The following is a 55,954-nucleotide window of genomic DNA, read 5'->3' on the forward strand; positions in this document are numbered from 1 at the left end:
TCTGCAGGAACAGGTACATCACCAGGAACACCAGCACGATGGCTTCGATCAGGGTCTTGATGACGCCCTTGATCGAGACCTGCACGAACGGCGTGGTGTCATACGGCACCACCGCCTTCAGGCCGGCCGGGAAGTTCGGGGCCATTTCATCCAGGGTGGCACGCACGCCGTTGGCGGTGGCCAGCGCGTTGGCGCCGGTGGCCAGGGTGATCGCGATACCCGAGGACGGCTTGCCGTTGTAGCGGGTCACGAAGTCGTACGATTCGGCCCCCAGCTCCACGCGGGCCACGTCGGCCAGGCGCAGTTCGGCACCGTCCTGCGCGCTGCGCACGATGATGTTGCGGAACTGCTCCGGCGTCTGCAGGCGGTCCTGCGCGTTGATGGTGGCGTTGAGCTGCTGGCCCTTGATCGACGGCGCGCCGCCGAGCTGGCCGATGGCGACCTGCGCGTTCTGCGCGGTGATCGCCGCGATCACTTCGGCGGTGGACAGCTTGTAGGTATGCAGCTTGTTGGGGTCCAGCCAGATGCGCATGGCGTACTTGCCACCGAACACCTGGATGTTGCCCACGCCCGGCACGCGGCTCAGCGGATCGACGATGTTGGAGCCGACGTAATCGGAGATGTCGTTGGCATCCATGCTGCCGTCTTCAGACACGAAGCCCAGCACCTGCAAGAAGCCGCTGCTCGACTTGGCCACGTTGATGCCCTGGCGCTGCACTTCCTGCGGCAGCAGCGGCATGGCCAGCTGCAGCTTGTTCTGCACCTGCACCTGGGCGATGTCCGGGTCGGTGCCGCTCTGGAAGGTCAGCGTGATCGTGGCCTGGCCATTGGAGGAGCTGTTGGAGGAGAAGTAGATCAGGCCGTCCAGGCCCTTCATGTTCTGCTCGATGATCTGCGTCACCGAGTCCTCGACCACCTTGGCCGATGCACCCGGATAGTTGGCGCTGATCTCGACAGCCGGCGGTGCCACTTCCGGGTACATCGACACCGGCAGCTTGAGCACCGCCAGGCCACCGGCGAGCATGATGATGATCGCAATCACCCACGCGAAGATGGGGCGATCAATGAAAAAACGTGCCATGGAATTCTCCGGTTACTGCTGGGCGGCGGGAGCCGCCGGCGCGGCGGCCGGCTTGGCCGGGGCCGCGCCCATTTCGGTGGCCTGCACGGGCATGCCCGGCTGGATCTTCTGCAGGCCTTCGACGATGACCTTGTCACCGGCCTTGAGCCCGTCTTCCACCAGCCACTTGTCGCCGAGCGAACGGCTGACCTTGACCTGTCGCACTTCGACCTTGTCGTCCTTGCCGACCACCATGGCGCTGGTATCGCCCTTGGGATCGCGGGCGATGCCCTGCATCGGCACCAGGATCGCGTTCTCGCGCACGCCGCTGCCCACCTGCGCACGCACGTACATGCCCGGCATCAGCACCTGGTCCGGGTTTTCGACCTTGACCCGCAGCGCGTAGCTGCCGGTGGTCGGGTCCACGCTGACTTCGGAGAATTCCAGGGTGCCCTTGTGGTCGAACTCGGTGCCGTCGTCGAGCAGGATCGTCACCGGCAGGGTCTGGTTGTCCTGCAGGCGGCCGCTGGCCAGCTCGCGGCGCAGCTGCAGCAGCTCGCTGGCGGACTGGGTCAGATCGACATAGATCGGGTTCAACTGCTGCACGGTGGCCAGCGCTTCGGCCTGGCCGGCGCTGACCAGCGCGCCCTGGGTGACCGACGACTTGCCGATGCGGCCGCTGATCGGCGCGGTGATGCGGGCGTAACCCAGCGTCACGTTGGCCGCATCCAGCGCGGCACGTGCGGCGCCCACATCGGCCTCGGCCTGCTTGAGCGCGGCGATCGCGTTTTCGTTGTCCTGGGTGCTGACCGCTTCGACCTTGGCCAGCTCACCGATGCGCCTGGCGCTCAGGCGCGCGGCATTGGCGGTGGCTTCGGCGCGGGCCAGCTGGGCGCGGGCGCTGTTGGCCTGGGCGCGGTAGCTGGCGTCATCAAGCTGGTACAGCGGCTGCCCCGCGGTGACCAGGCCCCCTTCGGTGAACAGGCGCTTGGCGACGATGCCGTTGACCTGCGGGCGCACTTCGGCGACCAGGAAGGCATTGGTGCGGCCGGGCAGTTCGCGGGTCAGGCCCACCTGCTCGGCCTTCAGGGTGGCCACGGTGACCTGGCCAGGCCCGCCCTGCGGACCCTCCTGCTCACCACCGCCACAGGCGGACACGGTCAGGGCGATCGCGAGGGACAGCGCGAGAAGACGGTATGGGGTTCTGGACATGGCGGTAGGAGCTCGCAGACGGAAAAGGGCGCGCCTGCAGCCCAACTTCCGATAAAAGCGAAGAATGACGACAAACAGGCAGCAAATGACGGCAAATATCCGAAACGAGACCCGCCCGCTTTCACAGGCAGTCCTCGCTGAGGATCAGTGGGGCGCAAATATACATACATGCATGTTTGTTTGTAAAGCGGTACAATTCAGGCCGGTTTCATCCAGCAACTGCACAGCGCAATGGCCAGAAAAACCAAAGAAGAGGCCCAGGCCACCCGCGAGGGCATCCTCGACGCGGCCCAGGTCTGTTTCCATGAATACGGGGTCGCCGGCACCAGCCTGGCGATGATCGGCGCGCGCGCCGGATTCACCCGCGGCGCGGTGTACTGGCACTTCAAGAACAAGGCCGAAGTGCTGACCGCGATGATCGACCGCGAGCGCGTGCCGTTCATCGAGCGCATGCGCCGCACCACCTCGGCCAAGCGCAGCACGCCGATCCTGGACCTGCGCTCGGCGCTGCTGGTCTCCTTCCGCGAACTGGCCGAAGACGAGCGCCTGCGCAACATGATGGAAATCATGCTGCGCAACGATCTCTCGGTGGAAAGCCAGGCGATGCAGGAACTGCAGCGCGAAGCCTCGCGCGAGGAACTGGCGATCATCGCCGCCGCGCTCGAGCGCGCGCGTGAGCTGGGCCAGCTTCGCGATCACGTGGATGCCGACACCGTGGCGCGCATCGTCAGCACCAGCCTGACCGGCGTGCTGTACAGCGCCATGCTGGAACCGGAGCTGTTCGAGATCCAGCGTGATGGCATGCAGACGCTCGATGCGATCTTCAGTGCCTTCGTCAAACCGGGTGTGTTCACCCCAGGCGCCCCGCCGACCGCGTTGCCGACCGACGACGAAGTCTGAGGCAAAAAAAACGGCGACACCGCAGTGCCGCCGTTCTTCCTACCACCCGATCGTTGCGTGCCGTTACAGGATGTAGCGGCTCAGGTCCGGATCCTGCACCAGCTCGCCCAGGTGCGCATCGACGTAGGCCTGGTCGATGCTGATGGTCTCGCCATCGCGGTCCGGGGCCTCGTAGCTCAGCGTATCCAGCAGGCGCTCCAGCACCGTGTGCAGGCGGCGCGCGCCGATGTTTTCCTGGCGCTCGTTGACCTGGAAGGCGATCTCGGCCAGACGATCCACCGCATCGACGGTGAACTTCATCGCAACACCTTCGGTCTGCAGCAGCGCTTCGTACTGCTTGGTCAGCGCGGCCTTCGGCTCGGTGAGGATGCGCACGAAATCCTGCTTGCTCAGCGCGCCCAGCTCCACGCGGATCGGGAAACGACCCTGCAGCTCCGGGATCAGATCGCTGGGCTTGGCCAGGTGGAACGCACCGGAGGCGATGAACAGGATGTGGTCGGTCTTGATGGTGCCGTACTTGGTGGAGACGTTGGAGCCTTCCACCAGCGGCAGCAGGTCGCGCTGCACGCCCTCGCGCGAGACATCGCCGCCACCGACGTTGTCGCCGCGCTTGGCGACCTTGTCGATCTCGTCGATGAACACGATGCCGTGCTGCTCGCAGGCCTCGATCGCCGCGCTGCGGATATCGTCTTCGTTGACCAGCTTGCCGGCCTCTTCCTCGATAAGAAGCGGGCGCGCGGCCTTGATCGACAGCGTGCGCTTCTGCGCCTTCGCACCGCCCATGCTGGAGAACATCTGGCGCAGCTGCTGGCCCATTTCCTCCATGCCCGGCGGGGTCATGATGTCCATGCTGACGTTGGCCGACACTTCCAGTTCGATCTCGCGCTCGTCCAGCTCGCCATTGCGCAGCATGCGGCGGAACTTGATGCGGGTCTCGTTGTCCTGTGCGGACGGCTCGTTGCGCGCGGCGTCGGCATCGAAGCCGATACCGGTGCTGCGGCGCGGCAGCAGCGCATCCAGGATGCGGTCTTCGGCGCGCTCTTCGGCCTGCGTGCGCACGCGCACCTTGGCCTGCTCGCGGTACAGCTTGACCGCGGTGTCGGCCAAGTCGCGGATGATCTGTTCCACGTCCTTGCCGACGTAGCCGACCTCGGTGAAGCGGGTCGCTTCGACCTTGACGAACGGCGCATTGGCCAGCGTGGCCAGGCGACGCGCGATTTCGGTCTTGCCGACGCCGGTCGGGCCGATCATCAGGATGTTCTTGGGCATTACCTCGTTGCGCAGCTCGGTCGGCAGCTGCATGCGGCGCCAGCGGTTGCGCAGCGCGATGGCGACCGCGCGCTTGGCGTCGTGCTGACCAACGATGTGCCGGTCCAGTTCCTGCACGATCTCGCGCGGGGTCATGGTGGCGGAAGAAACTTCAATCTTGTGCGGCATGGGTGTGCTCACGAATGAATGTGGTGGGTCGGGGTCGCCGGCCAGCAGCCAGCGCTACGCTTACAGTTCCTCGACCACCACGTTGCGATTGGTGTAGATGCAGATGTCGCCGGCAATGTTGATCGACTCGGTGGCGATCGTGCGGGCATCCAGTTCGGTGTGCGCCATCAGCGCGCGGGCGGCCGACAGGGCGTAGGAGCCACCGGAACCGATCGCGATGATGCCGTCTTCGGGCTCGATCACATCACCGGTGCCGCTGATGATCAACGAGGTGTCCTTGTCGGCCACGGCGAGCAGCGCTTCGAGCTTGCCCAGGCGGCGCTCGGTGCGCCAATCCTTGGCCAGTTCCACGGCAGCGCGCTGCAGCTGGCCATGTTTTTCCAGCTTGGCCTCGAACAGCTCGAACAGGGTGAAGGCATCGGCGGCGGCGCCAGCGAAACCGGCCAGCACCTGGCCCTCGCGACCCAGACGGCGCACCTTGCGGGCGTTGCCCTTCATCACCGTGTGGCCGAGTGTGACCTGGCCATCGCCGGCGACGGCGACATGCCCATTGCGCCGCACCGAGATGATGGTGGTGGCATGAAATACGTTGGGGTTCTGACTGGGGTCCATGGAGCCTCCGGGGTGACAAGGACTGAGGTGGGGTCTGTGCCCGACGCTTCAACCCGCCCTGCCCTGCGCCCGGATGCCGCAGCGGATCGATTCAGCTTTCGTTGCCGCTCTTGCGCCGCTTGGCACGCGGGTGGGCGGCGTCGTAAACCTTGGCCAGGTGCTGGAAATCCAGGTGGGTGTAGATCTGCGTGGTCGCGATATCGGCATGGCCGAGCAGCTCCTGCACGCCGCGCAGATCGCCGGAGGATTCCAGAATGTGGCTGGCGAAACTGTGCCGCAGCATGTGCGGGTGCACGTGCTTGAACAGGCCTTGGCGCTGGGCCAGTTGGCGGATGCGGATCTGCACGGCGCGCTGGGTGATCGGCCCGCCCTTGCGCCCGGGGAACACCGGCGCGGTCGCCGCACCGCCGCTTTCGGCCCGCCAGCCCTGCAGCGCGGTGCGTGCATGCGAACCAAACGGCACGCGGCGCTCGCGGTTGCCCTTGCCCAGCACGTTGACCAGGCCGGTGTCAAAATCCAGGTCGCGCCAGATCAGCGCACACAGCTCGCTCAGGCGCAACCCGGAGGAGTAAAACAGTTCCAGCAGTGCACGATCACGCAGGCCGAGGGGGGCATCGGTGGGCAGTTCCACCAGCTGCACCGCTTCATCGGCATCGAGTACCTGCGGCAGTTTGCGCGGCGCCTTGGGGGCTTTCAGGCCGGTGGCCGGATTGGCGGCGATGCGGTGGTGCTTGAGCAGCCATGCGTAGAAACTGCGGCAGGCCGAGAGCCGGCGCTGCAGCGAGGTGGGCGACAGCCCACGGCGGTGTTCGGCCGCGATGAACTGGCGCAGCTGCGCACTGTCCAGGGAGTCGATGACGGCGCCCTGCCCGTCCGACCACACCGCGAGGGCGTCCAGGTCGCGGCGGTAAGCATCCAGCGTGTGCACCGACATGCGGCGCTCCACCTGCAGATGCGACAGGAAGTCCTGCGCGGTAGTCACGACGGCTCCGCTCAACGGGATGTCAGGGCGACGGGAAACGCTGCAACGCAACGACCAGCGACTCACCCATCATGCGCAGGAACAGCGTGCCCATGCCGGGGTAGAACCGATTGGCATCGTGGCTGCCAACCGCGATCAGGCCGACGCCCGGCAGCGGCAGCAGCGCGCTGGACTGCACTTCCTCGGCGCGCCCGGCATACAGCACGGTGTTCTTTTCCGGTTGCAGCCGGCCGCAGATCGGCTCGCCGTCTTTCAGGCAATCACGGAACACCCCCAGCAACGGGCTGCTCTCCTCGATCACCTGCAGCCACGGGGCCTGCTCCAGCCCCGCGACCGGGTGCAGCACGATCAGCCGCACCAGATCCCCGGCGAAATCTTCTTCCAGCGAGGCGGCCATCGCCCGCAGGGTATCGGCCGCCGAGTCCTGCTTCATCAGTGCCAGGGTCAGCTGGTGCGTGCGCACGGCCAAGCGCTCGTTGGTCTGCGCGTTGGCGGCCAGGTCGGCCAGCCGTCGCGACAGCTCACGGTTCTTGTCGCGCAGCACTTCCAGCTGGTAGCTGGCCAGCGACGCGGTGGGGCCGTCATCGCGTGGCACCACCAGGGTCAAGGCCAGGTCCGGGAACTGCTTCAGGAAGGTCGGATGCCGACGCAGCCAGGCGGCCACTTCATGCGATCCGATTTTCTCGGCGGTCTCGCTCATGCGTTCCACTCTCCATCAAAGACGAAGGCTGCGGGTCCAGACATCACGATCTGTGCATCGTCGGCCGGCCAGCGGATGCGCAGGTCGCCGCCGGGCAGCGACATCGTGGCATCGCGCTGCAGGCGACCGCGCTGCATCATCACCACGGCCGCGGCGCAGGCGCCACTGCCGCAGGCCAGGGTTTCACCGGCACCGCGCTCGTAGACGCGCAGGCGCGCATGCTGCGGATTGAGGACCTGCACGAAGCCGACGTTGACCGATTTCGGGAACGAGGCGTGCTGCTGCAGCAACGGGCCCAGGCGCTCGACCGGGGCCGCATCGACCAGGCCCACTTCGATCACGGCATGCGGGTTGCCCATCGACACCGCACCGAAACGCACCGTATCGCCCTGCAGCGGCAGCAGGTATTCCTCGCGCGCGCGGGCAAAGCCGATCAGCGGCACGTTCTCCGGCTCGAAGCGCGGCACGCCCATGGCCACCGCGTACTGGTCTTCGCCCAGCCGTTCGACCGCATGGGTGGTGACCGGGCTGTCGATCGCGAACGTGCTGCCACTGGCGGCGCCATCACGTACCAGCCAGGCGGCGACGCAGCGCGCGCCGTTGCCACATTGCTCCGAACTGCTGCCGTCGGCATTCCAGATCCGGTAGGAGGCCACCGAGCCTTCGGCCTTGGGCGGCTCGATGGTCAGGATCTGGTCGCAACCCACGCCGGTATGGCGGTCGGCCAGGCGCGCGGCCAGTGCGGCATCCGGCGGGGCGCGGCCATCGCGCAGGTCCAACACCACGAAATCATTGCCGGCGCCATGCATCTTGGTGAAGCGCAGCGCCGCCGAAGTGCTCGACTTACTCATTCCCGTCATTGGCCTTCAGCGCCGGGGCATCAACGGGATCGGGGACGACGGGGGAATCATTGCCGGCATCGGCGGCCGGCGGCGTGGCGTCGTCGGCGGCTGGTTCGACCAGCTGTTCTTCGACCGGGACCGGCTTCTGCGGCAGCACCAGCGGGCCCTTGTTGCCACAGGCCGACAGCACCAGCAGCGCCGAGGCGGCCAGCGTCAGGGAGATGAGGGTACGGGGGGATGTCTTCATGCCCTGAGTATAGCCGCGCCCTTTGAGCCCTTGGGTGCTGGCTGGATGAACAGGCAGGCGGGAGCGCGTGCCCCCCCCGCGCCGGCCGGGCAGCCGCGATGGCCGGGCAGCGCGTGGCTGCCCGACCGTCACCGCGGCCTTACTTCGTCGCCGGCGTCACGCCCAGCTGGTCAAGCACGAACGCGTAGGATTCGGCCAGCTCGTGATAACGCTGGAAGCGGCCGGACTTGCCACCGTGACCGGCTTCCATGTTGGTGCGGAACACGATCGGGTAATGGCCGGTGTTGTCATCGCGCAGCTTGGCCACCCACTTGGCCGGCTCCCAGTACTGCACCTGCGAATCCCACAGGCCGGTGCCGACGTACAGGGCCGGATAGGCCTGCTTGCTGACGTTGTCGTACGGCGAGTACTTCAGCATGTAGTCGTAGTACTCGCGCTGCTCCGGGTTGCCCCACTCGTCGTACTCGTTGGTGGTCAGCGGGATGCTGGCATCCAGCATGGTGGTGACCACATCCACGAACGGCACCTGGGCGACCATCACCCGGTAATCCTGCGGTGCCTGGTTGGCCACCGCACCCATCAGCAGGCCGCCGGCGCTGCCACCGGAGGCGGCGACGCGGTCCTTGGCGGCATAGCCCTGGCGGACCAGCTCGCGGGTGACATCGATGAAATCGTTGAACGTGTTCTGCTTCTTGAGCAGCTTGCCGTCCTCATACCACGCACGGCCCATCTCCTGGCCACCGCGGATGTGCGCGATGGCATACACCACGCCACGGTCGAGCAGGCTGACCACGGTCTGGTTGAAGCCCGGGTCCATCGACATGCCGTAGCTGCCGTAGGCGTACTGATACAGCGCGCCGGTGCCGTCCTTCTTGAAGCCGTTGCGGTAGACCAGCGAGACCGGCACCTTGACGCCGTCACGGGCGGTCACCCACACACGCTCGGTGGTGTACTGCGAGGGGTCATAGCCGATCACCGGCTGCTGCTTGAGCTGGCGGCGCTCACCGGTGACGGTGTTGAGCTCGTAGGTGGTGGTCGGGGTGGTCAGCGAGGTGTAGGCGTACCGCAGCCACGGGGTATCGTGCTCGCTGTTGGCGGCCAGCCCCATCGAGTAGGCCGGCTCGTCGGCCTTGACATAGTCCTGGCGGCCATCCGGGAACAGCAGGCGCACGCGTTCCAGCCCATTGGAGCGCTCGGCGATCGCGGTGAAGCCATCGAACAGCTCGAAGCCTTCGATCAGCACCGCGTCATCGTGGGCGACCCAGTCCTTCCACTGGCTGCGCGTGGTGGCATCGCTGGGCGCGGTGACGATCTTGAAGTTCTTGGCGTCGGCATCGTTGGTGCGGATCACCCAGCGGCCGTTGAAGTGATCGGCGTCGTATTCCACGTCGCGCGCACGCGGCGCCAGCACCTTGAACGCCTGCGGATCGGCGGCCGGGGCGTAGCGCGTTTCCGAGCTGACCGTGCTGTGCAGTTCGATGGTCAGGAAACGATCATCGCGGGTGCGGCCGACGCCCATGTAGAAGCTGTCGTCCTTCTCTTCGTAGACGAGCACGTCGCTGCTGGCCGGGGTGCCCAGCACGTGCTTTTTGACGCGCACGGTGAGCAGAGTGTCCGGATCGTTCTCAACGTAGAACAGGGTGCGGTTGTCATCGGCCCAGACCACGTTGGGCGAGACATTCTCGATCCGGTCCGGCAGCACTTCACCGGTGCGCAGGTCCTTGAAGCGGATCACGTACTGGCGGCGGCCGACATCGTCCTCGGCCCAGGCCAGCAGATGGTTGTCCTGGCTGACATCGGCATCACCGACGTTGAAGTAGCCCTTGCCCTCGGCCATCGTATTGATGTCGAGCAGGATTTCTTCCGGCGCCTCCATGCTGCCCTTGCGGCGCGCCTGGATCGGGTAATCCTTGCCCGTTTCAAAGCGGGTGTAATACCAGTAACCGCGGTCACGCGAGGGCACGCTGGCGTCGTCCTGCTTGATGCGGGCGACGATCTCCTTGTAAAGGGTGTCTTCCATTGGCTTCAGCGGCGCCACCACCTGGTCGGTGTAGGCGTTTTCCGCGTTCAGGTAGGCCAGCATCTTCGTGTCTTCGCGCTTGTCGTCGCGCAGCCAGTAGTAATCATCGCTGCGGGTCGCGCCGAAGGGAGCCTTCACCGTGTGCGGGTGCTTCTCGGCGTCGGGCGGGGTCAGCGCGGGGGCGGCGTGCACGTTGGAGGTCATGAGGCTGGCAACCAGTAAACAAAGGGCGGGTTTCACGAGATAAGGCTCCTGGCGGGGGAATGCAATGGCGTCCGTGTCCGTGCAGTCTGTGCCGCCGGGTGGGCCAGCAGCAAGCCTGTCGTTGGTCACTGCGCCTATCATCAGGCCATGGACACTTCCCGCACGCCCCCGACCGGCACCGGCTACAGCCGCCGCAGCCAGGAAATCGAACCCTTCCACGTGATGTCGCTGCTGGCCCGCGCGCAGGCGCTGGAGCAGGCCGGCCACGATGTGATCCACCTGGAGATCGGCGAGCCGGACTTCACCACCGCCGCACCGATCGTGCGCGCCGGCCAGGCCGCGCTGGCGGCCGGCCACACGCGCTACACCGCGGCCCGCGGCCTGCCCGCCCTGCGCGAGGCGATTGCCGGGTTCTACCAGGACCGCTACCAGGTGCAGATCGACCCCGAGCGGATCCTGGTCACGCCGGGGGGCTCGGGCGCGTTGCTGCTGGCCAGCAGCCTGCTGGTCGATCCGGGCAAGCACTGGTTGCTGGCCGATCCGGGCTACCCGTGCAACCGGCACTTCCTGCGCCTGGTGGAAGGCGCCGCGCAACTGGTGCCGGTCGGCCCGGAGACGGCCTACCAGCTGACGCCGGACCTGGTCGCACGCCAATGGAACGCCGACAGTGTCGGTGCGCTGGTCGCCTCCCCGGCCAACCCGACCGGCACCGTGCTCTCGGCCGCCCAGCTGGCCGCGCTGTCGCAGTCACTGAAGGCACGCGGCGGGCATCTGGTGGTGGATGAGATCTACCACGGGCTCACCTACGGCATGGATGCGGCCAGTGTGCTGCAGGTGGATGACGACGCGTTCGTCCTCAACAGCTTCTCGAAGTATTACGGGATGACCGGCTGGCGCCTGGGCTGGCTGGTCGCGCCGCCGCAGGCGGTGCGGGAGCTGGAGAAGCTGGCGCAGAATCTGTACATCAGTGCCTCCAGCATCGCCCAGCATGCCGCGCTGGCCTGTTTCGAGCCGGAGTCCATCGCCATCTTCGAACAGCGCCGCGCCGCGTTCCGCGAGCGCCGTGACTACCTGCTGCCGGCGCTGCGTGCGCTCGGCTTCCGGATCGAAGTGGAACCGGAAGGCGCGTTCTATCTCTACGCCGACGTGAGTGCATTCACCGAGGATGCCCAGGCCTTCTGTGCGCATTTCCTGGAAACCGAACATGTCGCGTTCACCCCGGGGCTCGACTTCGGGCATCACCGCGCCAACGCGCACGTGCGGCTGGCCTACACGCAGGAAGTGCCGCGCCTGGAAGAGGCGGTGCGCCGGATCGCGTGTGGGCTGGAGACGTGGGTGCGTTGAGCGCCCCCTGAAAAAAACGCCACGCATCGCTGCGTGGCGCTGAAAATGGGGTGGAGCCAACCTGACGCCCCACCACCCGGAGTCTGCTCCAGGGGGCTACAACGTCTGCGGCAGGCTCACTCCCTGCCGGCTGCTCGACCGCCCCTGGCCGTCGAGCAACCCGAGCTTACTTGGAGAGCTGCTCCCACAGGAAGCTATAGGCCAAAGCCGACATGTGCGCGGCCTGTGCGTTGTTCGCCGCACCGCCATGGCCGCCTTCGATATTCTCGTAGTAGGTCACATCCTTGCCGGCATCGATCATCTTGGCCGCCATCTTGCGGGCATGCGCCGGATGCACGCGGTCATCGCGCGTGGAGGTGGTGAACAGCACCGGCGGGTAGGTCTTGCTGGCGTCGAACAGGTGATACGGCGAGAAGGTCTTGATGAACTCCCAATCGGCCGTGTCCGGATTGCCGTATTCGGCCATCCACGAGGCGCCGGCCAGCAGGTGGCTGTAGCGCTTCATGTCCAGCAGCGGGACCTGGATCACCACCGCACCGAACAGTTCCGGGTACTGGGTCAGCATGTTGCCGGTGAGCAGGCCACCGTTGCTGCCGCCCTGCACGCCCAGGTGCTTGGCCGAGGTGATCTTGCGGCTGACCAGGTCGCGGGCGACCGCGGCCATGTCTTCATACGCCTTGTGACGGTTCTGCTTGAGCGCCGCCTGGTGCCAGCGCGGGCCGTACTCGCCACCGCCACGGATGTTGGCGACCACGTACACGCCGCCCTTCTCCAGCCACGCACGGCCCATGCCACCGGAGTAGGACGGGGTCAGCGAGATCTCGAAGCCGCCGTAGCCGTACAGCAGGGTCGGATTGGAGCCGTCCAGCTTCATGTCCTTGCGGTGCACCACGAAGTACGGCACGCGGGTGCCATCCTTGCTGGTGGCGAAGTGCTGCTCGATCACCTTGCCATCGGCATTGAAGAACGCCGGCATGGTCTTGAGCACCTCCGGCTGCTTGCCGATCTCGGCAATGGCCAGGGTGGTCGGGGTCAGGTAATCGGTGACGGTCATCCACACCGCGTCGCTGTCATCGGCATCCACCGCGCTGACGGCCACGGTGCCGAACGACGGCGCGCCGGTGAAGGCGCTCGTCTTCCAGCCACTGTCGCCGGGGGTCAGCACGCTCAGGCGGCTTTTGACGTCGTCCAGCACGTTCAGGACCAGATGGTTCTTCGTCCAGCTGGTGCCGGCCAGCGAGGTGGTGTCGGTCGGCGCGAACAGCACGTCGAAGTCACGCTTGCCGGCCAGGTAATCGTCCAGCTTGGTGGCCAGCAGCGAGCCGGCGGCGTAGGTCTTGCCACCCACGGTCCACGGCTCGCGCAGTTCCAGGGTCAGCCACTGCTTGCGCAGGCCTTTCTCGGCCGAGTTGGGCGCGTCGATCCTGGTCAGCGTGCCGTCGTCGGCACGCAGGTAGATCTCGTTGTTGTAGAAGGCCAGCGTGCGGCTGACCAGGTTGCGCTCGTAGCCGGGGGTATCGTCGTGCATGGCCGCGATGTACATGTCATCGGGCTTGCCTTCATACACCACCGCCGCCGAGGCCATCGGCGTGCCGCGCTTCCACAGCTTGGCCACCCGCGGGTAGCCGGAGGTGGTCATCGTGCCGGTGCCGAAATCGGTGTAGACGAACACGGTGTCGCGGTCGATCCAGTTCAGGCCACCCTTGGATTCGGGGCGGAAGAAACCGTCCTTGATCCAGGTCTTGTTGGCCAGGTCGAACTCGCGGGTGACGTCGGCATCGGCGCCGCCGCGCGACAGCGCGATCAGGCAGCGCGAGTAGTCCGGGCGCAGGCAGTCGGCGCCGTGCCAGACCCAGTTCTCGCCCTCGGCCTTGTTCAGTGCATCCAGGTCCAGCACGGTTTCCCACTGCGGCGAGGCCTTGCGGTACTCGGCCAGCGTGGTGCGGCGCCACAGGCCGCGCTCGTGCTGCTTGTCCTTCCAGAAGTTGTAGTAGTAGTCCCCGATCTTCTGCACGCCGGGGATCTTGGCGTCCGAATCGAGCACCTCGCGGATGCTGGTCTCCATCTGCTGGAAGGCCGGGGTCGAGGCCAGCCGACCTTCGGACTTGGCGTTCTGTTCCTTGACCCAGGCCAGCGGCTTGTCGCCGGTGACGTCTTCAAGCCAGGCGTACTTGTCCGCCGGGGCGTCAGCGGCCATGGCGGTTCCCGCCGCACCGGCGGAGATCAGACCTGCCACCAGGCAGGCGGAAGCGAATCGTGACATTGCAGCTCCAGGCAGTCATAGCCTTGGGACGCTATCACACCGGCTGGCCGCGGCTCACGTGTCGAAGGTCAGGCCGGGCCGGCCGCGGCATCGGGCGAACGCGGCGACGCGCCTGCGGCCCGCGACGGCGGCGGGCGGTACGGGTGAGCAGACCGGCCAGCGGCAGGCGGAAGCGATGCAGGCTCCACCAGGCCATCAGCGGCATGCCGACGAGCCACATCGGCAGCCAGCCGATCCACTCGCTGTGGCCGCGCGCGGCCGGCCAGACCAGGACGAGGGCCACCCCGGCCAGGGCAGCCTGCCTGACGCAGCGCAGCACACGTGGATCGGGACGGTCGGCCGAACGCGGGGAAGACGACAGGGTCATGACACAGCTCCGTGCGAAAGTGATGCGTCACCTTGCCGCGCCGCCATCTCACCGGCTGCGACCTTGTGCGCCGGTCACGGCAGGAAGGCCTGCCGGCGGCGAGGTTGCATGAATCGGTCACGCAACCGCTGCGCCGCCATTGACGTTCTCCGCTGTCCCACCCACCATGCCCCTGCCAGCCACTGGAGCCACCCGCCGCATGTCTTCGAACCGCCCGCTTCGCGCTGTCCTGTTGGTCTCCTCGCTGGCGCTGCTGTCAGCCTGTGCGTTCCGCCATGAGACCAAACCGGAACCTGCGCCGACACCGGTCGCGGTCGACAGCGCCAATGCGCCGATCGACCTGCAGCGGTTCATGGGCACCTGGTATGTGATCGGCCGCGTGCCGAACCCGATCGAGCGCGGCCACGTCGCCAGCGTCAATCAGTTCCGCCTGCGTGGCGACCAGAAGGTGTCCATCACCTACCGCTACCGCGACGGCTTTTCCGAACCGCAGCAGGAACTGACCGTCCGCGCCTCGGTGGACGAGAAGAGCGGCAACCACAACTGGCGCACCTGGTTCTACAAGATCGTGCCGACCCATACGCGCGTGCTGGAAGTGGCACCGGATTATTCCTGGGCCATGCTCGGCTACCCGGGCCGCGAGATGGCCTGGATCTTCGCGCGCCAGCCGGACATGGACAAAGAGCTTTACAAGGAGCTCGCCACCCGCCTGCGTGACGATTACGGGGTCAACACCGACAAGCTCAAGCGCGTGCCGCAGCATCCCGAGCAGGTGGACCGGCTGGGCTTCGAGGTGCCGAACGTCCGGTAAGGGCGGCGCTCAGGCGGCCTCGCGCGGCTGCACCCTGCGCTCGATTTCCTGACGGGTGCGTTGGTCGATCACCTGATCAGTCGAATCAACGCGTGCTGCCGCCCCGGCATTCCCATGGGCGGCACGATCTGAGGCCATGCCCGGTCGCCATTGGGCATGGCGTACCGACCAACGGGCGGTACCGACCGGTTATTTCCGGCTGTAGTGCGAGACCAGGCGGTCGCCGATCATCTGCAGGATCTGCACCAGCACCAGCAGCAGGACCACGGTGACCAAGGCCACATCGGTGTGCGAGCGCTGGTAGCCATCGCGGAACGCCAGGTCGCCCAGACCGCCCGAGCCGATCGCCCCGCCCATCGCGGTGAAGCCGATCAGCGCGATCACCGTGACCGTGGCACCGGCGATCAGGCCCGGGCGCGCTTCGGGCAGCAGCACCCGGGTCACCAGCTGCCAGGTGGTGGCTCCCATCGCCTGGGTCGCTTCGATCACACCGCGGTCCACTTCACGCAGCGCGGTTTCGACCAGACGTGCGTAGAACGGTGCAGCGCCGATCACCAGCGGCACGATTGCGCCACGGACGCCGAGCGAGGTGCCCATCATCCACAGCGTGAGCGGAATCAGCACGATCATCAGGATGATGAAGGGAACCGAGCGCAGCAGATTCACCAGCAGCGCGAGTGCGCCATACAGCACCGGCTTGCGGTGAAGCTGCGGCGAGCCGGTCAGGAACAGCAGCACGCCCAGCGGCAGGCCGATCAGCAGCGTCAGCGGCAGTGAGCCGCCGAGCATCAGCAGGGTATCCAGCGTGGCCTGGCCGATATCGGCCCATTTGCCGGCGTCGAGATGGCGGAAAAAACCGCCTGCGGTGGCCAGGATCATCGGCGCAGCTCCTCAAGGTGGACACCGGCAGCGACAAAGCCCGCCTGCGCGGCCTGCACGTCGCCACCGACCAGCGACACGGTCAGCTGGCCATACGGGGTGTCCTTGATCCGGTCGATGCGGCCGGACAGGATGTTGTAGTCCACGCCGGTCTCGCGCGCGATGCGTCCCAGCAGCGGTTCGTAGGTATCGGCACCGAGGAAGGTCAGGCGCACGATGCGCCCGGCGACGGCCTCGAAATCCTTGTGCAGCTCGCCCTCGTCGACCTGCTCGGACTCGCTGACGAAGCGGCGGGTGGTCGGGTGCTGCGGGTGCAGGAACACCTCGGTGACCGGGCCGGTTTCGACCAGGTGGCCGGCATCGAGCACCGCGACGCGGTCGCAGACGCGGCGGATCACGTCCATCTCGTGGGTGATCAGCACGATGGTCAGGCCCAGCTCGCGGTTGATCCTGCCCAGCAGCTTGAGCACCGAGGCGGTGGTCTGCGGGTCCAGTGCGCTGGTGGCCTCATCGCACAGCAGGATCTGCGGGCGGGTCGCCAGGGCACGGGCGATGCCGACGCGCTGCTTCTGGCCACCGGACAGCTGCGTCGGGTACTTGTTAGCATGCGCTTCCAGGCCGACGGTGTGCAGCAGTTCGGCCACGCGCGCATCGATCTCCGCGCGCGGCGTGCCGGCCAGCTCCAGCGGGAAGGCGACATTGGACGCCACGGTGCGCGAGGAGAGCAGGTTGAAGTGCTGGAAGATCATGCCGATCTTCCGGCGCAGCACGCGCAGGCCCTCGGCATCGAGTGCGGTGACATCCTCGCCATTGATCAGCAGGCGGCCGCCGGTGGGCTCCTCCAGTCGATTGATCAGGCGGATCAGGGTGGATTTGCCCGCACCGGAATGGCCGATGATGCCGAACACTTCGCCGGCCTCGATGGTCAGGTCCAGCGGCTGCAGCGCGGCAATCGCGCGGCCGCCGACGGCATAGGATTTGTGCAGGCGCTGGAACTCGATCACTTCGCGGTCAACCGGGGCATCGACGGGAGGGGGCGTGCAGCCTACCAGCGCGGGGCGGCCCTGGCCCGTGCGGTTGCGCGGAATGATATTCCGTTTGGTTCTAAGAGACCGTGATCCGGCCGGCCTGCGGGCGCCGGCCGGGCTCAGGGGTGGTCCAGCGGCCGGGGCGGCTGGACCCGGCGGACCCGCTCACGGTGCAGCAGGTACAGGCCCGACGCGACGATGATGGCCGCACCCAGCCAGGTCACCTGGTCAGGCAGGACGCCCCAGAACAGCAGGTCCCAGCCGATCACCCAGACCAGCCCGGTGTACTCCAGCGGGGCGATCATCGACGCTTCGCCCAGCTGGAACGCGCGGGTCAACGCGACCTGACCCCCTGCCCCGGCCAGGCCCATGCCGGCGATCAGGGCCACGTGATCCAACTGCAGCGGCTGCCAGTCCGGGATGGCCAGCAGGCCGGCGCCGACGGCCATGATCACCAGGAACCACACCACCATCGACTGCGGCGTGTCGGTGCGGGTCAGCATGCTGACGGTGATCGCGGCCAGCGCGTAGGCGGTGGCCGCCAGCAGTACCATCAGGCCGGGGAAGGAGATGATCCCGCCGACGCCGGGGCGGAGCACGACCAGGACGCCGATCAGGCCGATGCCGATGGCGATCCAGCGGCGCGGGCCGACATGCTCGCCGAGCAGCGGCACCGAGAGCGCGGCGATCAGCAGCGGCGCGACGAAGTAGATGGTGTAGGCGGTGGACAGCGGCAGGCTGCGCAGGGCGTAGACGAAGCAGCCGATCATCACCATGCCAAGCACACCGCGCAGCAGGTGCAGGACCCAGCGCCTGGGGACCAGCGAGCGCGGGCCGGCCGTGGCCAGCACCCACACCAGGACGAACGGCAGCGAGGCCGCGCCGCGCAGGAAGGTGACCTGCAGGGTGGGATAGCTGGCCGACAGCTGCTTCATGCCGGCATCCATCAGCGAAAAGCAGGCGACGGCGATCAGCATCCAGGCGACGGCGCGGGTGGGGGATTTCTGCGTGTTCATGCCCCATTATCGCCGGCTTGGCCGGCCCGTCCATGGCGGCTTGATAGAATGGGGACATTCACCCGTTGGAGTTTGCCCATGCCCTCTTTTGACGTTGTTTCCGAAGTCGACACCCACGAGTTGACCAACGCGGTCGACCAGGCCAACCGCGAGCTGTCCACGCGTTTCGATTTCAAGGGCGTGGACGCGAAGTTCGTGCTGGAGGACAGCGTGATCACGCAGTCCGCGCCGAGCGATTTCCAGCTGCAGCAGATGACGGACATCCTGCGCCAGCGCCTGACCGCGCGGAAGATCGATGCGGCGTGCCTGGAGTTTGGCGATATCGAGTCCAATCTGGCCGGTGCGCGGCAGAAGATCACGGTCAAGCAGGGGATCGAGCAGAAGGTGGCCAAGAAGATCGCGGCGAAGATCAAGGAGGCCAAGTTGAAGGTGGACAGCCAGATCAATGGCGACAAGCTTCGGGTGACGGGCAAGAAGCGCGATGATCTGCAGGATGCGATGGCGCTGCTGCGGAAGGAGACGTTCGAGGTTCCGCTGCAGTTCGATAATTTCCGCGATTGATTTTGGCCGAAGGGGCTGTAGCGCAACGCACTGGTGATTCATTGCTGGTGCGCTGCGTCGGGTAGGGCCAGGCCTTGCCCGCTGCCCTGACGCTTCCTCGGCGGATGGGCGAGCAAAGCGGTTGTGCCCGCCGCTGCCGGCGACCAGGCGATACCCCATCGGTAGTGCCGGCCGCTGGCCGGCACCCTCATTGCGCGGGATCAAAGAGAAGCACTTCTGTGCACGGCGTATGCCGCCGCGCGATGGTCGCTATGCGCGGATCAGCTTGTACAGGGTGGTGCGTGAGATGCCGAGCTGGCGGGCGGCGGCGCTGACGTTGCCCTGGTGGGCGGCCACGGTGTCGCGGACGTGCTGTGTGTTCTGCGCACGCAGCGAGGCGTTGGCGGCGTTGACGGGCTGTGCGGCGAGCTTGCGGCTGGCGTGCGGTGCGAGTGGTCCGCGCAGGTACTGCACGTGCACGGCGGTGTCGTCGTCCAGGCGGACGCGGTGGGCCGGGCCGGTCTGCAGGAGGCGGCGGCGCTGGTGGACGCTGGCGCCGGCGAACAGGCCTTCGAGGGTGAGCAGGGGCAAGGGGCCGCGGCGCGGGAGTCCGAACAGGCGGCGGGCGACGCGATTGGCAGCGCGGACGTGCCCGTCTTCTTCGATGGCCAGCAGGCCCTGCAGCGGTGAGTGCAGCCAGCGGGGGTCGTGCTGGACGGCCAGCAGGTGGCAGGGACGGTGGTCCTGCATCAGGCGGTTTTCGGCGGAGAGGGCGGCCTGGCGGAAATAGCCGTGCAGCAGTTCGGCATCGCGTTCACCGGTGCCGGTGATGTCCAGGGCGCCCAGTACTTCGCCATCCAGCCCATGCAGGGGCACGCTCAGGCAGAACACCGAGGCGAAGCGGTCCAGGTAGTGCTCGTTGCCACGCACCAGGGCCGGTGCGTCTTCAGCCAGGCTGCAGGCCGGGGCGGTGGTGCCGATGTCGATCTCGCGCAGGCGGCGACCGATCTGGATCGGGCGCAGCACCGGGACGTCGGCCAGGCCATGTTCGCGCTGGGCCACGACCAGGCCGTCGGCGTTGACGCAGAACAGGGTCCATTGGCGGCCACCGAAGGCGGCCCAGAGATGGTCCATGTCTTCGCGTACACAGCGCGCGAGGCGGCGGTCGGCGGGGTCGTCGAGGCGGGCAGCGGCCGGGGCAAGCGGGGCGTAGTACGGCTCCTGCCGCGGCTGTACGCCAGCCTGGCGCGAGCGCTCCCACGAGCGCTGCACCGGCGGGCTGACCACGCTGTCCATCAGCGCGCCGCCCTCGGCGAAGCGCTGACGGGCGGCGGCCAATACCTGCTGCTGTTCCAGAACCATCGCGGCCATCGGTCGATCTCCACCTCGGACCGACAGCCTACTCCCGCAAAGCTGACTGATATGTCGTCGCAGGCACGCATGCCTGCGACGGACCGTTTCACCGGCCGATGGTCAGGATCGGCTTGAGCGTGACGCCGCGGGTGCTGTCCTCGGCGGCCTGGTTGATCTGGTCCAGTGGGTAGAACTTGACCAGTCGGTCGAACGGGAAGCGGCCCTGCTGGTACAGCTGCACCAGCTGCGGGATGAACACCTTGGGCACGCTGTCACCTTCGACGATGCCGCGGATGCTGCGGCCGCCGAGCAGCAGGTCGTTGACGTCGAACTCGGCCTTGGTGCCCAGCTTCGGGGCGCCGACCACGCCGATCACGCCCCGCCCGCCGAGCGCCTCGATGCCCTGCGCCAGCACCTCCGGACGACCGGTGGATTCCAGCGCGAAGTTGGCACCGCCGCCGGTGATCCCGCGCACCGCTTCCACCACATCGACCTCGCGGCTGTTGATCACATGGGTGGCCCCCAGTTCCCTGGCCAGTTCCAGGCGCGAGGGCACCACATCGATGGCGATGATGGTGGTCGCACCGGCCACGCGGGCGGCCATCACCGCGCTCAGGCCGACCGCGCCGGCACCGAAGCTGGCGAAGCTGCTGCCGGCGGTGACCTTGAGCGAATTGATCACCGCACCGGCGCCGGTCTGGATGCCACAGCCGAGCGGACCAAGCAGTTCGATCGGCGCATCGTCAGGCACCTTGATCGCGTTGTTTTCGCGGCTCAGTGCGTAGGTGGCGAACGAAGACTGGGCGAAGAAGTGATCGTGCAGCGGGTTGCCGTCCGGATCCTGGATCGCGGTGGAGCCGTCCAGCGCACCGCCGCCGAAGTTCAGGCCGAAGAAGTCCTTGCAGTACGCGCCGTGGCCGCCGCTGCAGGGATTGCAGTGGCCGCAGGCGCCGTAGGTCAGCACGACATGGTCACCGACCTTGAGGTCTTTCACGCCCGGGCCGAGCGCTTCGACAATGCCCGCGCCTTCGTGGCCGAGCACCGCCGGCAGCGGCACGGGATAGTACTGGTCACGCACGATCAGGTCGGTATGGCACAGGCCGGTGGCGACCACGCGGACCAGCACTTCATCGTCCTGCGGCCCACGGATGCGCGCCTTCTCGATCGTGAAGGGCTGTTCCTTTTCGCGCACCACGGCCACGGTGATGTCGCGCAGTTCTGCTGTTGCGGTCATGAGGGCCTCCTGATCAGATCGGGTAAGCGGGCGCTTCGCCCTTGACGGTCATCCACTGCCACTGGGTGAACTCGTCGATGTTGGACGGGCCACCGATGCTGGTGCCGTTGCCCGACGCGCCCACGCCACCGAACGGATTGATCACCTCATCGTTCACCGTCTGGTCGTTGATATGCAGCAGGCCGGTGCGCAGGCGCTCGCCGAGCTTCAGCGCGCGGCCGACATTGCTCGACACGATCGCCATCGACAGGCCGTACTCGCTGTCGTTGGCCAGTTCCACCGCTTCATCATCGGTATCGAACGGTACGACCACCGCGACCGGCGCGAAGATCTCTTCATGGAAGGCCGGGTTGTCACGGCTCACGTCACTGAGCACGGTCGGTTCGAAGAACAGGTCTTTGTAGCCGCCACCGGTCGCGAGCGTGGCCCCGGCAGCCTGCGCCTCGGCAACGATGCGCGCGGCGTGGTCGCGCTGCTGGGCATTGATCAGTGGCCCGATCGCCACCTCGCCATCGGCCGGATTGCCGACCTTGAGCGACCTGGCCTTGGCCACCAGTTTTTCAAGGAAGCGCGCATGGATGCTGCGCTGGACCAGCACGCGGCCGGTGGCCATGCAGATCTGGCCCTGGTGCAGGTAGACGCCCCAGGCCGTGTTGGCGATGGCCAGATCCATGTCGGCATCATCGAGCACGATCAGCGAGTTCTTCCCGCCCAGTTCCAGCGACACCTTCTTCAGGTGCTTGCCCGCCGCTTCGCCCACCTTGCGCCCGGCACCGGTGGAGCCGGTGAACTGGATCATCGCGATGTTCGGGTCACTGGTCAGCGCCGCACCGGCCGCGCCATCACCCGGCAGCACGTGCAGCAGGCCGGCCGGCAGCCCGACCAGTTCGAACAGACGCGCGATCACGAAGCCACCGCACACCGCGGTGCGCGGATCGGGCTTGAGCACCACCGCATTGCCCAGCGCCAGCGCCGGGGCCACCGCACGCATGGCCAGGTACAGCGGGAAGTTGAACGGTGCAATCACCCCGACCACGCCCAGCGGGCGGCGGCGCGCCAGATTCAACCGGCCCGGTTCTGAGGGCAGTACTTCGCCAATGCTGCGCGAAGGCAGTGCCGCCGCCTCATGCAGCGCCTTGGTGTTCACCTTGGCCTCGAAGCCGGCCTTGAGCTGGGTGGAGCCACTTTCGCGGACCAGCCACTGCACGATCTCATCGGTGTGTTCTTCGGCCAGCTGGGCGGCGCGGCGCAGCACCTGCGCGCGGGTGTCATACGGGGCGCTGGCCCACTCGTGCTGTGCGGCGGCGGCGGTGGCGGCGGCGCGCGCGATCTGCGCCGGGTCGGCCATCGCGATCTCGCCGAGGCGTTCGCCGGTGGCCGGCTCGACCACGTCCCGGGTGCCCGCCCCCGGGGTCCATTGACCGTCGAACAACTTGCCGGACCAGGTGGCCGTCGGCAGGAATGCATGTGTTGCCATCACTGAGAACTCCTTGCGTCGTGTACCCGGCCATTGGATACCTGCGGCCGGCAACTGCCTATTGGCCGTTGGCTCGATCACTGCAAGTGATTGCCGGATAAGGATTTATCAGGATGACGGGTGTCCAGTTAATGGACAGTGGAGCCGGCCACCCCGCCCGCTTCATCGCCGCGCCGTACAATCAACACCCCCGCCAGCGACACCGCCCGCCATGAACGATGCATCCCTCACTGCCACCCGCGACCCCATTGCCGAGACCCGGAAATGGCTGGAGCAGATCGTCATCGGGCTTAACCTGTGCCCGTTCGCCAAGGCGGTGTACGTCAAGGACCAGGTGCGGTTCGTGCTCAGCGATGCGACCACGCCGGAGGCACTGGTCGAAGAACTGGCCGAAGAACTGATCCTGCTGCGCGATACCCCGGCCGAGCAGATCGACACGACGTTGATCGTGCATCCGGACGTGCTGACCGATTTTCTGGAGTACAACGACTTCCTCGACAACGCCGATGCGGCAATCGAGGCACTGGATCTGCAGGGCATCCTGCAGGTGGCCAGCTTCCATCCGCAGTACCAGTTCGCCGGCGTGGCCCCGGATGACGTGAGCAACTACACCAACCGCGCGCCCTACCCGACCCTGCACCTGCTGCGCGAAGACAGCGTCGAGCGCGCCGTCGCCGCGTTTCCGGATCCGGACGTGATCGTGGAGCGCAACATCGACACGCTGGACAAGCTCGGCATCGAAGGCTGGACGCGCCTGCTGGGCCGCAACGACATGCCGCCGTGTCACTGACCCCGGGCATCCTCGACTGGCCGGCACAGCCGCTGCGCGACCGCGTGGTGCTGATCACCGGTGGCGCGCAGGGCGTGGGCCGCGGCATCGCGCAGTCGGTGCTGGGCGCCGGCGGCAGCGTGATGATCGCCGACCTGGATGCCGATGCCGGCAAGGCGTGTCTGAAGGAGTGGGCACTGCCGGAGCGCGCGGCGTTCCAGCGCGCGGATGTGGCCAGCGAACGCAGCGTGCAGGCGCTGATCAAGGCGACGCTGAAGCGTTTCGGCCGCCTGGATGGCCTGGTCAACAATGCCGGCATCGCCAGTGCCCACGGCACGCCCTTGGCGGAGATGCCGCTGGCCGAGTGGCAGCGCCGCCTCTCCAGCCTGCATGGCGCTTTCCTGTGCAGCAAGCACGCCCTGCCCGCCCTGCGCGAGCATGCCGGCGCGATCATCAACCTCGCCTCGACGCGTGCGTGGCAGTCCGAACCGGACAGTGAAGCCTATGCCGCGGCCAAGGGCGGGCTGGTCGCCTTCACCCATGCGCTGGCGTTGAGCGAAGGCCCCGCCGTGCGGGTCAACAGCATCAGCCCCGGCTGGATCACCACCGACGACTGGCAGGCGCCCTCACGGCGGCGCACGCCAACGCTTTCCCGCCGCGATCATGCGCAGCACCCGGTCGGCCGCGTTGGCCAGCCGCCGGACATCGGCGCGCTGGCGGTCTTCCTGCTCTCGGACCTGGCCGGTTTCATCACCGGCCAGGACCACATCGTCGACGGCGGCATGAGCCGGAAGATGATCTACGCGGAGTGAGCCACGTGCCGCCCGATCACGCGGCCGCAGTCACACCATCCCGTTATGCCGCAGCAGCGCGTCCACCGTCGGCGCGCGCCCACGGAACGCGGCGAAGTTCTCGGCGGCACTCCGGCTGCCACCCCGCGAGAGCACCTCATCGCGGAACCGTTGACCGGTCTCGGTCACCTTGTCCGGCGCTTCCTCGAACGCGGCATAGGCATCGGCGCTGAGCACCTCGGCCCACTTGTAGCTGTAGTAGCCCGCCGCATAGCCACCGGCAAAGATGTGGCTGAACTGATTGGGGAAGCGATTCCAGGCCGGCGGCCGGTTGACCGCTACTTCATCGCGCACCCGCTCCAGCAGCGCCTGCACACTGTCCTGGGTCGGGTCGAACTCGCTGTGCAGCTGCATGTCGAACAGCGCGAATTCCAGCTGACGCACGGTGAACATGCCGCTCTGGAAATTGCGTGCGGCCAGCATGCGGTCAAACAGCGCACGCGGCAGCGGCTCGCCGGTGCTCACGTGTGCGGTCATCGCCTGCACGCGGTCCCATTCCCAGCAGAAGTTCTCCATGAACTGGCTCGGCAGTTCCACCGCGTCCCACTCCACGCCGTTGATGCCGGCCACGCCAAGCTCACCGATGCGGGTCAGCAACTGATGCAGGCCATGCCCCATTTCATGGAACAGCGTGGTCACATCGCTGTGGCTGAAGGTGGCCGGCTGGCCCTCGGCACCCTTGCCGAAGTTGCAGACCAGGTACACCAGCGGCGTCTGTACACCGGCCGCGGTCTCGCGGCGGTTGCGGCAATCATCCATCCACGCGCCACCGCGCTTGCCTTCGCGCGCGTACAGGTCCAGATAGAACTGCCCCACCAGCGCGCCCTGCGCATCGACCACCCGGAAGAAACGCACATCCGGATGCCACACCGGCGCACTATCCGGCTGCACCTCCAGGCCATACAGGCTGCGGATCACACTGAACAGGCCATCGAGCACCTTCGGTTCGGTGAAATACTGCTTCACGTCCTGCTCGGAATAGCTGTAACGCGCCTGCTTCAGCTTTTCCGCAGCGAAGGCCAGGTCCCATGCCTCCAGCGCCGGCATGCCCAGTTCGTCGCGGGCGAACGCCTCCAGCTCGGCACGGTCGCGCTGCGCGTACGGCTTGGCGCGCGCGGCGAGATCGCGCAGGAAGCCCAGTACCTGAGGCGCATCCTCGGCCATCTTGGTGGCGATCGAATACTCGGCGTAGTTGGCGAAGCCCAGCAGTGCGGCCAGCTCCGCACGCAACGCCAGCACGCGATCGATGTTGCCGCTGTTGTCCAGCGCGGCATCGCCGAACTCGGAGGCGCGCACCGCGTTGGCGCGATACAGCGCCTCGCGCAGCGGGCGATGTTCGGCGTAGGTCTGCACGGGGATGTAGCACGGCATCTGCAGCGTCAGCTTCCAGCCGGCCAGGCCGTCTTTCTCCGCCGCGCTGCGGGCAGCGGCGATCACGTCGTCCGGCAGGCCAGCCAGTTCGGCGCGGTCGTCCACGTGCAGCGACCAGGCATCGGTCGCATCAAGCACATTCTGCGAGAACGTCGCCGACAGCGCGGACAGCTCCTCGCGGATCGCGCTGTACCGCGCCTTGCCGGCGTCATCGAGTTCAGCGCCACCCAGGCGGAAATCGCGCAGCGCGTTCTCCAGCACCTTGCGACGTGCCGGGCCGTATTGCGTCGCTTCCGGCGTGGCGGCTAGGGCGCGGTACTGTTGGTAGAGCGCCAGGTTCTGGCCCAGTGCGCTGCCGAAGCGTGTCACCTTGGGCAGGGTTGCGTTGTAGGCCTCGCGCAGCGCCGGGGTGTTCACCACGGCCTGCAGGTGGCCGACCTGGCCCCACGCGCGCCACAGGCGCTCGGTAGCGTCGTCCAGCGGCTCGGCGAAGCTTGCCCAGGTCACAGGGGAGACGGTCTCGGCGGTTTTCACCGCGGCCTCGGCGTCGGCCAGCAGGGCATCGATCGCCGGGGCGATGTGCTCGGGCTGGATCGCATCGAAACGCGGCAGGCCGGAAAAATCGAGCAGGGGGTTGGTGGGGGTCACAGGCATCTCCAGACAACGGGGCCGCTGCAGCGGCATCACCCCACGATATGGCATTGCCCCCCGCCCCGCACAAGGCCCCGGCGTACGCCGATGGGCCAGGTTCACGCCAGAGCCGGTGCCGCGCTCAGTACAGCGTTTCCAGCGAGACGCAGGGCAGCACCGGCAGCCCCTGCCCGGCCACTGCGGCCGCGAGCACCGTATCGGCGCCATCCACGTCGATGCCCTGCGTCGGATACCACGCGGGGTTGTAATAGCTGTGTGCGTAACGATCGCCGCTGTCGCACAGGATGGTCACGATCGAGCCGCTGCGGCCTGCCTGACGCATCAGCTGCGCGGCCTGAAGCACGCCGATGAAATTGGTCCCGGTCGAGCCGCCGACACGACGGCCCAGCTGGCGGGTGACGTGGCGCATCGCGGCCAGGCTCAGCGCATCGGGCACCTTGACCATCGCATCGACACTGGTCGGAATGAAGCTCGATTCCACCCGCGGCCGGCCGATGCCTTCCACCCGCGAGCCCCCATTGCAGGTCAGCTCGCGCCAGGGCTGGCCGGCCAGCGCGGCGCAGTAGCCGTCGTAGAACACGGAGATTTCCGGGTCCGCACACAGGATGCGGGTGTCATGCCGGCGGTAGCTCACATAGCGGCCCAGCGTGGCCGCCGTGCCGCCGGTACCGGGGCTGCACACGATCCACTCGGGCACCGGATGCGGCTCCTCGGCCATCTGCTTGAAGATCGATTCGGCGATGTTGTTGTTGGCGCGCCAGTCAGTGGCACGCTCGGCGTAGGTGAACTGGTCCATGAAGTGGCCACCGGTTTCGCGGGCCAGCGTTTCCGAATCGCAGTTCAGGTCGCAGGCGCGCTCCACCAGATGGCAACGGCCGCCGTGGAATTCGATCGCCGCGATCTTCTCCGGCGAGGTGGTGGCCGGCATCACCGCGATGAAGGGCAGCCCCAGCAGGCGCGCGAAGTATGCCTCGGACACCGCCGTGGAACCGCTGGACGCCTCGATCACCGGGCGCCCCTCGCGCAGCCAGCCATTGGCCAGCGCATACAGGAACAACGAGCGCGCCAGGCGATGCTTCAGGCTGCCGGTGGGGTGGCTGGACTCGTCCTTGAAATACAGGTCGATGCCCTCGAACCCGGGCAGGTCCATCGGAATCAGGTGGGTATCGGCCGAACGGTTGAAATCGGCGTCGATCTTGCGGATGGCCGCGGCTACCCATTCACGCTGGGACATGGATGAACACTTGAAGGAAGGCTGAGCAGATTCTACTGCGTCCGTCCCGGCGGTACCGGAATGGCCGGGTTTGCCGGGCGGCGATGCTATGGTGAGCGCCGGTCCCGAACCTGCCTCCGCCCTGCGCTTGCCTCGCTCCCTGACGCTCCTGCTGCTGTGCCTGACGCTGATCGCCAGTGCGGTCGGTTCGGCGTGGGCCGCCACGGCCATGGCGATGCCCACCGCGGTGGCCAGCAGCAGCGCTGCCGAGCGCAGCTGCCATGACACGGCCCCGGGGCTGCACGCCGACGAAGACGCCGGGCAGCCCGGCCCTGCCGCCGGGTGTGGGGACGATGATCACTGCGACTGCCCACAACAGGGCACAGTGCTGCTGCCCGCCGCGCTGCCGTTGCTGATGGGCCTGCCGCGATCCACGGCGCCCCTGCCCGCCATTGCCGGCCGGAGCAGCCTCGCACCCGACCGGCGGATCCGCCCTCCCATCGCCTGATCCGCCGCTGACGACCGGCCGCCTCACAGGCGACCGATGCCGACGCTGCCTGCCTTGTCTGCCGCCCGCCGCACAGCGCGAGGGTGGCGACCGCATGCACCTCGCCATGGCGAACCCGTCAGCAGCGCGCCACTGCAGTCATCGCATCGCCTCGCTACCCCGACCGCGATGTGTGCGACGTGGCCCGGCCCTCCGTCTGCAGCCCCGTCTCCGTCCACCTTTTCAATCATCTTCTCGAAGGATTCCCATGCGCCTGTTCACCCTGCTGCCCGTAGTCGCCCTGCTTGCCGCCGCGCCGACCGCACTGGCCCAGTCGGCCCACGCCGGACACGATCACCACGCCGGCCACGCCAAGCCCCCCGCTGCGGCACCGACCAGCAAGCACGCGGCCGCGTTCAAGCAGCTCGACCGTGACAACGACGGCTTCATCCGCCGCAGCGACCTGCCTGCCGAGCATCCCTTGCTGCCGCACCTGGACATGAGCGATCGCAACCGCGATGGCAAGCTCGATGCGAAGGAATTCGACACCGGCATGAACATGCTTTGACCCCGGCGACCGCGCACGGCAACGCTGCCGTGCGCGGCCATCTCCATAGAAAGGAAATGTCATGAACTTCTTCAACAGGACCGCGCTGCCGGCCATCGCGCTGTTCAGCACCACCCTGCTGGTCAGCGCCTGCCAGGCAGCGCCCGGCACCACCACCGCAGGCACAGCGTCGGTGTCACCGCCCTCCGTCGCGGCGGCAACGCAGGACCTGCCCCTGATCACCGTGCACAAGAGTCCGGACTGTGGCTGCTGCGGCGTATGGGTCGAGCACGTCCGCGCCGCCGGCTTCCCGGTGCGGGTCAACGACACCGAGGACATGCTCGCCATCAAGCAGCGCCTGGGCATTCCCGACGAGATGCTCTCCTGCCACACCGCCGAAGTGGAGGGTTACGTGGTGGAAGGCCATGTTCCGGTCGCCGATATCCAGCGCCTGCTGAGCGAACGCCCCACGGCGCGCGGCCTGGTGCTGCCTGGCATGCCGATCGGCTCGCCTGGCATGGAATCGCCGGATGGGTACCGGCAGTCGTTCACCGTCGGATTGCTGGAACAGGACGGCAAGGTCAGCGGGTTCTCGCAGCACCCCTGATCCGCATCGCCCTGCCGGCACACGGCCGGCAGGGCCTGGCCGATCAGATCTTGAAGTCGTCGTAGGCGATCCGCGCCTCGTCGACGCCCAGCCGCTGCAGCAGTTGGCGCGTGGCCGCCAGCATCGCCGGCGGTCCGCACAGGTAGAACTCGCAGGCGGACAGCTCCGGATGCGCCTGCAGCAGGTGCGCATGCATCACCTCGTGCACATGAGCCGCCGCGCCATCCCTGCCCGCCCACGCACCGCCGGCCTGCTCCGACCACACCGGGTGCCAGCTGAAGTTGGCATGCCGCTGGGCCAGCGCCTGCATCTGCAGGTCATACGGGCAATCGCGTGCGTTCCGGGCGCCGTACCAATAGTGGATACGCTCCTGCCCTCCTTCGCCGAGCCGCTGTTGAATCATCGCCCGCAGCGGTGCCATGCCGGCCCCGGCACCGATGAACACCTTCTCGCGCGCGCCACCACTCAAGGCGAAATCACCGAAGGGGCCGCTGTAGCGCACACGGTCACCCTCGCGCAGCGTGTACAGATACGTGGAGCCCTTGCCCGGCGGATGCCGCTTGTTGTCCTGCCAGCCGGGACTGAACCGTGCGAGCAGCAGCAGCCGCCCCTGCACATCGCCCACGGGCGAGGACAGCGAGTACGACCGGCGCACCTCGCTGCGGTTGTGCAGCGTCGGCGGCAGCGACAGCCTGTCCCAGTCCTGCCGGTGTTCGGCGGGATGCCACAGCCCGCTGCGCGCCACCGTGTACTCGGGGACATGCAGCTGCAGATAGCAACCCGGCTGGAACTGCGCATCGGCCGGATGGTCGGGGCGCAGATGGATCTCGCGCAGGAACGGCGTCACCGCCTCCACCTTTTCAACGGTTGCCCAGTGCTCGGTCCAGAGGCTGGCACCACCGGCGACTTCGATCTCCAGATCCTCATCCACCGCCAGGTTGCAGGCCAGTCGGCTGCCCACCTTGAGCTTGGCCGCCGGCAGGTGCGCACGATCGGCCGCGGTGGCCCGCGACGCCGCCCCACGCACACGGACCTCGCACAACCCACAGCTCTGCCCACCGCCGCAGTTGGAGGGGAGGTGGACTCCTTCGCGGGCCAGCGCCACGTACACACTGTCGCCGCTGGCCGCGGTGACCGTGCGTAGATGCGTGCCACCGGGCGCGAACACCGCCAGCTGGCGCCGGCGCCGCCAGCGCCGCGGGATGAACTCGCGCAGGTGAACGCTGGCCACCAGCAGCCACAGACCGGTCAACGACAGCCACAGCCCCCCGATGCCCATGCCGACCACAAGGGGATTGTTGAAGTTGGCGCGCTCGGTGTAATCCATGATGTGCAACATCCAGAAGATGTCGAACAGGCGCCAGGTGTCGTTGCGGTGCTCCAGCACCTGGCCGCTCTGTGCCGAGACGTACACCGAGGTACCGGCCTCATCCCCGAAATCCACGCGCCAGACCGGATCGGGATGGGCGCGTGTTTCCAGCGTTTTCTCGAGATGGACCGGATCGGCCGGCACACCACTGCCGCGATACGAGGCCTGTGCCAGCCGCAGGGCCCAGCGCGGGTCGATCTCGATGCGCTTGCCGCTGTACGCATCGATCAGCTCGGTGCCTTGGGGTGACAGCAACCGGTACACCGGCTGGTCCAGCAGCCAGCCGGTATCCAGTGTGGCCGCCTCGTTGCGTGCGGCCCGCAGCGCCTCGGCCGGCGCCAGTGTCGTGGCCGGCCAGGCCGGCAGCGCGGGCTCGGCCGCGCGGTGCGCGCTGCCGTTGATCTTCTGCGGGTCCAGCAGGCTCATCATCAGGCCGCTGCCGAGCCAGAGCAGGAACTGCAGGCCGACGATCAACCCGAGCCATCTGTGCAGCGTGCGCATCCACGGTGTCATGCCGACCTCCGCGAACCGAAGCTGTAGAACAGCAGCCATACGCCACTGAGCGCGAAGCCAAGCCCGGCGATGGCAGCGATGCGCAGCAGCAGGTTGTTGACGTCCGTGCGGTTTTCGTAATCCATGATGTGGAACATCCACAGGAAGTCGAACCAGCGCCACAGGCTGTGCCGGCGCGCCAGCAGATCACCGCTGGCCGGCGACAGGTAGAGCGTGGTGTCGCCGCGGTCGGCAAAATGCACCGCCCACATCGGCACCGGCCGGGTCTTCACTTCGGCGGGGGCCCGGGTGATCCATTCCACCCGGCTGACCTGCCCGTCTCCCTGATACAGCGATTGCGCCAGTGCGATCGCCTGGTCCCGGTCCAACGGCGGCAGCCGCTCGCCGGTCCGCGCGTCCACCAGAAATCTGCTGGTGGCGTCGCGTACATCGAACACCTCTCGCTCCAGGACATGCGTGAGCCGGAACGAACGCAGCCCGGGATAACGCGTGGTCAGCTCGGCCGGGGCGACCCGTTCGCTGGCGCGTGGCAGGACCTCGCCATGCGCATGCGCCAGGTGATCGCCATGGATCACGTCCAGCGGCACCACCGTCATGTAGACGCCACTGAGCATCCACAGCAGGGCCTGCACGCCCACGATCAGGCCGATCCATTTGTGGGCACGTCGTGCCCAGAATGCGGGTTTCATCGTCTTCATCCTCTCTCAGGAACGGCGCCCCGCCGGCGAACCGGCGGGGCGCACGCAATCACCAGCGATAGCCGATGCGGGCATACCAGCGACGACCCAGCAGGTCATAGGTCATCGTGTCGGTATTGGCGTCGGTGTAGCTCTGGATGAAGGGCGCCTTCTTGTCGAACGCGTTGTCCAGACCCACGGTCAGGTCCAGGGCGGGCGTCGCGGCGTACTTGGCCTGCAGGTTGTGATACACCACGCTCGGCGCGTGGTCGCCAATCGCGCCACGCGCGGCATTGATGTCGTCGGTGCGGCCGATGTACTGCGCGGTCCAACTGCCCGACCATGCCTCACGCGAGAGATTCACTGCGCCCAGCGCGCGCCATTTCGCATAGCTGCCACGGCCACCGGTGATCTTGCCGGCGTACTCGATCACGGCCGCGCCGGGGTAGGGACGCACGTCGTAGCGATGCAGGTAGGAGGCATCGATGCTGACGCTGGCATCGACCCCGGCCAGCCCGAACTCGTACAGCGCGCCGAGGTCGACGCCGGTGGCGCGTTCGTTGGCGGCATTGACCGGCTGCGAGGACAGGAAATCCACCTCGCCGGTGCGCGGGTTGCGGGTGAAGTTGCTGGCATCGCAGAACGGATGCGCCAGGCCTGGCGTGTTGTAGCAGATCGCCAGCTTGGTCGAGCCCGCCACGCGCTGGATCGCATTGGTGATGCGGATGTTGTAGTAGTCCGCGGTCAAGGTGAGCCCGGACAGGAACGTCGGTGTCCACACCACGCCCGCGGTGACCGAGGTCGCGTCTTCCGGGCGGAGCTGCGCGTTGCCCCCGGAGGTGGTCAGGATGGTATTGCCCGGCTGCACGTAGTTGGCCGGCACCCCTGCCGCCTGGCAGTTGCCCCGCACCACCGAGTCGGCCGGCAGGCTGCTCCAGCGGCTGCACGGATCGGTGGTTGTCAGATTACCTTCGGAGATGCCCCCGAAGAGTTCGGGAATGTTCGGAATACGGAACGCGGTCGCATAGGTACCGCGCAGTTTCAGCGTGGAGTTGACCTGCCAATCCAGGCCGACCTTGTAGTTCATGTCACGGCCGAACAGATCGTAATCGGACAGGCGCGCGGCCAGGTTGAGGTACAGCGAATCGGCTATCACGCTGTCCTGCAGCAGCGGCACCGCCAGTTCCACGTACGCCTCCTTGGCGGTGTACTCGCCGGAGATCGGGTCCTGCTGGTTGGTGTTGCCGATGCCCAGGGCGGTCAGCACATCCGGGTTGCGCCAGCCACGCTCCTTGCGCACTTCCACGCCGGTGGCCACGCCCACCCAGCCGGCGGGCAGCTCCACGAGCTGGCCGCTGAGGCTGGCGGTGAAACTCTTCTGTTCGTTGCCACCGGTATCGCGCGAGGTGTAGAGGATGTAATCCAGCACCTCCCTGGAGAGATTCCCGTAGCCCAGGTAGTTGCCGCACGGAATCGCGGCCCCCGGCAGCGGGCTGCAGATGGCCCGGTTCAACGTCTGCTCGACGCGATCCAGGTTGGCCACATTGTCCGAGCCGTCCACGCCGGTGTTGCGGCCCAGGTTGAAGGCCGTCGACCAGTCCCAGCCCACGCCGAACTGCCCCTGCAGACCCACGACGGCGCGGTAGGTATTGGTCTCCTGCGAGAAGTGTCGCGGGCCGGCTTCTTCCAGGCGCCGGCGTTGCAGCAGCAGATCCTGCCCGGTGGGATTGGTCGGGTGGTTGGCAGCGATGTTGATGGGGCGATAGACCCCCAGCGAACCGGCGGTGGCCAGCTGATCGGACTGGCGGTTGGTGTACATCAGTTCGGTGAACACCCGCACGCTGTCACTCAGCTGATTGTCGCCGAACACACTCAGGCTCAGCCGCTTGATCGGGTTGACCGCGTTGAGCGTGGGATTGCCGTTGTAGTTGTGCTTGGCCGCGTTGTAGGTTTCAAACAGCGGATCACCCGGGTTCTGGCGGAAGTTGATGCGCGCGCCATCGGCCAGCAACGCGCGCCCACCGATCGTCGCCGAACTGCCCGAACAGACCAGCTTGCCGTCCGATTCGATCAAGCCACACGGCGCGCGCGAGGCCATGTTCACGGTGCCGCCTTCGGCGTAGTTGATCCCGGCGATCAACGAGCCACGCTCGCCGGTCACGCCCCAGGCCAGATCGACCGCCGTGTCATCGCCGTCGCCCCGGGTGGTTTCGCCATAGCGTACCGAGGCCTGCACCCCGTCGAAGCCCTTCTTGGTGATGATGTTGACCACGCCGGCCACCGCATCGGCACCGTAGATGGCCGAGGCACCGTCCTTGAGCACTTCAACGCGCTCGATCAGCGCCACCGGAATGATGTTCAGGTCCACTGAACTGTTGGCCCCGGTGCCGCCATTGACGATACGGCGGCCATTGAGCAGCACCAGCGTGCGGTTGATGCCCAGGCCGCGCAGGTTGACCTGGGTCGTGCCGTAGCCGTTTTCGGCCCAGTAGGCGTTGCTCTGGCTGCCCGCGAAACCGGCCGAGGCCGGCAGGCGCTGCAGCAGGGTATCCACCGAGGTGGCGCCCGAGCGCTGGATGGTTTCGGCATCGATCACGCTGACCGGGCCGACGCCGGACAACTGGGCGCGCTTGATGTGGCTGCCGGTCACCTGGACCGTATCCAGGGTGCGTGCGCCGGCCTGGCCGGGCTGGCTTTCCTGCGCGTGCAGCGATGGGGTGACGGCCGCACTCAGCAGCGTGCCGATGGCCAGGGCCAGGGCATGGGTCTTGACGTACATGTTCTCTCTCCCGCTTGGGGTCTTGTCTGGTGGCAAGATCCGCGGGCCACGATGGCCACGGCGGATCACATCAGGCGCCGTATCGGCGCCGGAACGACAAGATCAGGCGATGGGAGGTCGGAAGACGCGCGAGAGCTTCCGGGGTGGAACCTCCAGCGGCGGGAACAGCGTGTCCATCGAAATCGGTGAATGCCGCGTGGCGAACAGCGTGGTGGCCGAAGGCGGATAGAAGGTCAGCACGCAGACGCAATCGCAGGCCGCGCGGTCCGCGCAGTCGGCATCCCCGCGGTGTTTGCTGCGCTCGTGGTCGCCATGCGCGGCCAGCGCCGGTGCGGCGTCCTGCGGGGGAAGGTCGCAGGCCTCGCCCGCCGTACCGTCCTGCGCGGCCACCAGTGAACCGCTGCCGCTCATCGCATGCAGGGCCATGCGCGTGCTCGCCCACGCACCGAGGACGCCATCGGCACCCAGCAGAGCGATCAGCAGCAATGGCAGCATCAAGCGGTAGGACATGGGGCGCTCAACAGCCTCGGTTTATTTGTATATACAAAACATTGAATAGCGCGTCGGTCGGGGCGCGTCAACTCCCCTCCCCCTTTACGACGTCGGCGTCTCCCTTGCCGGCTGCGCGTTTCCCCACGCAGATATCCGTCCTGCCGGCCTCTGCCGGCTCCCTTCCCGCCGATGCCACCCGCATCGACCCGGCGCACTCGCCAGCGTCCATCCTGCGTTGCAGCATAGCCAGCGCGCACGTCGCCGCCAAGCGCCACCATGCCTGTTCGGGCGCGATGTCGCCTCTATTTTTACAAGCAACGATGGATATCGATCGCTCGTTACACATGCAACTTTTTGCGTGGCCCTGTCAGGCGTTTGTCCAGACCTCACCCGCGTTACGTAAACTTGTCCGCACGCGCGTCATCGCGCTTCTTTTCATCGTGACAGGACTTCTCCCATGACCCTTCCCGCCTCCCTCCGCGAGCACCCCGGCGTCGCTGCCGACGTGCCTGCCGAGACCGCCGGCTTCGTGTTCAACCACACCATGCTGCGCGTCAAGGACGCCACCGCCTCGCTGGATTTCTACACCCGCGTGCTCGGCTTCCGCCTGATCGACCTGCGCAACTTCCCCGAGGCCGAGTTCAGCCTGTACTTCCTGGCGCTGCTGCCGGCCGGCACGCAGATCCCCGAGGGCGACGACGCGCGTCGCGTGTGGATGGCCGGCCTCCCCGGCGTGCTCGAACTGACCCACAACCATGGCACCGAAAACCAGGACGGCCCGGTCTATCACAACGGCAATACCGACCCGCGCGGCTTTGGCCATATCTGCGTGTCCGTGCCGGACATCCAGGCCGCCTGCAAGCGCTTCGATGAGCTGCAGGTGCCTTACCAGAAGCGTCTGGAAGACGGCCGCATGAAGCACCTGGCCTTCATCAAGGATCCGGACGGCTACTGGGTGGAGATCATCTCCAACACCCCGATCGCCTGATCCCGACGCTCCGCGACGCGCCGGCCTCCATCGGCGCGTGGCGGGCGCTACGGCTGGACCTGGAACTCGAACGCCGCATAGAACGGCGCCTGCGGTGGCACGAACAGGGTTTTCCCTGCAAACCCTGCGTCCACACAACGCGCGACAGCCGCGTCGCCTTCGCGCCACGTCCGCACCACTTTGCCCTGCGCATCCAGCTGCAACACCACGGTGAACGCGGCAAGCGTCTCCGGCGCGGGGGTCGGCATGCAGCGCGTGAAGCCGGCCCCACCCACCCGGCTCATGCTGTCCAGCATCTCCGCATAGGCCGCCGGGGCCAGGCTGGCCTCATCGCGCTGCGCCCATGCACGCACCTGGTCGTAGCCCGCGTCGCCGGCGACCGCCTGGGCCATCATCACCATCCACAGCATCGTGCTTCCTCCGCCTGCGCGTTCATGACGCCAGTGCGCAGCGTAGGTCAGCGCGCGGGCGGGCGGAAGGGCCTGGGCCGACACAGGCCGGCGCCTGGTCAGCAAGGTCGACACCGCGGCCATGCGACGCGGGGCCTGCGGTGGTATACCTGCGCCCGTCCCACTACCCAACGGAGTCGGTATGGAAACGATGGAACTGCACCGCGGCCGCCTGATCGATCACCTGCAACTGGTGGTCAGGGATCTGGCCGCCAGCCGCCGCTTCTACCAGGCCGTGTTCGACACGATCGGCATCCCGATCGCCGGTGAAGGCGATACCTATTTCTGGGCCGATGAGCTGTTCGTTTCCACGCCGAACAGCGAGGCGGCGCTCGGCCAGCTCACCGGTCGCCACCATCTCGCCTTCCAGGCCCGCGACCGCGCCACGGTCGAGGCCTTCCACCGCGCGGCGCTGGCCAACGGCGGCAAGGACAACGGCGCGCCGGGCGAGCGGCCGTACCATCCCGGCTACTACGCCGCGTTTGCACTGGATCCGGATGGCAACAACATCGAAGTGGTGTTCCATGGGCCGGCCACCTACAGCGCGGACTCGGTGAAGGTGAGCTTCGAAGGCTGAGGCGGAACCTGAATTCTTCAGGGAGTATCTGATGCGTCTCACTGGATGAGATCGTGCCCCGGTACGGTATTTTCCATGGAGACGATCCGCAAACTGGCCATCCTTGCCGATGCCGCGAAATACGATGCGTCCTGCGCCTCCAGTGGCGCAGGCAAGCGCGATTCGCGCGCATCGGGCGGCATCGGCAGCACCGAGGGGATGGGGATCTGCCACAGCTACACGCCCGATGGCCGGTGCGTGTCGCTCCTGAAGATCCTGCTGACCAACTTCTGCATCTACGACTGCGCGTACTGCGTCAACCGCGTCTCCAGCAACGTGCAGCGGGCGCGGTTCAGCGTGGAGGAAGTGGTCGCGCTGACGATGGATTTCTACAAGCGCAACTACATCGAAGGGCTGTTTCTCTCCAGCGGCATCATCCGCAATGCCGACTACACCATGGAACAGATGGTGGAGATCGCGCGCGTCCTGCGTGAGGAACGCCGCTTCAGCGGCTATATCCACCTCAAGACGATTCCGGAAGCCTCGCCGGAACTGCTCGCGCTGGCCGGCCGCCATGCCGACCGGCTCTCGATCAACATCGAGCTGCCGACCGAGGCTGGGCTGGCCAGCTTCGCGCCGGAGAAGTCGCTGCCATCGATCCGCGGCGCGATGGGCGAACTGCGCTGGCGCATCGAGGAGGCCAAGGAAGCAGGCAAATCTCAGCCAGCCGCCAGCGCATCGGCCCCGTCACCTGCGCCCGCAGCGCGCGGCCGCCGCGCACGCGCGCCGCGGTTCGCACCGGCTGGCCAGAGCACGCAGATGATCGTCGGCGCCGACGGTGCCAGCGACCAGCAGATCCTCGGCGCGGCCGACAATCTATATGGCAACTACCGGATGCGCCGGGTCTACTATTCGGCGTTCAGCCCCATCCCCGATGCCAGCAAGGCGCTGCCGCTGCAGGCACCGCCGTTGGCGCGCGAGCATCGCCTCTACCAGGCGGACTGGCTGCTGCGCTTCTACGGTTACGGCGTGGACGAGATCACCAGCACCACCCAGGGCGGCATGCTCGATCTGGACATCGACCCGAAGATGGCCTGGGCGATCCGCCATCCCGAGCGTTTTCCGGTCGATCTCAACCTGGCGCCGAAGGAACTGCTGCTGCGCGTGCCGGGGCTGGGCGTGCGCAACGTCAAGCGGGTGCTGATGGCCCGTCGGCATGGGCGTCTGCGGGTGGCCGATGTGGCCCGCCTGCGCGCGCCGATGAGCAAACTGCTGCCGTTCGTGCAGTTGGCCGACCATCACCCGCACCGCGCGCTCGACGACCCGGCGGCACTGCGCGCCCGGCTGGCGCCGCCGCCCCGCCAAGGCTCGCTGTTCCCCGACGCGGCCGCGCACTGAGATGGCGCGCTGGAGTGTGCGGGTCGACCCGGTGTGGTCGCTGGAGGCGTGGCGCACGGCGGCGCGGTTGGCGTTGCGCCACGCCGTCGCACCGGATCAGCTGGATTGGCTGCAGGGCGAGGATGCGTCGCTGCTGGATGCACCGTCACTGTCGGCGCTCGATCCCGCTTCCTTGGCCTCGGCCGAGGCACCGATCCAGGTGTCCAAAGCCTTCATCGAACTGGCTGCCACCTGCCTGTGCCATCGCGATCCACAACGGATGCCGCTGCTGTATCGCATGCTCTGGCGCATCACGCACGGCGAACGCAGCCTGCTCTCCAACCCGGCCGATGCGGACGTGCTGCGGGCCATGGCACTGACCCAGGCGGTGCGCCGCGACACCCACAAGATGAAGGCGTTCGTACGCTTCCGCGAGGTGCCGGGTCAGGACGATGCGTTCATCGCCTGGTTCGAGCCCGAGCACCATATCGTCGACCGCGTCGCACCCTTCTTCGCGCGCCGCTTCGCCGGGATGCGCTGGGCGATCCTCACCCCGGGGCGCAGCGCCCACTGGGATGGGCAGGTGCTGTCGTTCGGTCCCGGAGGCCGCCAAAGCGATGCGCCGGTCGATGATGCACGCGAAGAACTGTGGCGCACCTATTACGCCAACATCTTCAATCCGGCACGTCTGAACACCCGGATGATGCAGCAGGAGATGCCGGCGAAATACTGGAAGCACCTGCCGGAGGCCACGTTGCTGCCGCAGTTGGTGCGCGACGCCGGCGATCGCGTGCAGGAGATGCACGACCGGGAGGCGCAGGCACCGCGGCGACGTATCCCGGAATCCATCGCATCACCAACGCCAGCGCCGGGCACCCCACCGGCCACGCTCGATGCGCTGCGCGATGCGGCCGCCGCCTGCAGGCGCTGCCCACTCTGGGAACCGGCCACGCAGACCGTATTCGGCGAAGGCCCGCAGGATGCGCGGATCATGCTGGTGGGCGAGCAGCCGGGCGACAGCGAAGACCTCAGCGGCCATCCGTTCGTCGGCCCGGCAGGTCAACTGCTCGACCGCGCGCTGCGCGAGCTCGGCATTGATCGCCGCACGCTCTACATGACCAACGCGGTGAAACACTTCCGCTTTGAACGACGCGGCAAGCGACGCATCCACAGCAAGCCGCAGATCACCCACATCAACGCCTGCCGCCCGTGGCTGATGGGGGAAATCGAGAACGTGCGGCCGCAGGTGATCGTCTGCCTGGGCGCCACCGCGGCCACGGCCGTGTTCGGTGCGGGCTTCAACCTGATGGCGAACCACGGGCGCTGGCACGTCCTGGATGACGGCACGCGCGCCTTTGCGACGGTGCATCCATCGTGGGTGCTGCGGCAACCGGACGGTGAGGCGCGCGATGGCGCCTATCGGTTGCTGAAGAATGACCTTGAGCAGCTCGTCGAGATCAACCGCAAGCACTGACCTCGTACGGGGTTGCCGGCCAGTGGCCGGCAATGCCCGTCAATGTCGATGGCGCTATCTCAGTGCGCGGCCATGTAGATGTCCTGCAGCACCGCCTTTTCCAGCTCCAGCTCGCTGAGGAGATTCTTGACGATATCGCCCAGACTCAGGATGCCGACCAGCTTGGCGCCCTCGGTCACCATCAGGTGACGATGGCGGGAGTACGTCATCAGCGCCATGGCCTGCTTGAGCGTCGCGTCTGGACCGATGCCTTCCAGGCCGGCCGACGGCAGGCTGGAAATGACCCGGCGGCCCGCCTGGGGGCCATCTTCCGCAAGGCTGCGCACGATGTCCTTCTCGGACACGATCCTTACCGGCGCATCATCTTTCATGACCACCAGGGCGGCGATCTTGTGCGCGCTCATTTTGTGCGCGGCCGCACCGATGGTGTCTTCCACATCGATGGTGACGATGGCTTCTTTCTTGGATTGCAGGAGTTCGCGGACGTTCATTCTTGTTTCCTGTTACAGGTTACTGAAGTCGAGAGATGCGCCTGATTGCAGCGAGGTCGGTGGCAGTACCACGCAGGCCTCGGTCACTCGATTCTACGACCGCACCCTGGGCCAGGAGTTTGCAAATCTGGGAGGGTTGGTCGTGGAAAGCAGTGGACGACCCTGAGAATGGCACCGTGACTAAAACCGTTGCTGAATGCCGCCGTGGGGCACGACTAAAGTTCCGGTGCCGATTGCCGCCGGCTACCGCCCGCGGGTGGCTTAGCAGACTGCCCCGTAGCAAAACACCGCCACGCCGGGCGTCGTTCTGCGCCGGTGAGGCATCAAAAAAGGGGGCCTCCCGGCCCCCTCTCTACGTCACCATCGCAGGTGCGGATGGATCACTCCACCGTCACGCTCTTGGCCAGGTTGCGCGGCTTGTCCACGTCTGTCCCACGGGCCAATGCGGTGTGGTACGCCAGCAGCTGCACCGGCAGCGTGTGCACGATCGGGCTGAGCACGCCGGCGTGGCGCGGGGTGCGGATCACGTGCACGCCTTCGGACTCGACGAAGTTGCTGTCCTGGTCGGCGAACACGAACAGCTCACCGCCGCGGGCGCGCACTTCCTGCATGTTGGATTTGACCTTCTCCAGCAGGCTGTCGTTCGGGGCGATCACCACCACCGGCATGTCTTCATCCACCAGTGCCAGCGGGCCGTGCTTGAGCTCACCGGCCGGGTATGCCTCGGCGTGGATATAGGTGATCTCCTTGAGCTTGAGCGCGCCTTCCAGCGCGATCGGGTAATGCAGGCCGCGGCCCAGGAACAGTGCGCTGCTCTTGCGTGCGAAGCGCTCGGCCCATGCGGCGATCTGCGGTTCCATGTTGAGCGCGTGCTGGACGCTGCCCGGCAGGAAGCGCAGCTGCTCCAGATAGTCCGCTTCCTGCGCAGCATCGATGCGGCCATGCAGCTTGCCCAGCACCACGGTGAGCTGGAACAACGCCGCCAGCTGGGTGGTGAAAGCCTTGGTCGAAGCGACGCCGATCTCGGCACCGGCGCGGGTGTAGCAGACCAGTTCGCTGGCGCGCGGAATCGCGCTCTCGGGCACGTTGCAGATCGAGAGCGTATGCAGATGGCCGAGCGACTTGGCGTACTTGAGCGCTTCCATCGTATCCAGCGTTTCGCCGGACTGGGAAATGGTAACGATCAGGTGCTTGGGATTGGCGTAGGCAGCGCGGTAACGGTATTCGCTGGCGATCTCCACACTGCACGGCAGGCCGGCGATGGATTCGATCCAGTAACGCGCGGTCAGGCCGGCGTAGTAGCTGGTGCCGCAGGCAAGGATCTGCACGCCTTCGATGCCCGACAGTACGGCCTCGGCGTTCTTGCCGAACAGCGTGGCCGGGAAGCCACCGGCGTCGATCGCCGCTTCGATGGTGTCACCCAGCGCGCGCGGCTGTTCGTGGATTTCCTTCTGCATGAAGTGGCGGTACGGGCCCAGCTCCAGCGAGGCCAGCGACACATCGGACAGGTGCACGTCACGCACGATCGGCTGGTTGTGCTCGTCATACACCTGCACGCCATCGCGGCGGATATCGGCGGTATCGCCCTCTTCCAGGAAGATCACCGTGCGGGTGGCCTGGATGATCGCCGAAACGTCGGAGGCCACGAAGTTCTCGCCCTCGCCCACGCCGACCAGCAGCGGGCAGCCCATGCGGGCGCAGACGAAGTGGTCCGGCTCGGCGCGGCTCATCACCGCCAGTGCGTAGGCGCCGGTCAGTTCCTTGACCGTGCGCTGCAGCGCGGACAGCAGGCTGTCGCCTTCCTTGAGGTGATGGTGCATCAGGTGCGCGATCACTTCGGTGTCGGTCTGCGATTCGAAGGTGTAGCCCAGCGCGCGCAGCTTCTCGCGCTGTTCTTCGTGGTTCTCGATGATGCCGTTATGCACCAGTGCTACGCCGTGGCTGATGTGCGGGTGCGCATTGGCTTCGGTCACGCCACCGTGGGTGGCCCAGCGGGTGTGGCCGATCCCGAGCAGCGACTGGAAGCCTTCGCTTGTGGCGGCCTTCTCCATCTCGGCCACGCGGCCGGTACGGCGCACGCGGCGAACGTCGGGTTCGCCGGCGGAGGTATCGATCACGGCAATGCCGGAGGAGTCGTAGCCCCGGTATTCCAGTCGCTTCAGGCCTTCGATGAGTACCGGTACCACGTCGCGATGGGCGATCGCTCCCACAATGCCGCACATAGATTCAGATCCCTGCTGGTTAGCCTCGCATTCTAGCGTGGCGGCCCCGGCGGCTTGGGCGCTGTCCGCTTAACGAAAGTGTCCGGTCAGGTGTCCGCGGACACATGGACACTGAACCGATTCTGCAAGCCATTGTTTTCAAAGGGTGAAAAGTTGGCACGGAGTCTGCTTGGTACTTCGCAACCCAACCGCGAACGAGCCCGATGATCCGCGACACTTCCGCCCAGGACCAGACCCTTTCCTCGCACGCCACGCCCGCCCCGTGGAAGCGCTGGCTGTGGCCGGCGGTCGCCGCCCTGGTCGTGCTGCTGGCGATCGGCTTCGCCGCCCGCGCCTGGCTCGGGGCCAGCCGGTCGTTCGACAGCGCCCGTGTCCGCGTCGCCGAGGTCACCCGGGGCGACATGGTCCGCGACATCGCCGCCGACGGCCGCGTGATCGCCGCCAACAACCCGGTGCTGTACGCCATCTCCGCCGGCACCGTGACCCTGAAGGTCGTGGCCGGCGATGTGGTCAAGCAGGGCCAGGAACTGGCCGTGATCGACAGCCCCGAACTACGCAGCAAGCTGGCCCAGGAGCAGGCCACGCTGGCCGGCCTGCAGGCCGAGGCCAGCCGCGCCACCCTGGACGCCACCCTGGCCCGCGCTACCGCCCAGAAGGACACCGATCAGGCCGTGATCGAGCGCCAGGCGGCGGTGCGCGACCTGGAGCGCTACAAGCGCGGCTTCGATGGTGGCGCGGTGCCGCAGGTCGATGTCGCCAAGGCCGAAGACACGGTCAAGAAGAGCGACATCCAGCTTGAACATGCCCGCAAGGATGCGATGTTGAAGGCACAGGGCGCCGATCTGGACGCCCGCAACAAGCGCCTGTTGGCTGATCGCCAGCGCGCCGTGGTCACCGAGGTCGAGCGCCAGGTCGACGCGCTCACCCTGCGCGCACCGTTCGATGGCCAGGTCGGCCAGGTGCAGGCCACCCAGCACACCAACGTGGTCGCCAATGCGCCGATCCTGGGCGTGGTCGATCTGTCCCGCTTCGAGATCGAGATCAAGGTGCCGGAGAGCTTCGCCCGCGAGCTGTCGATCGGCATGCCCGCACAGCTCACCGGCGGCAGCGGCCAGTTCGCCGGCGAGATTTCCGCCGTGTCCCCGGAAGTAGTGGCCGGCGAGGTCAACGCCCGCATCCGTTTCTCCGACAAACAACCGCAGGGCCTGCGCCAGAGCCAGCGCATGCAGGCACGCGTGCTGCTCGATACCCGCCGCAACGCGCTCAAGATCGAGCGCGGCCCGTTCGTCGAACAGGGCAACGGCTACGCCTATGTCATGGATGGCAGCAGCGCGGTCCGCCGCCCGGTCAAGCTCGGTGTGAGCAGCCTGGGCGAAGTGGAAATCCTCTCCGGCCTGCAGCCCGGCGACCGCGTGGTGGTCTCCGGCGCCGATCTGTTCGGCGATGCCGAGCGCGTGTCCATCAACTGATTCAGTCCCTGTCGATCTTCTCGACCCTCAAAGGAAAACAGCCATGCTTGAAATGCGCTCGGTCGCCAAAGTCTTCCGCACCGAACAGGTGGAAACCCATGCCCTGCGGTCGCTGGACCTGCACGTCCGCGAGGGCGAGTTCGTCGCCGTGACCGGTCCGTCCGGCTCGGGCAAGACCACCTTCCTCAACATTGCCGGCCTGCTGGAAACCTTCACCAGCGGCACCTACCTGCTGGATGGCCAGGACGTCAGCCAGCTCGGCGATGACGCCCGCAGCCGCCTGCGCAACCAGAAGATCGGCTTCATTTTCCAGGGCTTCAATCTGATCTCCGATCTGAACCTGTTCGACAACGTCGATGTGCCGCTGCGCTACCGCGGCATGCCGGCGGCGGAGCGCAAGCAGCGCATCGAACATGCGCTGGCCCAGGTGGGCCTGGGCTCGCGCATGAAGCACTACCCGGCCGAACTGTCGGGCGGTCAACAGCAGCGCGCCGCGATCGCGCGTGCGCTGGCGGGCAGCCCCCGCCTGCTGCTGGCCGATGAACCGACCGGCAACCTGGACAGCCAGATGGCCCGGGGTGTGATGGAGCTGCTGGAAGAGATCAACGCCAAGGGCACCACGATCGTGATGGTCACCCATGACCCGGAACTGGCCGCCCGCGCCAAGCGCAACGTGCACATCGTCGACGGCCAGGTCACCGACCTGCTGCGCGATCCGGTGCTCTCCACGCCGCGCCCCGCGGTTGCCGCTGCCATCGCCAACGACTGAGGCCGGCCATGATCGCTTACTACTTCCGACTGGCCCTGCGCAGCTTCCGGCGCAACAAGGTGCTGACCGCGCTGATGGTGATCGCCATCGCGCTGGGTATCGGCGCCTCCATGACTACGCTGACCGTGTTCCATGTCCTGTCCGGCGATCCGATTCCGCAGAAGAGTGACCGGCTCTTCAGCGTGCAGATTGATCCGCAGTCGGCGCTTGGCTATCAGCCTGGCGAAGAACCCGCCGACCAGTTGACCCGCTTCGATGCCACCAAGCTGCTGAGCGAGAAACACGCCAAGCGCCAAGCGATGATGACCGGTGGCGGCGTCACCATCGAGCCGGACAACAGCACGCTGCGTCCATTCTCTACCGATGCACGCTTCACCTCGGGCGACTTCTTCCCGATGTTCGATTCCACCTTCCTGTACGGACAGGGCTGGAAGGAAACGGATGATGAAGGTCGCGGTCGCGTCGCGGTGATCTCAAAGACGCTCAACCAGAAGCTCTTTGATGGCGCCAACAGCGTCGGCAAATCGCTGCGCCTCAATGGCAACACCATGACCGTGGTGGGCGTACTCAACGACTGGAACCCCAATCCGCACTTCTACGACCTCAATACCGGTCGCTATGGCGACAGTGAAGATGTGTTCGTGCCGTTCAGCACGGCCATCGATTTGAAGTTCGACCGTAGCGGCAGCATGGACTGCTTCGGCCGCCGCAACGAGCCCGACCCGATCGGCCTCAACGCCAGCTGCACCTGGATCCAGTACTGGGTGGAGCTTGAGAATGCCGGGCAGGCTGCGGAGTACCGCCGTTACCTGGAGAACTACTCCGACCAGCAGCGTGCCGCCGGCCGCTTCGAGCGCCCCAACAACGTGCGCCTGCGCAATGTCATGGAGTGGCTGGACTACAAGAAGGTGGTCCCCGGTGACGTACGCCTGCAGCTGTGGTTGGCGATGGGCTTCCTGCTGGTCTGCCTGATCAATACCGTGGGCCTGCTGCTGGCCAAGTTCCTGCGCCGGAGCGGCGAGATCGGCGTGCGCCGGGCACTGGGTGCCAGCCGTGGTCAGATCTTCATGCAGTCGCTCATCGAAGCCGGCACCGTCGGCCTGGCCGGTGGCCTGCTTGGCCTGGTGCTGGCCATGCTGGGTCTGTACGCGGTGCGCCAGCAGCCGGTGGACTACGCCAAGCTGGCCACGCTGGACGGGCAGATGCTGCTGATGACCTTCGCGCTGACCCTGGTCGCCAGCCTGCTGGCCGGGTTCCTGCCGGCGCTGCGCGCCATGCAGGTCACGCCCGCCATCCAACTCAAATCGCAGTAAGGATCCGGAGCACATCATGGATATCCGTCCCATCCTCTCGACCCTGCGCCGGCATAAGACCGCCGCAGCGCTCATCGTGCTCGAGATCGCACTGACCTGCGCCATCGTTTGCAACGCGCTGTTCCTGATCGGGCAGCGCATCGAAAAGATCAACCAGCCCAGCGGCATCGCAGAAACTGAACTGATCGAAGTCCGGCTGGGTGGCATCGGCACCCAGGTCAACGCCGCAGCGCGCACCCGCGAAGACCTGGCGGCATTGCACGCCATTCCCGGCGTCAAGAGTGCCGTCACGCTGAACCAGATTCCGTTCCGAAACAGCTCGTGGAACACCGGCCTGGGGCTGACCCCCAACCAGGAACGCTCGACGCTGAGCACCTCCCAGTACTTCGCCCGCGAAGGCGCGCTGGATACACTGGGCGTGGAACTGATCGCCGGCCGCGATTTCCAGAGCGACGAATACCGCGACGCAGCGGATGCCCTGACCGACGAAGACGCCGAGAAAACCGGCTCGGCGATCATCGTGACCAAGGCGATTGCCGACAAGATGTTCCCCGGCGGTGACGCCTTGGGCAAGACGGTCTACAGCGGCTCCATGCCACTGCGCATCGTCGGTATCGTCAAGGTGCTGGCGCGCCCGAATCAGGTTGACGGCGATATGCAGTACTCGATCATGCTGCCGCTGCGAGCCACCTATGAGGAAGGCTTCTACTTGATCCGTGTCACCGATCCCGCGCGGCGGGACGAAGTGATCAAGGCGGCGGTGACGGCACTGGAACGTGTCGATTCGAGCCGACTGATCCGCGGCAAATCCAGCTACGAAGAACAGCGCAGAAAGTACTTCGCCAATGACCGCGCCATGGTTGGCCTGCTGATCACCGTGTGTGTCGCTCTGCTGGTGGTGACGGCACTGGGCATCGTCGGCCTGGCCAGCTTCTGGGTGCAGCAGCGCACCAAGCAGATCGGCATCCGCCGTGCGCTGGGCGCAACCCGCAGCCAGATCCTGCGTTACTTCCAGACCGAGAACTTCCTGCTGGCCACCGTCGGCATCGTGCTGGGCATGTTGATGGCCTACACGATCAATCTGTGGCTGATGAACAACTACGAGCTGCCGCGCATGCCCATCAGCTACCTGCCGATCGGTGCGGTGCTGCTGTGGCTGCTCGGCCAGATCGCTGTGTTCGGCCCGGCCCGCCGCGCTGCCGCCGTGCCCCCTGCCGTTGCCACCCGGAGTGCCTGAGATGCGCCAGACCAGAACCAAGATCACCACGTTGTTGCTGTCCCTGCTGCTGGCCAGTGCGCCGGTACTGGCCGCCACCCAGACCGACACCGCACGCCTGGAATGGCGCGATGCCGGCCATCACCTGGTGGTGGATGCCAGTGACGGTGTTGTGCAGGTCACCACCACCGAACCGAGTGCCTACTTCGGCGTGCGCAGCGGTGATCGCATCCTGCGCGTGGGTGGCCAGCCCGTGCGGCGCATGGCCGACCTCACCCATGCACTGGTCGGCAACAAGGCCACCCGGGTGCCCGTCGTCGTAATGCGCAAGGGCGACCAGGTGACCGTGGATGTGGACACCGCCGCCTGGAGCGAGGTACTGGCCGTCCAGACCCCGCCCATCCCGCAGGCGCCCGGCGCCGGCAACTGAGCCCGGAGCGCCGGGCCATCTGCCCCTTGGCCCGGCGCTCCGGTACTCTTGATTCCACTTCCGGTCCTACGTTGCCGCATGCCCTCGATCCTGATCATTGACGACAACGCCAGCGTCGGCACCGCCCTCGACGTGCTGTTCTCGCTGCACGACATCGAGGCGTTGCATGCGCTGTCGCCCGACCAAGGGCTGGCGATCCTGGAACAACACCCGGTGGACCTGGTCATCCAGGACATGAACTTCACCGAGGACACCACCTCCGGCGAGGAGGGCGAAGCCCTCTTCCAGCAGATCCGGGCGCGTCATCCGGACCTGCCGGTGATCCTGTTGACCGCCTGGACCCACTTGAGCAGTGCGGTCGATCTGGTCAAGGCCGGCGCGGCAGATTACCTGGCCAAGCCATGGGACGACCGCAAGCTGCTGATCACGGTCAACAACCTGCTGGAACTGTCTGAAACCCGCCGCGAACTCGATCGCCGCCGCGACCGCGAGCAACGGGATCGCTCGGCGCTGGAGGCCCGCTACGATCTGCGCGGCGCAGTGGTGGCAGATCCGGCCAGCGAGCGCGTGGTCAGCCTGGCCTGCCAGGTCGCGCGCTCAGCCCTGCCGGTGCTGATCACCGGTCCCAACGGGGCGGGCAAGGAGAAAATCGCCGAGATCATCCAGGCCAACTCATTGGTCGCCAAGGGGCCGTTCGTCGCACTCAACTGCGGTGCCATCCCTTCCGAGCTGATCGAGGCCGAGCTGTTCGGCGCCGAGGCCGGCGCCTACACCGGCGCCAACAAGGCGCGCGAAGGCAAGTTCGAGGCGGCTGACGGCGGCACCTTGTTCCTGGATGAGATCGGCAATCTCTCTGCCAGTGGACAGATGAAACTGCTGCGTGTGCTCGAGACCGGCCGCTTCGAACGGCTGGGCTCCAACCGCGAGCGGCAGGTGAAGGTGCGCGTGATCAGCGCGACCAACGCCGACCTGCCGGCGATGATCCGCGACGGACAGTTCCGCGAGGATCTGTACTACCGTCTCAATACCGTGGAACTGGCGTTGCCATCGCTGGCCGATCGGCCCGGCGACATCCTGCCGCTGGCCGAGCGCTTCCTAGACAGTGGCAAGCCGCTGTCCACCGCCGCCGCCACCGCCCTGCAGCGGCACCCCTGGCCGGGCAACGTACGCGAACTGCGCAACGTGCTGCAGCGCGCCCAACTGTTCGCGACCGGCCCACGCATCGAAGCCGGTGATCTCAACCTGCCCCGTGCGCCCGCACCACGCGCGGCCAGCCCGGCGGTGGACCCGGACCGCAGCCGGATCGAGGCAGCGCTGGCGCACAACCACGGCATCATTGCCCAGACGGCGGCCGAACTCGGGCTCAGCCGCCAGGCGCTGTACCGGCGCATGGACCGCTACGGCATTCCACGCGAATGAAGCGGCGCTCATTCACCTTCCGGCTGTTCCTGCGCCTGCTGCCGGTGCTGGCCTTGGCGGCTGCGTTCCCGTGGTACCTGGCGTACTGGCTGGACCATGGCTGGGCGGTCACCACGATCTCCATCGTGGTCCTGCTGGCCTTGATGTGGTGGAGCCTGCGCCGCGCGACCGCACCGATCCGCTCATTGCTGCGCGCCCTGTCCGGCACTACCAGCAGCTACCGCGATGGCGAATACAACTTCGGCATCTATTGGCCCTCCAATGATGAGCTGGGCGATCTGGTCCAGGCCCACCGCGAACTCGGCGATGTGCTGCGTGCGCAGCGCCAGGATCTGGTCCAGCGCGAGCTGCTGCTGGACACCATGGTGCAGAACACCCCGGTGTCGATGCTCCTGCTCACCCACGGTGGCGACGGCGTGCAGCGCGTGGTGTTTTCCAACCTGGCCGCGCGCAAACTGCTGCACAGCGGCTGGAAGCTGGAAGGGCAGCGCATGCACGATGTCATGGAGGCGATGCCGATCGAGCTGCGCGACGCCATCGCCCGTGGTGGCGACAGCCTGTTCGCGGTGCGTGGTGAGGGCCAGGACAGCGACGATGAGCGCGATGAAGACGACGAGCAGATCTACCATCTGTCACGCCGCAACTTCCATCTCAACGGCCGCCCGCACGATCTGCTGTTGATCCGCCTGCTGACCGCCGAACTGCGCCGCCAGGAAGTGCAGACCTGGAAGAAGGTGATCCGGGTGATCAGCCACGAGTTGAACAACTCGCTGGCGCCGATCGCCTCGCTGGCGCATTCCGGTGGCGAGCTGGTCCGTCGCGGCAAGACCGAGCGGCTGGAAGAAGTGTTCACCACCATCGAAGAGCGCGCGCGTCATCTGGAAGGCTTCATCCGCGGCTATGCCCGGTTCGCCAAGCTGCCGCAGCCGCAGTTGCAGACCGTGCAGTGGAACCAGTTTTTGGGAGGGTTGCAGCACCAGATACCCTTCCGCATGGCCGAGGTTCCCGACGACGTGCAGAGCCGGGTGGACATCGCCCAGCTCGGGCAGGCGCTGCTGAACCTGCTCAAGAATGCACACGAAGCCTGCGGTGAAGCCGAGCCACCCAATGACGATGTGGAGGTCCGCCTGACCCGCCTGCCGCAATGGCTGCGGCTGGAGGTGCTGGATCGCGGCAAGGGCATGAATGAAGCGGTGCTGCAGAACGCGTTGATGCCGTTCTATTCGACCAAGCGCAACGGCACCGGGTTGGGCCTCGCACTCACCCGCGAGATCGTCGAAGCGCACGGCGGCCGCATTTCTCTGCAGAACCGCCGCGAGGGTGGCCTGTGCGTGGCGGTGTTCCTGCCAGCCGACGCCCGCTGAGGCCGGCCAGCAGCCGCCCTCATTTTCTGGTCGGGCGCTTCCAGCCGTCGATGGTTTCCTGACGTGCGCGTGCGACAGTGAGCTTGTCCGCCGGGGCGCCGCGGGTGATCACCGAGCCGGCCGCCACCGTGGCGCCCTCCCCGATCACCACCGGCGCGACCAGCGAGCTGTTGGACCCGATGAAGGCACGGTCGCCGATGGTGGTCTGCGATTTGTTGACGCCGTCGTAGTTGCAGGTGATGGTGCCCGCGCCGATGTTGACCTTGCTGCCGATCACCGCATCCCCCAGGTAGGTGAGGTGGTTGGCCTTGCTGCCCGCGCCGAGCACGACCTTCTTGGTCTCCACGAAGTTGCCGACGTGCGAGCCCTCCGCGAGGACGGTACCCGGGCGCAGCCGGGCGAACGGACCGATCTCCGCCGCGCCTTCGCTGATCACGCCGTCCAGATCGCAGTGCGGCTTGACCACGGTGCCCGCGGCCAGGCTGACATCCTTGAGCCGGGTGAAGGCGCCGATGCTGACGCCGTCGCCCAGCACCACGCGACCTTCCAGGATCACGTTGACGTCGATCTGCACGTCACTGCCCACGGTCACCGTGCCACGGATGTCCAGCCGCGCCGGATCCAGCACGCGCGCGCCCTGTGCGCACAGCGCACGCACTTCACGCAGCTGCCAGGCGCGTTCGAGCTGGGCCAGCTGCCACGGGTCGTTGGCCCCCTCGGCATCCTGCGGATCCTGCACGAAGGCCATCTCGGCCGGGGTGTAATCGCTGGCCGCCGCGGCAAAGATGTCGGTCAGGTAGTACTCGCCCTGCGCGTTCGCATTGGAGAGCTGGGACAGCCAACGACGCAGCGCGGTCGATTCGGCGGTGATGATGCCCGTGTTGATGGTGCGGATGCTGCGCTGTTCGTCGCTGGCATCCTTCTGCTCCACGATCGCACCGACCTTGCCCTCGGCGTTGCGCACGATCCGGCCATAGCCGGTCGGGTCGGCAACCTCGGCCACCAGCACGGCCAGGCGGCCCGGCTGCGACAACAGGTGGCGCAGCGTCTCGCCGCGGATCAACGGCACGTCGCCGTACAACACCAGCACGGTTGCTGCATCCGGCACTTCCGGCATGGCCTGCAGCACGGCATGCCCGGTGCCCAGCTGCTCGCGCTGCTCGGCCCAGCGCAGGTCAGGCTGGTCGGCGAATGCCTGCCGCACCGCTTCACCGCCATGGCCGTAAACGACGTGGATCGCTTCGGGCTGCAGCTGGCGTGCGGTGTCGATGACGTGGGCGAGCATCGGGCGCCCGGCGATCGGCTGCAGCACTTTCGGCAGGGCCGACTTCATGCGCTTGCCGGCGCCGGCGGCCAGGATGATCACGTGCAGGGGCTGGGTCATGGGTAGATCACGTTCCGGGAATCGTTGATGGGAATTCTAGTGCGACGCTCGTTAACATGTGGGATTGTCCGCAACCGGATTGCACGTGAGCCTCCTCCGCCAAGGCAGCAGTTACCTGGTCATCGGTCTGGTCCAGCTTGCGCTGGACTGGGCGGTGTTCGTGGCTGCCACCGCGCTGGGAATGCCTGCGGCACCCGGCAATCTGTTGGGGCGCGTGAGTGGCATGCTGCTCGGCTTCTGGCTCAATGGCCGCTATACCTTCGCCCGCGACGGCGAACACCGGCTCGGCTGGTCGCGGTTCGCGCGCTTCCTGCTGCTGTGGGCCGTGCTGACGGCCATCAGTACGCTGCTGGTGACACTGGCGGCCGAGCACCTGGGGCTGCGCTACGCGTGGCTGGCCAAACCGCTGGTCGAAGGCGGCCTGGCGGCGGTGTCGTTCCTGCTGATGCGGACGCTGATCTTCCGCTGAGGCGGCCGCCCTGCGTTTGAGGCAGGCAAAAAAAAACGCCGGCAAGCCGGCGTTCTCCCCTTCGCGGATGGCGCCGTCGCGCCGCGCCGCTTAGTGCTTGAGGTTCTTGCGCAGGCGCTCCAGCGCCTGCAGCTGGGCGGACACTTCCGCCAGGCGCTGCTGCGCTTCGGCCACTTCCATTGCTTCACCACGGTTGGCCAGGATGCGCTCGGCTTCTTCCTTGGCCTTGCGGACCGAGGCTTCGTCGATGTCTTGGGCACGGATCGCGGTGTCGGCCAGCACGGTCACGACCTGCGGCTGCACTTCGAGAATGCCGCCGGAGATGGCGAAGTCGATCTGCTCGCCGCTCGGCGTGGTCACCACCACCTTGCCCGGCTTCAGGCGGGTGATCAGCGGGGCGTGCTTGGGCGCGATGCCCAGCTCACCCAGCTCACCGGTGGCCACGACCAGGGTCGCCTCACCACGGAAGATTTCCTGCTCGGCGCTGACGATGTCGCAACGGATGGTGCTCATGAAACTCTTCTCGCTTTAGGGCGGGCTCGCGCCCACCGCAGGATGTCCTCAGCGGTGGGCGTGCGCCCACCCCGTGTGACGGGTCGGGACGGGCATCTCGCCCGTCCCCGCCGCATCAGGCCTTTTCAGCCATCTTCTTGGCCTTCTCGACCGCTTCTTCGATGCTGCCGACCATGTAGAACGCCTGTTCCGGCAGGTGGTCGTATTCGCCATCGACGATGGCCTTGAAGCCACGGATGGTGTCCTTCAGCGACACGTACTTGCCCGGCGAGCCGGTGAACACTTCGGCCACGTGGAACGGCTGGCTGAAGAAGCGCTCGATCTTGCGGGCGCGGGTCACGGCCTGCTTGTCTTCTTCGGACAGTTCGTCCATGCCCAGAATGGCGATGATGTCCTTCAGTTCCTTGTACTTCTGCAAGGTCTGCTGGACGCGCTGGGCGGTGTCGTAATGCTCGTGGCCGATCACCAGCGGGTCCATCTGGCGGCTGGTCGAATCGAGCGGATCCACGGCCGGGTAGATACCCAGCGAGGCGATCGAACGCGACAGGGTCACGGTCGAATCCAAGTGGGCGAACGTGGTGGCCGGCGACGGATCGGTCAAGTCATCGGCGGGCACGTAGACGGCCTGGATCGAGGTGATCGAGCCATTCTTGGTCGAGGTGATGCGCTCCTGCAGGACGCCCATTTCCTCGGCCAGGGTCGGCTGGTAACCCACGGCCGACGGCATACGGCCCAGCAGTGCCGACACTTCGGTACCGGCCAGGGTGTAGCGGTAGATGTTGTCGACGAACAGCAGCACGTCCTTGCCCTTGCCGTTTTCGTCCTTCTCATCGCGGAAGTACTCGGCCATGGTCAGGCCGGTCAGGGCGACGCGCAGACGGTTGCCCGGCGGCTCGTTCATCTGGCCGTACACCATCGCGACCTTGTCCAGGACGTTGGAGTCCTTCATCTCGTGGTAGAAGTCGTTGCCCTCACGGGTACGCTCACCCACGCCGGCGAACACGGACAGACCGCTGTGCGCCTTGGCGATGTTGTTGATCAGTTCCATCATGTTGACGGTCTTGCCGACGCCGGCGCCGCCGAACAGGCCGACCTTGCCGCCCTTGGCGAACGGGCACATCAGGTCGATGACCTTGATGCCGGTTTCCAGCAGCTCGGTGGCCGGGGACTGGTCTTCGTACGACGGGGCCGAACGATGGATTTCCCACGTATCACTGGCAGCCACCGGACCGGCTTCGTCGATCGGGCGACCCAGCACGTCCATGATGCGGCCCAGCGTCCCCGCGCCGACCGGCACCGAGATGGCGCGTTCGGTGTTGGTGGCAACCAGGTTGCGCTTCAGGCCGTCGGTGGAGCCCAGCGCGATGCAACGGACCACGCCGTCGCCCAGCTGCTGCTGCACTTCCAGCGTGATTTCGGTGTTGTCCACCTTCAGCGCGTGGTACACCTTCGGCACCGACTCGCGGGGGAATTCGACGTCGACGACGGCGCCGATGATCTGAACGATCTTGCCCTGACTCATTGCTGCAATCCTCTAATGTGTGCTTTGACTGTGCGCGTCAGACTGCTGCCGCGCCGCCGACGATTTCGGAGATTTCCTGGGTGATCGCTGCCTGGCGGGCCTTGTTGTAGACCAGCTGCAGGGTTCCGATCAGCTTGTTCGCGTTGTCGCTGGCCGACTTCATCGCGACCATGCGGGCTGCATGCTCGGACGCGACGTTTTCCAGTACCGCTTGGTACACCAGCGACTCGACGTACCGCGTCATCACGTGCTCGAGCACGGTCGCAGCGTCGGGTTCGTACAGGTAGTCCCAGTCGTGATGCGCGACCTGCTTCTCAGCGGCCGGCAACGGCAGCAGCTGATCGAAGCTGGCCTTCTGCGTCATCGTGTTGATGAAGCGGTTGTAGACCAGGTACACGCGGTCGACCTTGCCGTCGGTGAATGCATCCAGCATCACCTTGATCACGCCGATCAGCTGTTCCAGGTGCGGCACATCGCCCATGTGGGTGACGGTGCCGACCATGTTGACCTTGACGCGGCGGAAGAAGGTCGAGGCCTTCTGGCCGACGGTGACCACATCGATCTCGGCGCCCTTGTCCTGCCACTGGCGCACTTCGCCCAGCATCTTGCGGAACAGGTTGTTGTTCAGGCCGCCGGCCAGACCGCGGTCGGACGAGACCACGATGTAACCGACGCGCTTGACCTCGTCACGCTGGACCAGGAACGGATGCTGGTAGTCGGTGCTGGCCTGGGCCAGGTGACCGATCACCTGCTTCATCGCCTGCGCATACGGACGCGACGTCTTCATCCGCTCCTGCGCCTTGCGGATTTTGGAGGCCGAGACCATTTCGAGCGCACGCGTCACCTTGCGGGTGTTCTGCACGCTCTTGATCTTGGTTTTGATTTCGCGTCCGCTTGCCATCTCTTATTCCCGTGGCGCGGGGCATAGGCCCCGCGTTTGACGTAGAGCGGAGCGTTGCTCCGCTGCTTTCAGCCCGGCGGAGCAACGCTCCGCTCTACAGGACCGGTATTACCAGCTGCCGGTGGTCTTGAACTCGGTGATGCCCTTCTTGAAAGCAGCTTCGATGTCGTTGTCCCACCCGCCGGTCGCGTTGATCTTGTTGATCAGCTCGCCCTGGGTGTTGGCGAAGTGGGCATGCAGACCTTCTTCCAGCGCCAGCAGCTTGTTGACCGGCACGTCGTCGAGGTAACCCTCGTTGACGGCGTAGATCGACAGCGCCTGGTTGGCGATGGACATCGGCGCGTACTGCTTCTGCTTCATCAGTTCGGTGACGCGCTGACCGCGCTCGAGCTGCTTGCGGGTGGCTTCGTCCAGATCCGAGGCGAACTGCGCGAACGCAGCCAGTTCACGGTACTGGGCCAGCGAGATACGAATGCCGCCGGAGAGCTTCTTGATGATCTTGGTCTGGGCCGCACCACCGACGCGCGACACCGAGATACCGGCGTTCACGGCCGGGCGGATGCCCGAGTTGAACAGATCGGTTTCCAGGAAGATCTGGCCGTCGGTGATCGAGATCACGTTGGTCGGCACGAAGGCCGAGACGTCACCGGCCTGGGTTTCGATGATCGGCAGCGCGGTGAGCGAGCCGGTCTTGCCCTTGACGGCACCGTTGGTGAACTTTTCCACATACTCTTCGGACACGCGGGCAGCGCGCTCGAGCAGGCGGGAGTGCAG

The 55,954-nt window shown here is 66.6% G+C and carries 52 protein-coding genes (2 of these 52 running past the window's edge); 21 read left to right on the top strand and 31 right to left on the bottom strand.

From position 1 onward, the window contains the following. Both smeE and smeD read right to left on the bottom strand, forming a co-directional pair. On the bottom strand, window positions 1–1,081 hold the 5' end (the start) of the coding sequence (smeE, locus tag ACTT2I_RS15170) for a multidrug efflux RND transporter permease subunit SmeE (protein WP_088433811.1). The gene continues 2,066 nt to the left of window position 1, outside the view; the window shows 1,081 of its 3,147 coding nt (coding positions 1–1,081); its start codon is at window positions 1,079–1,081; its stop codon lies beyond the left edge, outside the window. Between the two features lie 12 nt (window positions 1,082–1,093). Beyond that, on the bottom strand, window positions 1,094–2,272 hold the full coding sequence (gene smeD / locus ACTT2I_RS15175) for a multidrug efflux RND transporter periplasmic adaptor subunit SmeD (RefSeq protein WP_070471921.1): 1,179 nt from the start codon (window positions 2,270–2,272) through the stop codon (window positions 1,094–1,096). Window positions 2,273–2,503: 231 nt separating this feature from the next. On the opposite strand from smeD, the gene ACTT2I_RS15180 reads away from it, so the two are divergent. After that, complete coding sequence (locus ACTT2I_RS15180) at window positions 2,504–3,172, top strand: TetR family transcriptional regulator (RefSeq protein WP_293979931.1); 669 nt, start codon at window positions 2,504–2,506, stop codon at window positions 3,170–3,172. A gap of 63 nt (window positions 3,173–3,235) precedes the next feature. On the opposite strand, the gene hslU is transcribed toward ACTT2I_RS15180, so the two are convergent. The 7 genes from hslU to ACTT2I_RS15215 all read right to left on the bottom strand — a co-directional run bounded on the left by hslU (window position 3,236) and on the right by ACTT2I_RS15215 (window position 10,252). Then, the gene (hslU, locus tag ACTT2I_RS15185; protein ID WP_088433808.1) at window positions 3,236–4,609 is read right to left on the bottom strand and encodes an ATP-dependent protease ATPase subunit HslU; all 1,374 of its coding nucleotides are present in this window, start codon (window positions 4,607–4,609) and stop codon (window positions 3,236–3,238) included. A gap of 60 nt (window positions 4,610–4,669) precedes the next feature. Continuing rightward, window positions 4,670–5,221: an ATP-dependent protease subunit HslV gene (gene hslV, locus ACTT2I_RS15190; RefSeq protein WP_019183676.1), complete on the bottom strand. Its 552-nt coding sequence runs from the start codon at window positions 5,219–5,221 to the stop codon at window positions 4,670–4,672. A 91-nt stretch (window positions 5,222–5,312) separates the two neighbouring features. Next, window positions 5,313–6,203, bottom strand: coding sequence for a tyrosine recombinase XerC (gene xerC, locus ACTT2I_RS15195; RefSeq protein ID WP_293979933.1), 891 nt, complete (start codon window positions 6,201–6,203; stop codon window positions 5,313–5,315). Between the two features lie 22 nt (window positions 6,204–6,225). Continuing rightward, window positions 6,226–6,903, bottom strand: a complete 678-nt coding sequence (locus tag ACTT2I_RS15200; protein ID WP_293979934.1) for a DUF484 family protein — start codon at window positions 6,901–6,903, stop codon at window positions 6,226–6,228. Then, on the bottom strand, window positions 6,900–7,754 hold the full coding sequence (gene dapF, locus ACTT2I_RS15205) for a diaminopimelate epimerase (protein WP_088433805.1): 855 nt from the start codon (window positions 7,752–7,754) through the stop codon (window positions 6,900–6,902). The genes ACTT2I_RS15200 and dapF overlap by 4 nt, the downstream gene beginning before the upstream one ends. Further along, window positions 7,747–7,992 (bottom strand): LPS translocon maturation chaperone LptM, encoded by a 246-nt coding sequence (gene lptM, locus ACTT2I_RS15210; protein WP_088433804.1) that lies wholly within the window; start codon window positions 7,990–7,992, stop codon window positions 7,747–7,749. The genes dapF and lptM overlap by 8 nt, the downstream gene beginning before the upstream one ends. A 139-nt stretch (window positions 7,993–8,131) precedes the next feature. After that, on the bottom strand, window positions 8,132–10,252 hold the full coding sequence (locus tag ACTT2I_RS15215) for a S9 family peptidase (protein ID WP_421098957.1): 2,121 nt from the start codon (window positions 10,250–10,252) through the stop codon (window positions 8,132–8,134). A 111-nt stretch (window positions 10,253–10,363) separates the two neighbouring features. Between ACTT2I_RS15215 and ACTT2I_RS15220 the strand changes: the two genes are divergently transcribed. Then, complete coding sequence (locus ACTT2I_RS15220; protein ID WP_421098956.1) at window positions 10,364–11,560, top strand: pyridoxal phosphate-dependent aminotransferase; 1,197 nt, start codon at window positions 10,364–10,366, stop codon at window positions 11,558–11,560. A gap of 166 nt (window positions 11,561–11,726) precedes the next feature. Here the strand turns inward: ACTT2I_RS15220 and ACTT2I_RS15225 are convergent, their stop codons facing one another. Then, entirely contained in the window at window positions 11,727–13,823 is a 2,097-nt protein-coding gene (locus tag ACTT2I_RS15225; protein WP_421098955.1) for a prolyl oligopeptidase family serine peptidase, read from the bottom strand. Between the two features lie 34 nt (window positions 13,824–13,857). After that, complete coding sequence (locus ACTT2I_RS15230; protein WP_421098954.1) at window positions 13,858–14,190, bottom strand: hypothetical protein; 333 nt, start codon at window positions 14,188–14,190, stop codon at window positions 13,858–13,860. Between the two features lie 199 nt (window positions 14,191–14,389). Between ACTT2I_RS15230 and ACTT2I_RS15235 the strand changes: the two genes are divergently transcribed. After that, window positions 14,390–15,001 (top strand): lipocalin family protein, encoded by a 612-nt coding sequence (locus tag ACTT2I_RS15235; RefSeq protein ID WP_088433799.1) that lies wholly within the window; start codon window positions 14,390–14,392, stop codon window positions 14,999–15,001. A 189-nt stretch (window positions 15,002–15,190) separates the two neighbouring features. On the opposite strand, the gene ACTT2I_RS15240 is transcribed toward ACTT2I_RS15235, so the two are convergent. The 3 genes from ACTT2I_RS15240 to ACTT2I_RS15250 all read right to left on the bottom strand — a co-directional run bounded on the left by ACTT2I_RS15240 (window position 15,191) and on the right by ACTT2I_RS15250 (window position 17,924). Further along, the gene (locus tag ACTT2I_RS15240) at window positions 15,191–15,880 is read right to left on the bottom strand and encodes a methionine ABC transporter permease (RefSeq protein WP_121039992.1); all 690 of its coding nucleotides are present in this window, start codon (window positions 15,878–15,880) and stop codon (window positions 15,191–15,193) included. Continuing rightward, entirely contained in the window at window positions 15,877–16,884 is a 1,008-nt protein-coding gene (locus tag ACTT2I_RS15245) for a methionine ABC transporter ATP-binding protein (RefSeq protein ID WP_421098953.1), read from the bottom strand. Before ACTT2I_RS15245 ends, ACTT2I_RS15240 begins: the two co-directional genes overlap by 4 nt. A 143-nt stretch (window positions 16,885–17,027) precedes the next feature. Beyond that, on the bottom strand, window positions 17,028–17,924 hold the full coding sequence (locus tag ACTT2I_RS15250; protein ID WP_421098952.1) for a DMT family transporter: 897 nt from the start codon (window positions 17,922–17,924) through the stop codon (window positions 17,028–17,030). A gap of 78 nt (window positions 17,925–18,002) precedes the next feature. Between ACTT2I_RS15250 and ACTT2I_RS15255 the strand changes: the two genes are divergently transcribed. Further along, complete coding sequence (locus ACTT2I_RS15255; RefSeq protein ID WP_088433794.1) at window positions 18,003–18,485, top strand: YajQ family cyclic di-GMP-binding protein; 483 nt, start codon at window positions 18,003–18,005, stop codon at window positions 18,483–18,485. A gap of 249 nt (window positions 18,486–18,734) precedes the next feature. On the opposite strand, the gene ACTT2I_RS15260 is transcribed toward ACTT2I_RS15255, so the two are convergent. The 3 genes from ACTT2I_RS15260 to ACTT2I_RS15270 all read right to left on the bottom strand — a co-directional run bounded on the left by ACTT2I_RS15260 (window position 18,735) and on the right by ACTT2I_RS15270 (window position 22,528). Continuing rightward, window positions 18,735–19,835, bottom strand: a complete 1,101-nt coding sequence (locus ACTT2I_RS15260) for a helix-turn-helix domain-containing protein (protein WP_421098951.1) — start codon at window positions 19,833–19,835, stop codon at window positions 18,735–18,737. An 88-nt stretch (window positions 19,836–19,923) separates the two neighbouring features. After that, entirely contained in the window at window positions 19,924–21,051 is a 1,128-nt protein-coding gene (locus ACTT2I_RS15265) for an NAD(P)-dependent alcohol dehydrogenase (RefSeq protein ID WP_421098950.1), read from the bottom strand. 13 nt (window positions 21,052–21,064) lie between these two features. Then, on the bottom strand, window positions 21,065–22,528 hold the full coding sequence (locus ACTT2I_RS15270) for a benzaldehyde dehydrogenase (protein WP_421098949.1): 1,464 nt from the start codon (window positions 22,526–22,528) through the stop codon (window positions 21,065–21,067). A 211-nt stretch (window positions 22,529–22,739) separates the two neighbouring features. Between ACTT2I_RS15270 and ACTT2I_RS15275 the strand changes: the two genes are divergently transcribed. Both ACTT2I_RS15275 and ACTT2I_RS15280 read left to right on the top strand, forming a co-directional pair. Next, window positions 22,740–23,318, top strand: coding sequence for a DUF1415 domain-containing protein (locus tag ACTT2I_RS15275; protein WP_088433791.1), 579 nt, complete (start codon window positions 22,740–22,742; stop codon window positions 23,316–23,318). Further along, window positions 23,309–24,109: an SDR family oxidoreductase gene (locus ACTT2I_RS15280; protein ID WP_421098948.1), complete on the top strand. Its 801-nt coding sequence runs from the start codon at window positions 23,309–23,311 to the stop codon at window positions 24,107–24,109. The genes ACTT2I_RS15275 and ACTT2I_RS15280 overlap by 10 nt, the downstream gene beginning before the upstream one ends. A gap of 30 nt (window positions 24,110–24,139) precedes the next feature. Here ACTT2I_RS15280 and ACTT2I_RS15285 read toward each other — a convergent pair whose 3' ends face one another. Both ACTT2I_RS15285 and ACTT2I_RS15290 read right to left on the bottom strand, forming a co-directional pair. After that, window positions 24,140–26,173, bottom strand: a complete 2,034-nt coding sequence (locus tag ACTT2I_RS15285) for a M3 family metallopeptidase (protein WP_121040019.1) — start codon at window positions 26,171–26,173, stop codon at window positions 24,140–24,142. A 118-nt stretch (window positions 26,174–26,291) separates the two neighbouring features. Further along, window positions 26,292–27,404 carry a PLP-dependent cysteine synthase family protein gene (locus tag ACTT2I_RS15290; RefSeq protein WP_088433788.1) on the bottom strand — a complete coding sequence of 371 codons (1,113 nt, stop codon included), beginning with the start codon at window positions 27,402–27,404 and terminating at the stop codon, window positions 26,292–26,294. Between the two features lie 127 nt (window positions 27,405–27,531). Between ACTT2I_RS15290 and ACTT2I_RS15295 the strand changes: the two genes are divergently transcribed. The 3 genes from ACTT2I_RS15295 to ACTT2I_RS15305 all read left to right on the top strand — a co-directional run bounded on the left by ACTT2I_RS15295 (window position 27,532) and on the right by ACTT2I_RS15305 (window position 29,024). Then, on the top strand, window positions 27,532–27,891 hold the full coding sequence (locus ACTT2I_RS15295; protein ID WP_421098947.1) for a CopL family metal-binding regulatory protein: 360 nt from the start codon (window positions 27,532–27,534) through the stop codon (window positions 27,889–27,891). 247 nt (window positions 27,892–28,138) lie between these two features. Next, the gene (locus ACTT2I_RS15300; protein ID WP_088433786.1) at window positions 28,139–28,438 is read left to right on the top strand and encodes a hypothetical protein; all 300 of its coding nucleotides are present in this window, start codon (window positions 28,139–28,141) and stop codon (window positions 28,436–28,438) included. Window positions 28,439–28,499: 61 nt separating this feature from the next. Beyond that, window positions 28,500–29,024: a DUF411 domain-containing protein gene (locus ACTT2I_RS15305; RefSeq protein ID WP_172407535.1), complete on the top strand. Its 525-nt coding sequence runs from the start codon at window positions 28,500–28,502 to the stop codon at window positions 29,022–29,024. A 43-nt stretch (window positions 29,025–29,067) separates the two neighbouring features. Here ACTT2I_RS15305 and ACTT2I_RS15310 read toward each other — a convergent pair whose 3' ends face one another. The 4 genes from ACTT2I_RS15310 to ACTT2I_RS15325 all read right to left on the bottom strand — a co-directional run bounded on the left by ACTT2I_RS15310 (window position 29,068) and on the right by ACTT2I_RS15325 (window position 34,872). Next, a complete protein-coding gene (locus tag ACTT2I_RS15310) occupies window positions 29,068–30,906 on the bottom strand; it encodes a 2Fe-2S iron-sulfur cluster-binding protein (protein ID WP_421098946.1) in 1,839 nt (612 codons plus the stop codon). Then, window positions 30,903–31,595: a PepSY domain-containing protein gene (locus ACTT2I_RS15315; protein ID WP_088433870.1), complete on the bottom strand. Its 693-nt coding sequence runs from the start codon at window positions 31,593–31,595 to the stop codon at window positions 30,903–30,905. Before ACTT2I_RS15315 ends, ACTT2I_RS15310 begins: the two co-directional genes overlap by 4 nt. Window positions 31,596–31,653: 58 nt before the next feature. Further along, on the bottom strand, window positions 31,654–34,362 hold the full coding sequence (locus ACTT2I_RS15320; protein WP_421098945.1) for a TonB-dependent receptor: 2,709 nt from the start codon (window positions 34,360–34,362) through the stop codon (window positions 31,654–31,656). A 102-nt stretch (window positions 34,363–34,464) separates the two neighbouring features. Next, the gene (locus tag ACTT2I_RS15325; protein WP_282263559.1) at window positions 34,465–34,872 is read right to left on the bottom strand and encodes a CopL family metal-binding regulatory protein; all 408 of its coding nucleotides are present in this window, start codon (window positions 34,870–34,872) and stop codon (window positions 34,465–34,467) included. Between the two features lie 439 nt (window positions 34,873–35,311). Between ACTT2I_RS15325 and gloA the strand changes: the two genes are divergently transcribed. Beyond that, a complete protein-coding gene (gloA, locus tag ACTT2I_RS15330) occupies window positions 35,312–35,842 on the top strand; it encodes a lactoylglutathione lyase (protein WP_088433782.1) in 531 nt (176 codons plus the stop codon). Between the two features lie 47 nt (window positions 35,843–35,889). Here gloA and ACTT2I_RS15335 read toward each other — a convergent pair whose 3' ends face one another. Then, window positions 35,890–36,252, bottom strand: coding sequence for a hypothetical protein (locus ACTT2I_RS15335; protein WP_088433781.1), 363 nt, complete (start codon window positions 36,250–36,252; stop codon window positions 35,890–35,892). Window positions 36,253–36,433: 181 nt separating this feature from the next. Here ACTT2I_RS15335 and ACTT2I_RS15340 point away from each other — a divergent pair, with 181 nt between their 5' ends. From ACTT2I_RS15340 to ACTT2I_RS15350, 3 genes are all read left to right on the top strand, one after another. Then, window positions 36,434–36,868, top strand: a complete 435-nt coding sequence (locus tag ACTT2I_RS15340) for a VOC family protein (protein ID WP_421098944.1) — start codon at window positions 36,434–36,436, stop codon at window positions 36,866–36,868. 75 nt (window positions 36,869–36,943) lie between these two features. After that, window positions 36,944–38,245, top strand: a complete 1,302-nt coding sequence (locus ACTT2I_RS15345) for a putative DNA modification/repair radical SAM protein (protein ID WP_088433779.1) — start codon at window positions 36,944–36,946, stop codon at window positions 38,243–38,245. A 1-nt stretch (window position 38,246) separates the two neighbouring features. Then, window positions 38,247–39,698, top strand: a complete 1,452-nt coding sequence (locus tag ACTT2I_RS15350) for a UdgX family uracil-DNA binding protein (RefSeq protein WP_421098943.1) — start codon at window positions 38,247–38,249, stop codon at window positions 39,696–39,698. A gap of 59 nt (window positions 39,699–39,757) precedes the next feature. On the opposite strand, the gene ACTT2I_RS15355 is transcribed toward ACTT2I_RS15350, so the two are convergent. Both ACTT2I_RS15355 and glmS read right to left on the bottom strand, forming a co-directional pair. Then, on the bottom strand, window positions 39,758–40,189 hold the full coding sequence (locus ACTT2I_RS15355) for a CBS domain-containing protein (RefSeq protein WP_088433777.1): 432 nt from the start codon (window positions 40,187–40,189) through the stop codon (window positions 39,758–39,760). 380 nt (window positions 40,190–40,569) lie between these two features. Then, complete coding sequence (glmS, locus tag ACTT2I_RS15360; protein ID WP_088433776.1) at window positions 40,570–42,411, bottom strand: glutamine--fructose-6-phosphate transaminase (isomerizing); 1,842 nt, start codon at window positions 42,409–42,411, stop codon at window positions 40,570–40,572. A gap of 203 nt (window positions 42,412–42,614) precedes the next feature. Here glmS and ACTT2I_RS15365 point away from each other — a divergent pair, with 203 nt between their 5' ends. The 7 genes from ACTT2I_RS15365 to ACTT2I_RS15395 all read left to right on the top strand — a co-directional run bounded on the left by ACTT2I_RS15365 (window position 42,615) and on the right by ACTT2I_RS15395 (window position 50,391). After that, a complete protein-coding gene (locus tag ACTT2I_RS15365; protein ID WP_421098942.1) occupies window positions 42,615–43,880 on the top strand; it encodes an efflux RND transporter periplasmic adaptor subunit in 1,266 nt (421 codons plus the stop codon). A 43-nt stretch (window positions 43,881–43,923) separates the two neighbouring features. Continuing rightward, window positions 43,924–44,649 carry an ABC transporter ATP-binding protein gene (locus tag ACTT2I_RS15370; protein ID WP_088433774.1) on the top strand — a complete coding sequence of 242 codons (726 nt, stop codon included), beginning with the start codon at window positions 43,924–43,926 and terminating at the stop codon, window positions 44,647–44,649. Between the two features lie 8 nt (window positions 44,650–44,657). Next, entirely contained in the window at window positions 44,658–45,962 is a 1,305-nt protein-coding gene (locus ACTT2I_RS15375) for an ABC transporter permease (protein ID WP_088433773.1), read from the top strand. Window positions 45,963–45,978: 16 nt separating this feature from the next. Beyond that, complete coding sequence (locus tag ACTT2I_RS15380) at window positions 45,979–47,199, top strand: ABC transporter permease (RefSeq protein WP_293979267.1); 1,221 nt, start codon at window positions 45,979–45,981, stop codon at window positions 47,197–47,199. A 1-nt stretch (window position 47,200) separates the two neighbouring features. Further along, window positions 47,201–47,608 (top strand): PDZ domain-containing protein, encoded by a 408-nt coding sequence (locus tag ACTT2I_RS15385; protein ID WP_421098941.1) that lies wholly within the window; start codon window positions 47,201–47,203, stop codon window positions 47,606–47,608. 78 nt (window positions 47,609–47,686) lie between these two features. Further along, the gene (locus tag ACTT2I_RS15390) at window positions 47,687–49,027 is read left to right on the top strand and encodes a sigma-54-dependent transcriptional regulator (RefSeq protein ID WP_421098940.1); all 1,341 of its coding nucleotides are present in this window, start codon (window positions 47,687–47,689) and stop codon (window positions 49,025–49,027) included. Continuing rightward, window positions 49,024–50,391 carry a sensor histidine kinase gene (locus ACTT2I_RS15395; RefSeq protein WP_421098939.1) on the top strand — a complete coding sequence of 456 codons (1,368 nt, stop codon included), beginning with the start codon at window positions 49,024–49,026 and terminating at the stop codon, window positions 50,389–50,391. The genes ACTT2I_RS15390 and ACTT2I_RS15395 overlap by 4 nt, the downstream gene beginning before the upstream one ends. Window positions 50,392–50,410: 19 nt before the next feature. Here the strand turns inward: ACTT2I_RS15395 and glmU are convergent, their stop codons facing one another. After that, the gene (glmU, locus tag ACTT2I_RS15400) at window positions 50,411–51,775 is read right to left on the bottom strand and encodes a bifunctional UDP-N-acetylglucosamine diphosphorylase/glucosamine-1-phosphate N-acetyltransferase GlmU (RefSeq protein ID WP_088433768.1); all 1,365 of its coding nucleotides are present in this window, start codon (window positions 51,773–51,775) and stop codon (window positions 50,411–50,413) included. A gap of 85 nt (window positions 51,776–51,860) precedes the next feature. On the opposite strand from glmU, the gene ACTT2I_RS15405 reads away from it, so the two are divergent. Continuing rightward, the gene (locus tag ACTT2I_RS15405; protein WP_088433767.1) at window positions 51,861–52,244 is read left to right on the top strand and encodes a GtrA family protein; all 384 of its coding nucleotides are present in this window, start codon (window positions 51,861–51,863) and stop codon (window positions 52,242–52,244) included. A 90-nt stretch (window positions 52,245–52,334) separates the two neighbouring features. Here the strand turns inward: ACTT2I_RS15405 and ACTT2I_RS15410 are convergent, their stop codons facing one another. From ACTT2I_RS15410 to atpA, 4 genes are all read right to left on the bottom strand, one after another. Then, window positions 52,335–52,757 (bottom strand): F0F1 ATP synthase subunit epsilon, encoded by a 423-nt coding sequence (locus tag ACTT2I_RS15410; protein WP_019183637.1) that lies wholly within the window; start codon window positions 52,755–52,757, stop codon window positions 52,335–52,337. A gap of 115 nt (window positions 52,758–52,872) precedes the next feature. Further along, the gene (gene atpD / locus ACTT2I_RS15415) at window positions 52,873–54,279 is read right to left on the bottom strand and encodes a F0F1 ATP synthase subunit beta (RefSeq protein WP_088433766.1); all 1,407 of its coding nucleotides are present in this window, start codon (window positions 54,277–54,279) and stop codon (window positions 52,873–52,875) included. Window positions 54,280–54,316: 37 nt separating this feature from the next. Next, window positions 54,317–55,180: a F0F1 ATP synthase subunit gamma gene (gene atpG, locus ACTT2I_RS15420; protein WP_088433765.1), complete on the bottom strand. Its 864-nt coding sequence runs from the start codon at window positions 55,178–55,180 to the stop codon at window positions 54,317–54,319. Between the two features lie 108 nt (window positions 55,181–55,288). Continuing rightward, window positions 55,289–55,954, bottom strand: the final stretch of a protein-coding gene (gene atpA / locus ACTT2I_RS15425) for a F0F1 ATP synthase subunit alpha (protein WP_088433869.1). 882 nt of this gene lie beyond the right edge of the window; only the last 666 of its 1,548 coding nucleotides appear in the window; its start codon lies off the right edge, out of view; its stop codon occupies window positions 55,289–55,291.

Origin of the sequence: Stenotrophomonas sp. PUT21 (assembly GCF_052232875.1) — a bacterium.
Lineage (GTDB): Bacteria > Pseudomonadota > Gammaproteobacteria > Xanthomonadales > Xanthomonadaceae > Stenotrophomonas > Stenotrophomonas maltophilia_N.

Bases quoted from the DNA above. Each gene is read 5' to 3' on its own strand.
- smeD (WP_070471921.1), bottom strand. From the start codon at position 2,272: ATGTCCAGAACCCCATACCGTCTTCTCGCGCTGTCCCTCGCGATCGCC.
- ACTT2I_RS15180 (WP_293979931.1), top strand. From the start codon at position 2,504: ATGGCCAGAAAAACCAAAGAAGAGGCCCAGGCCACCCGCGAGGGCATC.
- hslU (WP_088433808.1), bottom strand. From the start codon at position 4,609: ATGCCGCACAAGATTGAAGTTTCTTCCGCCACCATGACCCCGCGCGAG.
- hslV (WP_019183676.1), bottom strand. From the start codon at position 5,221: ATGGACCCCAGTCAGAACCCCAACGTATTTCATGCCACCACCATCATC.
- ACTT2I_RS15200 (WP_293979934.1), bottom strand. From the start codon at position 6,903: ATGAGCGAGACCGCCGAGAAAATCGGATCGCATGAAGTGGCCGCCTGG.
- dapF (WP_088433805.1), bottom strand. From the start codon at position 7,754: ATGAGTAAGTCGAGCACTTCGGCGGCGCTGCGCTTCACCAAGATGCAT.
- lptM (WP_088433804.1), bottom strand. From the start codon at position 7,992: ATGAAGACATCCCCCCGTACCCTCATCTCCCTGACGCTGGCCGCCTCG.
- ACTT2I_RS15220 (WP_421098956.1), top strand. From the start codon at position 10,364: ATGGACACTTCCCGCACGCCCCCGACCGGCACCGGCTACAGCCGCCGC.
- ACTT2I_RS15225 (WP_421098955.1), bottom strand. From the start codon at position 13,823: ATGTCACGATTCGCTTCCGCCTGCCTGGTGGCAGGTCTGATCTCCGCC.
- ACTT2I_RS15230 (WP_421098954.1), bottom strand. From the start codon at position 14,190: ATGACCCTGTCGTCTTCCCCGCGTTCGGCCGACCGTCCCGATCCACGT.
- ACTT2I_RS15235 (WP_088433799.1), top strand. From the start codon at position 14,390: ATGTCTTCGAACCGCCCGCTTCGCGCTGTCCTGTTGGTCTCCTCGCTG.
- ACTT2I_RS15240 (WP_121039992.1), bottom strand. From the start codon at position 15,880: ATGATCCTGGCCACCGCAGGCGGTTTTTTCCGCCATCTCGACGCCGGC.
- ACTT2I_RS15250 (WP_421098952.1), bottom strand. From the start codon at position 17,924: ATGAACACGCAGAAATCCCCCACCCGCGCCGTCGCCTGGATGCTGATC.
- ACTT2I_RS15255 (WP_088433794.1), top strand. From the start codon at position 18,003: ATGCCCTCTTTTGACGTTGTTTCCGAAGTCGACACCCACGAGTTGACC.
- ACTT2I_RS15260 (WP_421098951.1), bottom strand. From the start codon at position 19,835: ATGGCCGCGATGGTTCTGGAACAGCAGCAGGTATTGGCCGCCGCCCGT.
- ACTT2I_RS15265 (WP_421098950.1), bottom strand. From the start codon at position 21,051: ATGACCGCAACAGCAGAACTGCGCGACATCACCGTGGCCGTGGTGCGC.
- ACTT2I_RS15270 (WP_421098949.1), bottom strand. From the start codon at position 22,528: ATGGCAACACATGCATTCCTGCCGACGGCCACCTGGTCCGGCAAGTTG.
- ACTT2I_RS15275 (WP_088433791.1), top strand. From the start codon at position 22,740: ATGAACGATGCATCCCTCACTGCCACCCGCGACCCCATTGCCGAGACC.
- ACTT2I_RS15285 (WP_121040019.1), bottom strand. From the start codon at position 26,173: ATGCCTGTGACCCCCACCAACCCCCTGCTCGATTTTTCCGGCCTGCCG.
- ACTT2I_RS15290 (WP_088433788.1), bottom strand. From the start codon at position 27,404: ATGTCCCAGCGTGAATGGGTAGCCGCGGCCATCCGCAAGATCGACGCC.
- ACTT2I_RS15300 (WP_088433786.1), top strand. From the start codon at position 28,139: ATGCGCCTGTTCACCCTGCTGCCCGTAGTCGCCCTGCTTGCCGCCGCG.
- ACTT2I_RS15305 (WP_172407535.1), top strand. From the start codon at position 28,500: ATGAACTTCTTCAACAGGACCGCGCTGCCGGCCATCGCGCTGTTCAGC.
- ACTT2I_RS15310 (WP_421098946.1), bottom strand. From the start codon at position 30,906: ATGACACCGTGGATGCGCACGCTGCACAGATGGCTCGGGTTGATCGTC.
- ACTT2I_RS15315 (WP_088433870.1), bottom strand. From the start codon at position 31,595: ATGAAACCCGCATTCTGGGCACGACGTGCCCACAAATGGATCGGCCTG.
- ACTT2I_RS15320 (WP_421098945.1), bottom strand. From the start codon at position 34,362: ATGTACGTCAAGACCCATGCCCTGGCCCTGGCCATCGGCACGCTGCTG.
- ACTT2I_RS15325 (WP_282263559.1), bottom strand. From the start codon at position 34,872: ATGTCCTACCGCTTGATGCTGCCATTGCTGCTGATCGCTCTGCTGGGT.
- gloA (WP_088433782.1), top strand. From the start codon at position 35,312: ATGACCCTTCCCGCCTCCCTCCGCGAGCACCCCGGCGTCGCTGCCGAC.
- ACTT2I_RS15335 (WP_088433781.1), bottom strand. From the start codon at position 36,252: ATGCTGTGGATGGTGATGATGGCCCAGGCGGTCGCCGGCGACGCGGGC.
- ACTT2I_RS15340 (WP_421098944.1), top strand. From the start codon at position 36,434: ATGGAAACGATGGAACTGCACCGCGGCCGCCTGATCGATCACCTGCAA.
- ACTT2I_RS15345 (WP_088433779.1), top strand. From the start codon at position 36,944: ATGGAGACGATCCGCAAACTGGCCATCCTTGCCGATGCCGCGAAATAC.
- ACTT2I_RS15350 (WP_421098943.1), top strand. From the start codon at position 38,247: ATGGCGCGCTGGAGTGTGCGGGTCGACCCGGTGTGGTCGCTGGAGGCG.
- ACTT2I_RS15355 (WP_088433777.1), bottom strand. From the start codon at position 40,189: ATGAACGTCCGCGAACTCCTGCAATCCAAGAAAGAAGCCATCGTCACC.
- glmS (WP_088433776.1), bottom strand. From the start codon at position 42,411: ATGTGCGGCATTGTGGGAGCGATCGCCCATCGCGACGTGGTACCGGTA.
- ACTT2I_RS15365 (WP_421098942.1), top strand. From the start codon at position 42,615: ATGATCCGCGACACTTCCGCCCAGGACCAGACCCTTTCCTCGCACGCC.
- ACTT2I_RS15370 (WP_088433774.1), top strand. From the start codon at position 43,924: ATGCTTGAAATGCGCTCGGTCGCCAAAGTCTTCCGCACCGAACAGGTG.
- ACTT2I_RS15375 (WP_088433773.1), top strand. From the start codon at position 44,658: ATGATCGCTTACTACTTCCGACTGGCCCTGCGCAGCTTCCGGCGCAAC.
- ACTT2I_RS15380 (WP_293979267.1), top strand. From the start codon at position 45,979: ATGGATATCCGTCCCATCCTCTCGACCCTGCGCCGGCATAAGACCGCC.
- ACTT2I_RS15385 (WP_421098941.1), top strand. From the start codon at position 47,201: ATGCGCCAGACCAGAACCAAGATCACCACGTTGTTGCTGTCCCTGCTG.
- ACTT2I_RS15390 (WP_421098940.1), top strand. From the start codon at position 47,687: ATGCCCTCGATCCTGATCATTGACGACAACGCCAGCGTCGGCACCGCC.
- ACTT2I_RS15395 (WP_421098939.1), top strand. From the start codon at position 49,024: ATGAAGCGGCGCTCATTCACCTTCCGGCTGTTCCTGCGCCTGCTGCCG.
- glmU (WP_088433768.1), bottom strand. From the start codon at position 51,775: ATGACCCAGCCCCTGCACGTGATCATCCTGGCCGCCGGCGCCGGCAAG.
- ACTT2I_RS15410 (WP_019183637.1), bottom strand. From the start codon at position 52,757: ATGAGCACCATCCGTTGCGACATCGTCAGCGCCGAGCAGGAAATCTTC.
- atpD (WP_088433766.1), bottom strand. From the start codon at position 54,279: ATGAGTCAGGGCAAGATCGTTCAGATCATCGGCGCCGTCGTCGACGTC.
- atpG (WP_088433765.1), bottom strand. From the start codon at position 55,180: ATGGCAAGCGGACGCGAAATCAAAACCAAGATCAAGAGCGTGCAGAAC.